At 52.3% G+C, this 57,081-nt stretch carries 56 protein-coding genes, 1 pseudogene and 1 riboswitch (2 of these 58 cut by a window edge); of the genes and pseudogenes, 32 read left to right on the top strand and 25 right to left on the bottom strand.

Annotation, left to right across the window (positions count from 1 at the left end; all coding sequences use genetic code 11):
• Together mepM and lpxM are read left to right on the top strand one after the other, a co-directional pair.
• A protein-coding gene (mepM, locus tag JKP81_RS03825; RefSeq protein ID WP_200550641.1) for a murein DD-endopeptidase MepM crosses the window boundary here: on the top strand, positions 1-1,263 show its 3' portion. The gene continues 66 nt to the left of window position 1, outside the view; the window shows 1,263 of its 1,329 coding nt (coding positions 67-1,329); the start codon falls outside the window, past its left edge; its stop codon occupies positions 1,261-1,263.
• Positions 1,264-1,393: 130 nt separating this feature from the next.
• Positions 1,394-2,365: a lauroyl-Kdo(2)-lipid IV(A) myristoyltransferase gene (gene lpxM / locus JKP81_RS03830; protein ID WP_200550642.1), complete on the top strand. Its 972-nt coding sequence runs from the start codon at positions 1,394-1,396 to the stop codon at positions 2,363-2,365.
• Between the two features lie 49 nt (positions 2,366-2,414).
• Here the strand turns inward: lpxM and pyk are convergent, their stop codons facing one another.
• Positions 2,415-3,857: a pyruvate kinase gene (pyk, locus tag JKP81_RS03835; RefSeq protein ID WP_017456939.1), complete on the bottom strand. Its 1,443-nt coding sequence runs from the start codon at positions 3,855-3,857 to the stop codon at positions 2,415-2,417.
• A gap of 125 nt (positions 3,858-3,982) precedes the next feature.
• Positions 3,983-4,852 (bottom strand): MurR/RpiR family transcriptional regulator, encoded by an 870-nt coding sequence (locus tag JKP81_RS03840; protein ID WP_017456940.1) that lies wholly within the window; start codon positions 4,850-4,852, stop codon positions 3,983-3,985.
• Positions 4,853-5,194: 342 nt separating this feature from the next.
• Between JKP81_RS03840 and zwf the strand changes: the two genes are divergently transcribed.
• The 3 genes from zwf to kdgA all read left to right on the top strand — a co-directional run bounded on the left by zwf (position 5,195) and on the right by kdgA (position 9,396).
• Complete coding sequence (zwf, locus tag JKP81_RS03845; protein ID WP_020454115.1) at positions 5,195-6,670, top strand: glucose-6-phosphate dehydrogenase; 1,476 nt, start codon at positions 5,195-5,197, stop codon at positions 6,668-6,670.
• Between the two features lie 234 nt (positions 6,671-6,904).
• Positions 6,905-8,716 (top strand): phosphogluconate dehydratase, encoded by a 1,812-nt coding sequence (gene edd / locus JKP81_RS03850; RefSeq protein WP_065368194.1) that lies wholly within the window; start codon positions 6,905-6,907, stop codon positions 8,714-8,716.
• Between the two features lie 38 nt (positions 8,717-8,754).
• Entirely contained in the window at positions 8,755-9,396 is a 642-nt protein-coding gene (gene kdgA / locus JKP81_RS03855) for a bifunctional 4-hydroxy-2-oxoglutarate aldolase/2-dehydro-3-deoxy-phosphogluconate aldolase (protein ID WP_007371596.1), read from the top strand.
• A gap of 211 nt (positions 9,397-9,607) precedes the next feature.
• Here the strand turns inward: kdgA and purT are convergent, their stop codons facing one another.
• Positions 9,608-10,786: a formate-dependent phosphoribosylglycinamide formyltransferase gene (purT, locus tag JKP81_RS03860; RefSeq protein ID WP_200550643.1), complete on the bottom strand. Its 1,179-nt coding sequence runs from the start codon at positions 10,784-10,786 to the stop codon at positions 9,608-9,610.
• A 131-nt stretch (positions 10,787-10,917) separates the two neighbouring features.
• Here purT and JKP81_RS03865 point away from each other — a divergent pair, with 131 nt between their 5' ends.
• The 4 genes from JKP81_RS03865 to ptrB all read left to right on the top strand — a co-directional run bounded on the left by JKP81_RS03865 (position 10,918) and on the right by ptrB (position 14,573).
• Complete coding sequence (locus tag JKP81_RS03865; RefSeq protein ID WP_200550644.1) at positions 10,918-11,256, top strand: YebG family protein; 339 nt, start codon at positions 10,918-10,920, stop codon at positions 11,254-11,256.
• A gap of 58 nt (positions 11,257-11,314) precedes the next feature.
• Complete coding sequence (gene yebF, locus JKP81_RS03870; protein ID WP_200550645.1) at positions 11,315-11,665, top strand: protein YebF; 351 nt, start codon at positions 11,315-11,317, stop codon at positions 11,663-11,665.
• Between the two features lie 94 nt (positions 11,666-11,759).
• Positions 11,760-12,416, top strand: a complete 657-nt coding sequence (locus JKP81_RS03875; RefSeq protein WP_200550646.1) for a tellurite resistance TerB family protein — start codon at positions 11,760-11,762, stop codon at positions 12,414-12,416.
• An 81-nt stretch (positions 12,417-12,497) separates the two neighbouring features.
• Positions 12,498-14,573, top strand: coding sequence for an oligopeptidase B (gene ptrB, locus JKP81_RS03880; RefSeq protein ID WP_200550647.1), 2,076 nt, complete (start codon positions 12,498-12,500; stop codon positions 14,571-14,573).
• Here ptrB and exoX read toward each other — a convergent pair.
• Both exoX and JKP81_RS03890 read right to left on the bottom strand, forming a co-directional pair.
• Positions 14,555-15,217 (bottom strand): exodeoxyribonuclease X, encoded by a 663-nt coding sequence (gene exoX, locus JKP81_RS03885; protein ID WP_200550648.1) that lies wholly within the window; start codon positions 15,215-15,217, stop codon positions 14,555-14,557. The two genes, ptrB and exoX, sit on opposite strands and share 19 nt — an antisense overlap.
• A gap of 11 nt (positions 15,218-15,228) precedes the next feature.
• Positions 15,229-15,459 carry a DNA polymerase III subunit theta gene (locus JKP81_RS03890; protein ID WP_017456949.1) on the bottom strand — a complete coding sequence of 77 codons (231 nt, stop codon included), beginning with the start codon at positions 15,457-15,459 and terminating at the stop codon, positions 15,229-15,231.
• A 137-nt stretch (positions 15,460-15,596) separates the two neighbouring features.
• Here JKP81_RS03890 and yobA point away from each other — a divergent pair, with 137 nt between their 5' ends.
• From yobA to JKP81_RS03910, 4 genes are all read left to right on the top strand, one after another.
• Positions 15,597-15,971: a CopC domain-containing protein YobA gene (gene yobA, locus JKP81_RS03895; RefSeq protein WP_200550649.1), complete on the top strand. Its 375-nt coding sequence runs from the start codon at positions 15,597-15,599 to the stop codon at positions 15,969-15,971.
• Between the two features lie 3 nt (positions 15,972-15,974).
• Positions 15,975-16,844: a copper homeostasis membrane protein CopD gene (gene copD / locus JKP81_RS03900; protein WP_200550650.1), complete on the top strand. Its 870-nt coding sequence runs from the start codon at positions 15,975-15,977 to the stop codon at positions 16,842-16,844.
• A gap of 18 nt (positions 16,845-16,862) precedes the next feature.
• Positions 16,863-17,201 (top strand): YebY family protein, encoded by a 339-nt coding sequence (locus JKP81_RS03905; RefSeq protein WP_200550651.1) that lies wholly within the window; start codon positions 16,863-16,865, stop codon positions 17,199-17,201.
• 922 nt (positions 17,202-18,123) lie between these two features.
• Positions 18,124-18,477, top strand: coding sequence for a hypothetical protein (locus JKP81_RS03910; protein WP_200550652.1), 354 nt, complete (start codon positions 18,124-18,126; stop codon positions 18,475-18,477).
• Positions 18,478-18,746: 269 nt separating this feature from the next.
• On the opposite strand, the gene JKP81_RS03915 is transcribed toward JKP81_RS03910, so the two are convergent.
• Positions 18,747-19,694, bottom strand: a complete 948-nt coding sequence (locus JKP81_RS03915) for a VirK/YbjX family protein (protein ID WP_200550653.1) — start codon at positions 19,692-19,694, stop codon at positions 18,747-18,749.
• A 174-nt stretch (positions 19,695-19,868) separates the two neighbouring features.
• On the opposite strand from JKP81_RS03915, the gene pphA reads away from it, so the two are divergent.
• Positions 19,869-20,513, top strand: a complete 645-nt coding sequence (gene pphA / locus JKP81_RS03920) for a protein-serine/threonine phosphatase (protein WP_200550654.1) — start codon at positions 19,869-19,871, stop codon at positions 20,511-20,513.
• Here the strand turns inward: pphA and JKP81_RS03925 are convergent, their stop codons facing one another.
• The 5 genes from JKP81_RS03925 to yebS form a co-directional block, all read right to left on the bottom strand.
• Complete coding sequence (locus JKP81_RS03925; RefSeq protein ID WP_017456957.1) at positions 20,514-20,705, bottom strand: YebW family protein; 192 nt, start codon at positions 20,703-20,705, stop codon at positions 20,514-20,516.
• A 105-nt stretch (positions 20,706-20,810) separates the two neighbouring features.
• On the bottom strand, positions 20,811-21,050 hold the full coding sequence (locus JKP81_RS03930) for a YebV family protein (RefSeq protein ID WP_017456958.1): 240 nt from the start codon (positions 21,048-21,050) through the stop codon (positions 20,811-20,813).
• Positions 21,051-21,166: 116 nt separating this feature from the next.
• Complete coding sequence (gene rsmF, locus JKP81_RS03935; RefSeq protein WP_200550655.1) at positions 21,167-22,606, bottom strand: 16S rRNA (cytosine(1407)-C(5))-methyltransferase RsmF; 1,440 nt, start codon at positions 22,604-22,606, stop codon at positions 21,167-21,169.
• A 78-nt stretch (positions 22,607-22,684) separates the two neighbouring features.
• Positions 22,685-25,318, bottom strand: coding sequence for a PqiB family protein (locus JKP81_RS03940; protein WP_200550656.1), 2,634 nt, complete (start codon positions 25,316-25,318; stop codon positions 22,685-22,687).
• Entirely contained in the window at positions 25,287-26,570 is a 1,284-nt protein-coding gene (yebS, locus tag JKP81_RS03945) for a membrane integrity lipid transport subunit YebS (RefSeq protein ID WP_200550657.1), read from the bottom strand. Before yebS ends, JKP81_RS03940 begins: the two co-directional genes overlap by 32 nt.
• 132 nt (positions 26,571-26,702) lie before the next feature.
• Between yebS and JKP81_RS03950 the strand changes: the two genes are divergently transcribed.
• The 4 genes from JKP81_RS03950 to htpX all read left to right on the top strand — a co-directional run bounded on the left by JKP81_RS03950 (position 26,703) and on the right by htpX (position 31,124).
• Positions 26,703-27,200, top strand: a complete 498-nt coding sequence (locus JKP81_RS03950) for a GAF domain-containing protein (RefSeq protein WP_200550658.1) — start codon at positions 26,703-26,705, stop codon at positions 27,198-27,200.
• A gap of 96 nt (positions 27,201-27,296) precedes the next feature.
• On the top strand, positions 27,297-27,983 hold the full coding sequence (proQ, locus tag JKP81_RS03955) for an RNA chaperone ProQ (RefSeq protein WP_131409613.1): 687 nt from the start codon (positions 27,297-27,299) through the stop codon (positions 27,981-27,983).
• Positions 27,984-28,002: 19 nt separating this feature from the next.
• Positions 28,003-30,051, top strand: coding sequence for a carboxy terminal-processing peptidase (gene prc / locus JKP81_RS03960; RefSeq protein WP_200550659.1), 2,049 nt, complete (start codon positions 28,003-28,005; stop codon positions 30,049-30,051).
• A gap of 191 nt (positions 30,052-30,242) precedes the next feature.
• Positions 30,243-31,124, top strand: a complete 882-nt coding sequence (gene htpX / locus JKP81_RS03965) for a protease HtpX (RefSeq protein ID WP_131409617.1) — start codon at positions 30,243-30,245, stop codon at positions 31,122-31,124.
• Positions 31,125-31,312: 188 nt separating this feature from the next.
• Here htpX and JKP81_RS03970 read toward each other — a convergent pair whose 3' ends face one another.
• The gene (locus JKP81_RS03970; RefSeq protein ID WP_200550660.1) at positions 31,313-32,686 is read right to left on the bottom strand and encodes an MFS transporter; all 1,374 of its coding nucleotides are present in this window, start codon (positions 32,684-32,686) and stop codon (positions 31,313-31,315) included.
• A 177-nt stretch (positions 32,687-32,863) separates the two neighbouring features.
• On the opposite strand from JKP81_RS03970, the gene kdgR reads away from it, so the two are divergent.
• Complete coding sequence (kdgR, locus tag JKP81_RS03975; protein ID WP_045511376.1) at positions 32,864-33,655, top strand: DNA-binding transcriptional regulator KdgR; 792 nt, start codon at positions 32,864-32,866, stop codon at positions 33,653-33,655.
• A gap of 51 nt (positions 33,656-33,706) precedes the next feature.
• Here kdgR and JKP81_RS03980 read toward each other — a convergent pair whose 3' ends face one another.
• Positions 33,707-33,946 (bottom strand): YobH family protein, encoded by a 240-nt coding sequence (locus JKP81_RS03980; RefSeq protein ID WP_097399583.1) that lies wholly within the window; start codon positions 33,944-33,946, stop codon positions 33,707-33,709.
• A gap of 161 nt (positions 33,947-34,107) precedes the next feature.
• Here JKP81_RS03980 and mgrB point away from each other — a divergent pair, with 161 nt between their 5' ends.
• From mgrB to rlmA, 6 genes and pseudogenes are all read left to right on the top strand, one after another.
• The gene (gene mgrB / locus JKP81_RS03985) at positions 34,108-34,251 is read left to right on the top strand and encodes a PhoP/PhoQ regulator MgrB (RefSeq protein ID WP_017456969.1); all 144 of its coding nucleotides are present in this window, start codon (positions 34,108-34,110) and stop codon (positions 34,249-34,251) included.
• 74 nt (positions 34,252-34,325) lie between these two features.
• Positions 34,326-34,613 carry a YebO family protein gene (locus JKP81_RS03990; protein ID WP_200550661.1) on the top strand — a complete coding sequence of 96 codons (288 nt, stop codon included), beginning with the start codon at positions 34,326-34,328 and terminating at the stop codon, positions 34,611-34,613.
• 18 nt (positions 34,614-34,631) lie between these two features.
• Positions 34,632-35,621 carry an MBL fold metallo-hydrolase gene (locus JKP81_RS03995; protein ID WP_200550662.1) on the top strand — a complete coding sequence of 330 codons (990 nt, stop codon included), beginning with the start codon at positions 34,632-34,634 and terminating at the stop codon, positions 35,619-35,621.
• A gap of 511 nt (positions 35,622-36,132) precedes the next feature.
• Positions 36,133-36,274 (top strand): annotated as a pseudogene (locus JKP81_RS04000) (DUF2627 domain-containing protein).
• 12 nt (positions 36,275-36,286) lie between these two features.
• Positions 36,287-36,496, top strand: a complete 210-nt coding sequence (cspE, locus tag JKP81_RS04005; protein WP_001062678.1) for a transcription antiterminator/RNA stability regulator CspE — start codon at positions 36,287-36,289, stop codon at positions 36,494-36,496.
• Between the two features lie 140 nt (positions 36,497-36,636).
• Positions 36,637-37,452, top strand: coding sequence for a 23S rRNA (guanine(745)-N(1))-methyltransferase (gene rlmA / locus JKP81_RS04010; RefSeq protein ID WP_200550663.1), 816 nt, complete (start codon positions 36,637-36,639; stop codon positions 37,450-37,452).
• Here the strand turns inward: rlmA and mntP are convergent.
• The 5 genes from mntP to manX form a co-directional block, all read right to left on the bottom strand.
• Positions 37,449-38,015 (bottom strand): manganese efflux pump MntP, encoded by a 567-nt coding sequence (gene mntP, locus JKP81_RS04015; protein WP_200550664.1) that lies wholly within the window; start codon positions 38,013-38,015, stop codon positions 37,449-37,451. The two genes, rlmA and mntP, sit on opposite strands and share 4 nt — an antisense overlap.
• A 6-nt stretch (positions 38,016-38,021) precedes the next feature.
• A riboswitch (yybP-ykoY riboswitch) is annotated at positions 38,022-38,195 on the bottom strand.
• A 196-nt stretch (positions 38,196-38,391) separates the two neighbouring features.
• The gene (locus JKP81_RS04020) at positions 38,392-38,850 is read right to left on the bottom strand and encodes a DUF986 family protein (RefSeq protein ID WP_200550665.1); all 459 of its coding nucleotides are present in this window, start codon (positions 38,848-38,850) and stop codon (positions 38,392-38,394) included.
• A 55-nt stretch (positions 38,851-38,905) separates the two neighbouring features.
• On the bottom strand, positions 38,906-39,757 hold the full coding sequence (locus tag JKP81_RS04025) for a PTS mannose transporter subunit IID (RefSeq protein ID WP_065368270.1): 852 nt from the start codon (positions 39,755-39,757) through the stop codon (positions 38,906-38,908).
• Between the two features lie 12 nt (positions 39,758-39,769).
• Positions 39,770-40,570 (bottom strand): PTS mannose/fructose/sorbose transporter subunit IIC, encoded by an 801-nt coding sequence (locus JKP81_RS04030; protein ID WP_200550666.1) that lies wholly within the window; start codon positions 40,568-40,570, stop codon positions 39,770-39,772.
• Between the two features lie 63 nt (positions 40,571-40,633).
• Entirely contained in the window at positions 40,634-41,596 is a 963-nt protein-coding gene (gene manX, locus JKP81_RS04035) for a PTS mannose transporter subunit IIAB (protein WP_200550667.1), read from the bottom strand.
• A gap of 457 nt (positions 41,597-42,053) precedes the next feature.
• On the opposite strand from manX, the gene yoaE reads away from it, so the two are divergent.
• Positions 42,054-43,613 carry a CNNM family cation transport protein YoaE gene (gene yoaE, locus JKP81_RS04040; RefSeq protein WP_200550668.1) on the top strand — a complete coding sequence of 520 codons (1,560 nt, stop codon included), beginning with the start codon at positions 42,054-42,056 and terminating at the stop codon, positions 43,611-43,613.
• A gap of 3 nt (positions 43,614-43,616) precedes the next feature.
• On the opposite strand, the gene JKP81_RS04045 is transcribed toward yoaE, so the two are convergent.
• The 4 genes from JKP81_RS04045 to pabB all read right to left on the bottom strand — a co-directional run bounded on the left by JKP81_RS04045 (position 43,617) and on the right by pabB (position 48,848).
• The gene (locus tag JKP81_RS04045; protein WP_200550669.1) at positions 43,617-45,215 is read right to left on the bottom strand and encodes an EAL domain-containing protein; all 1,599 of its coding nucleotides are present in this window, start codon (positions 45,213-45,215) and stop codon (positions 43,617-43,619) included.
• Between the two features lie 159 nt (positions 45,216-45,374).
• Positions 45,375-46,739 (bottom strand): L-serine ammonia-lyase, encoded by a 1,365-nt coding sequence (gene sdaA, locus JKP81_RS04050; protein WP_200550670.1) that lies wholly within the window; start codon positions 46,737-46,739, stop codon positions 45,375-45,377.
• Positions 46,740-46,913: 174 nt separating this feature from the next.
• A complete protein-coding gene (locus tag JKP81_RS04055; RefSeq protein WP_200550671.1) occupies positions 46,914-47,492 on the bottom strand; it encodes a CoA pyrophosphatase in 579 nt (192 codons plus the stop codon).
• A 3-nt stretch (positions 47,493-47,495) separates the two neighbouring features.
• Positions 47,496-48,848 (bottom strand): aminodeoxychorismate synthase component 1, encoded by a 1,353-nt coding sequence (gene pabB, locus JKP81_RS04060; RefSeq protein WP_200550672.1) that lies wholly within the window; start codon positions 48,846-48,848, stop codon positions 47,496-47,498.
• A gap of 84 nt (positions 48,849-48,932) precedes the next feature.
• Between pabB and JKP81_RS04065 the strand changes: the two genes are divergently transcribed.
• The gene (locus tag JKP81_RS04065; protein WP_097399590.1) at positions 48,933-49,115 is read left to right on the top strand and encodes a YoaH family protein; all 183 of its coding nucleotides are present in this window, start codon (positions 48,933-48,935) and stop codon (positions 49,113-49,115) included.
• On the opposite strand, the gene JKP81_RS04070 is transcribed toward JKP81_RS04065, so the two are convergent.
• Positions 49,116-49,460, bottom strand: coding sequence for a RidA family protein (locus tag JKP81_RS04070; RefSeq protein ID WP_200550673.1), 345 nt, complete (start codon positions 49,458-49,460; stop codon positions 49,116-49,118). It abuts the gene before it with no gap.
• 113 nt (positions 49,461-49,573) lie between these two features.
• Here JKP81_RS04070 and JKP81_RS04075 point away from each other — a divergent pair, with 113 nt between their 5' ends.
• The 5 genes from JKP81_RS04075 to rnd all read left to right on the top strand — a co-directional run bounded on the left by JKP81_RS04075 (position 49,574) and on the right by rnd (position 55,958).
• Positions 49,574-51,484: an ATP-dependent DNA helicase gene (locus tag JKP81_RS04075; RefSeq protein ID WP_200550674.1), complete on the top strand. Its 1,911-nt coding sequence runs from the start codon at positions 49,574-49,576 to the stop codon at positions 51,482-51,484.
• A gap of 58 nt (positions 51,485-51,542) precedes the next feature.
• On the top strand, positions 51,543-52,238 hold the full coding sequence (gene tsaB / locus JKP81_RS04080) for a tRNA (adenosine(37)-N6)-threonylcarbamoyltransferase complex dimerization subunit type 1 TsaB (protein WP_200550675.1): 696 nt from the start codon (positions 51,543-51,545) through the stop codon (positions 52,236-52,238).
• A gap of 36 nt (positions 52,239-52,274) precedes the next feature.
• Positions 52,275-52,868 carry a Slp family lipoprotein gene (locus JKP81_RS04085; protein WP_200550676.1) on the top strand — a complete coding sequence of 198 codons (594 nt, stop codon included), beginning with the start codon at positions 52,275-52,277 and terminating at the stop codon, positions 52,866-52,868.
• Positions 52,869-53,074: 206 nt separating this feature from the next.
• Positions 53,075-54,760 carry a long-chain-fatty-acid--CoA ligase FadD gene (gene fadD, locus JKP81_RS04090; protein ID WP_200550677.1) on the top strand — a complete coding sequence of 562 codons (1,686 nt, stop codon included), beginning with the start codon at positions 53,075-53,077 and terminating at the stop codon, positions 54,758-54,760.
• A gap of 70 nt (positions 54,761-54,830) precedes the next feature.
• Complete coding sequence (rnd, locus tag JKP81_RS04095) at positions 54,831-55,958, top strand: ribonuclease D (RefSeq protein ID WP_200550678.1); 1,128 nt, start codon at positions 54,831-54,833, stop codon at positions 55,956-55,958.
• A 90-nt stretch (positions 55,959-56,048) separates the two neighbouring features.
• On the opposite strand, the gene minE is transcribed toward rnd, so the two are convergent.
• Complete coding sequence (minE, locus tag JKP81_RS04100) at positions 56,049-56,315, bottom strand: cell division topological specificity factor MinE (protein WP_017456990.1); 267 nt, start codon at positions 56,313-56,315, stop codon at positions 56,049-56,051.
• 3 nt (positions 56,316-56,318) lie between these two features.
• Positions 56,319-57,081, bottom strand: partial view of a septum site-determining protein MinD gene (gene minD, locus JKP81_RS04105; protein WP_200550679.1) — the 3' portion only. It continues 50 nt past the right edge of the window; 763 of the gene's 813 nt are visible here — the last part of the coding sequence; its start codon lies beyond the right edge, outside the window; it ends in the stop codon at positions 56,319-56,321.

Below are 57,081 nucleotides of genomic sequence, written 5' to 3' on the forward strand. Positions count from 1 at the left end.
CTGGGGTCGCTTACAGTTCTCACTCTCACGGTCGCCGTTTGGCGTCCGTATGTTTACCACCCCGAATCCGTTACACCCATTGTTAAAGCTATCGAGCTGCCGAAGAGCGAAATCCGTTCTTTGCTGCCGGAAGCCAGCGAACCTATCGACCAGACTGCATCGGATGACGATGTTGACGCTATTCCGCAGGATGAACTCGATGAGAAAACCTCCAATGAAGCCGGCGTACATGAATATGTAGTATCCACGGGCGATACGCTGAGCAGCATTCTTAACCAGTACGGCATTGATATGGGTGATATCAGCCAGCTTGCCGCTGCGGATAAAGAGCTGCGTAACCTGAAAATCGGCCAACAGATCTCCTGGACTCTGACTGAGGATGGCGATTTGCAGCGGTTGACGTGGGAGATGTCCCGCCGCGAGACCCGCACTTATGACCGCGTTGATGGCGGCTTCAAAATGAGTAGCGAAACGCAGCAGGGCGATTGGGTAAACTCGGTGATGAAAGGGACAGTCGGCGGGAGTTTTGTTTCCAGCGCGCGCGACGCCGGGCTAACCAGCGGTGAAGTCAGCGCGGTGATTAAAGCCATGCAGTGGCAGATGGATTTCCGCAAGCTGAAAAAAGGCGATGAATTCTCCGTACTCATGTCCCGCGAAATGCTGGAAGGCAAGCAAGAGCAAAGCCAGTTACTTGGTGTGCGTCTGCGTTCCGACGGCAAAGATTATTATGCAATCCGCGCGCAAGACGGCAAATTTTACGATCGCAACGGTACAGGCCTGGCAAAAGGATTTTTGCGCTTCCCGACATCTAAGCAGTTCCGTGTCTCTTCGAATTTTGACCCCCGTCGTCTGAACCCGGTTACCGGTCGAGTTGCACCGCATAAAGGCGTTGATTTCGCGTTACCACAGGGTACGCCTGTGCTCGCGGTAGGGGATGGGGAAGTCGTCGTGGCGAAACGCAGCGGTGCTGCAGGCAACTATGTCGCTATCCGTCACGGGCGCACCTATACCACGCGATATATGCACCTGCGCAAACTGCTGGTAAAACCAGGGCAGAAAGTGAAACGCGGCGATCGTATTGCGCTCTCCGGGAACACCGGGCGTTCTACTGGGCCGCATTTGCACTATGAAGTGTGGATCAACCAGCAAGCGGTTAATCCGTTAACGGCGAAGCTGCCGAGAACCGAAGGCTTAAGCGGGTCGGATCGCAAAGATTATCTGGCACAGGTTAAAGAGATTCTGCCTCAGTTAAAGGTAGACTGATTCGTTTAACAAATGTGCGTCCGAAGCCGATGTCCAAACCGCATCGGCTTTTTCTTTTGTGCGATGGATGGCGCCTCGCTACACTATCTCATTATTTTATGTGAACTGATTTCTCGCCTGCGGAAGATGCATGGAAACGAAAAAAAATACCGCTGAATACATTCCTGAGTTTGAAAAAGAATTTCGCCATCCGCGCTACTGGGGCGCGTGGCTGGGAGTGCTGGCTTTTGCGGGCGTAGCGATGATCCCGCCGTCGGTGCGCGATCCTGTACTCGGCAAACTTGGTCGTCTGGCCGGAAAGTTCGGCAAAAGTGCGCGCCGCCGTGCGCAGATCAATCTTTACTACTGCTTCCCTGAAAAAAGCGATGCGGAAAGAGAAGCAATCATTGATGAGATGTTTGCCACTGCGCCTCAAGCCATGGTTCTGATGGCGGAACTGGCACTACGTGGCCCGGAAAAGGTCATGCCGCGTGTGGAATGGCAGGGGCAGGAAATTATTGATGAAATGCGCCGCAACGAAGAGAAGGTGATTTTCCTTGTTCCGCACGGTTGGGGCATTGATATCCCGGCGATGTTAATGGCATCACAGGGGCGCAACATTGCGGCGATGTTTCATAATCAGGGCAACAAAGTATTCGATTATGTATGGAATACCGTGCGACGTCGTTTTGGCGGGCGTTTACATGCGCGTAATGATGGCATCAAGCCTTTTATTCAGTCGATACGTCAGGGCTACTGGGGGTACTACCTTCCGGACCAGGATCACGGTGCGGAGCACAGCGAATTTGTTGATTTCTTTGCAACCTATAAAGCGACCCTGCCGGCGATTGGCCGTTTGATGAAAGTGTGCCGTGCGCGCGTGGTGCCGCTGTTCCCGGTTTATGATGCGAAAACACACCGGCTGATTATTCAGGTGCGGCCGCCGATGGACGACCTGCTCACTGCCGATGACAACACGATTGCCCGGCGTATGAACGAAGAAGTTGAAAAGTTTGTCGCTCCGCATCCTGAGCAATACACCTGGATCCTCAAATTATTAAAAACGCGGAAACCGGGAGAGACCGAGCCTTACAGGCGCAAAGATTTATTTGCGAAAAAATAGTCCATAAAAAAGGCCTCTCAATGAGAGGCCTTTTGCTTTCTATAACCGCTTATTCTACGGTCAGAATTCGCGTGGTGTTCGTGGTGCCGATGGTGCTCATCACATCACCCTGAGTCACGATAACCAGGTCACCGGACAGCAAATAGCCTTTATCGCGCAGCAAGTTTACTGCATCGTGAGCTGCTGTCACGCCGTCATTGACGCTGTCGAAATAGACCGGGGTGACGCCGCGATACAGGGCTGTCAGGTTGAGCGTACGCTCGTGGCGAGAGAGGGCGAAAATCGGCAACCCGGAACTGATGCGCGAGGTCATCAGCGCGGTGCGACCTGATTCTGTCATCGAAATGATAGCGGTTACACCTTTCAGGTGGTTTGCCGCATACATGGCCGACATGGCAATCGCTTCTTCCACGTTATCGAATTGAATATCCAGGCGGTGTTTGGAGACGTTGATGCTTGGAATTTTCTCAGCGCCCAGACACACACGAGCCATTGCAGCTACGGTTTCGGATGGATACTGGCCCGCGGCCGTTTCGGCAGAGAGCATGACCGCATCGGTGCCGTCGAGCACGGCGTTGGCAACGTCCATCACTTCCGCGCGCGTTGGCATCGGGTTGGTGATCATCGACTCCATCATCTGTGTCGCGGTGATCACCGCACGGTTCAGCTGGCGCGCACGGCGGATCAGCGCTTTCTGGATACCAACCAGTTCCGGGTCACCGATTTCAACACCGAGATCGCCACGTGCGACCATTACTACATCAGAGGCGAGGATCACATCATCCATCGCATCCTGATTGCAGACCGCTTCTGCACGCTCAACTTTTGCCACGATTTTGGCATCGCAACCGGCATCGCGCGCCAGACGGCGAGCGTAGTTAAGATCTTCGCCGCAGCGCGGGAAGGAGACGGCCAGGTAGTCAACGCCGATCAATGCAGCCGTCACGATATCCGCTTTGTCTTTTTCAGTCAGTGCTTCAGCAGAGAGGCCGCCGCCGAGCTTGTTGATGCCTTTGTTGTTCGATAGTGGGCCGCCAACGGTCACTTCGGTAAACACTTTCATGCCCTGAACTTCCAGCACTTTCAGCTGTACGCGACCGTCGTCCAGCAGCAGGATATCGCCCGGCACGACATCAGCAGGCAAACCTTTGTAGTCGATGCCCACTTTTTCTTTGTCGCCTTCACCTTTACCGAGGTTGGCATCAAGCAGGAATTTATCCCCGATGTTCAGGAAAACTTTGCCTTCCTTAAAGGTGGAAACACGAATTTTTGGCCCTTGTAAATCGCCAAGGATAGCAACATGACGTCCCAGTTTTGCCGCAATCTCACGCACTTTATCCGCACGTAATTTATGATCTTCAGGTGTTCCGTGTGAGAAGTTCATACGTACCACGTTAGCGCCTGCAGCGATCACCTTCTCAAGGTTGTTATCGCGGTCAGTAGCCGGGCCTAAGGTGGTTACGATTTTGGTTCTGCGAAGCCTTCTGGACATGTAATACTCCGTTGACTGAAACAACTTGGTGTTGCGTGAACATAAATCCGGTCATTTGGCGCCCTGCTGTGAAGGGCGATGTGTCAGATCGGACAGCGTAAGAGGTTACCGCTTTATATTTACTATTAGTGGTTATCGCTTTTAATAAGCAGCTCTTTATCAAAGCGCGATTCTTTCAGTGCTTCTTTGACTCGCTTCAAGTTATCCCTGAATTTTGCTCCCCGACGCAATGTGAAGCCTGTTGCCAGCACATCAATAACTGTGAGTTGCGCAAGACGAGAAACCATTGGCATATAAATATCTGTATCTTCCGGAACATCCAGAGTGATAGCAAGCGTTGCCTCACGCGCCAGCGGCGTGCCTGCGGACGTAAGGGCTATCACCATGGCATCGTTTTCACGCGCCAGTTGCGCAAGTTCCACTAAATTCTTGGTTCTTCCGGTATGTGAAATCAACACAACGACGTCATCGTCGCTACAATTCATACAACTCATGCGTTGCAACACAATGTCATCGGAGTAGACCACCGGCACATTGAAGCGGAAAAATTTGTTCATCGCATCATGCGCAACGGCGGCAGAAGAACCAAGGCCAAAGAAGGCAATTTTTTTCGCCTGCGTCAGTAAATCTACGGCGCGGTTTACCGCCGCCATATCCAGTGACTGGCGCACATGGTCGAGACTGGCCATCGCGGATTCGAAGATTTTGCCGGTATAGGCTTCAACACTGTCATCTTCATCAACATTTCGATTAACATAGGGCGTGCCGTTGGCGAGACTTTGCGCCAGATGCAGTTTGAAATCGGGGAAGCCCCGGGTATCGAGGCTGCGGCAGAAACGGTTCACTGTTGGTTCGCTAACATCCGCTTCTTGCGCAAGTGCGGCAATGCTTGAGTGGATGGCCTGGTCAGGCGCGGCGAGGATCACTTCCGCCACTTTACGTTCGGATTTGCTAAGGTGTTCCAGCCGTGACTGGATTTTTTCCAGCATATTCATGGGTGATAAACGCTCATGGTAAAACGATTACACCAATAGATGGAATCGTGATGCGGTTTAGCTTGATATTACCCCTGCGACGCGCAGAAAGGTAAGTCGTGATGAGAAATGTTGTTGTTTTTTTTCATTACATGATCAGAGTCGGATTTTACCGGCTGTGTATTGGGCAAATATCCCGCTTTATCAGGGCGAAAGAACAGTTTTTTCGTCACAACAAGATAACGCACGTCCTGACAAGGCTTAACAGTTTCGGGAATTACGTAAAAGCAGTACAGTGCACTGTAATAAAATTACAACTGAGGCCTGGCTGAAGCTCCAGGATAGCCAACTGAGGAGAAAGACATGGCGGTAATACAAACAGCCCAGGCGTGTGACCTGGTCATTTTCGGCGCCAAGGGCGACCTTGCCCGCCGGAAATTGCTGCCTTCCCTGTACCAACTGGAAAAAGCGGGCCAGATCCACCCGGAGACACGAATCCTGGGCGTGGGCCGCGCTGATTGGGATAAGGAAGCGTATACCAAGGTTGTTCGCGAAGCGCTTGAAACCTTTATGAAGGAGAAGATCGACGAGAGCCTGTGGGACAAGCTGAGTGGTCGTCTGGATTTTTGCAATCTGGATGTCAACGATACGTCTGCATTCAAACGTCTCGGCGAGATGCTGGATCAAAAAAATCGCACCACCATCAACTATTTCGCCATGCCGCCAAGCACCTTTGGTGCAATCTGCAAAGGCCTGGGTGAAGCCAAACTGAACGCCAAACCGGCGCGCGTGGTGATGGAAAAACCGCTGGGCACATCGCTTGCCACATCGCGGGAAATCAATGACCAGGTGGGCGAGTTTTTCGAAGAGTGCCAAGTTTATCGTATCGACCATTACCTCGGTAAAGAGACGGTGCTCAACCTGCTGGCGCTGCGTTTTGCTAACTCTCTTTTCGTCAATAACTGGGACAATCGCACCATCGATCACGTTGAAATCACCGTGGCGGAAGAGGTGGGCATTGAAGGGCGCTGGGGCTATTTCGACCAGGCCGGACAAATGCGCGATATGATCCAGAACCACCTGTTGCAAATTCTGTGCATGATTGCCATGTCGCCGCCGTCCGATCTGAGCGCCGACAGTATTCGTGACGAGAAAGTAAAAGTGTTGAAGTCGCTGCGCCGTATTGATCGCACCAATGTGCGTGAAAAAACCGTCCGCGGCCAGTACAGCGCCGGTTTCGCCCAGGGCAAAAAAGTGCCGGGTTATCTGGAAGAAGAAGGCGCGAATAAGACCAGCAACACCGAGACGTTCGTTGCTATCCGTGTCGACATTGATAACTGGCGCTGGGCTGGCGTGCCGTTCTACCTGCGCACCGGTAAACGTCTGCCGACCAAATGTTCTGAAGTGGTTGTTTACTTTAAAACACCGGAACTGAATCTGTTCAAAGAGTCCTGGCAGGATCTGCCGCAGAACAAGCTGACTATTCGCCTGCAGCCGGACGAAGGGGTGGATATCCAGGTGCTGAACAAAGTGCCGGGGCTCGATCACAAACACAATCTGCAAATCACCAAGCTGGATCTGAGCTACTCCGAAACGTTCAATCAGACGCATCTGGCGGATGCCTATGAGCGTCTGTTACTGGAAACAATGCGCGGTATTCAGGCGCTGTTTGTGCGCCGTGACGAAGTGGAAGAAGCATGGAAATGGGTGGATTCCATCACGGAAGCCTGGGCGGCGGATAACGACTCGCCGAAACCTTACCAGGCAGGAACATGGGGGCCTGTGGCCTCGGTAGCCATGATCACCCGTGATGGCCGTTCCTGGAACGAGTTTGAGTGATTAGCCTCTGGTTAGCGTTGCGCAATTTTACCGGTAACATGATCTAACTCAGCTATCCGAACAATTTTTCATCTTTCAAGCCCCGACTGGATTCACCAGCGGGGCTTTTTTTATTACACTGGCTGAAGCGATTTTGCCTTTGGGGCGCGGCGCTCTGGTGCTTTCAGCTTGTTACGTAAAGCTAATCGCACTGTTAACGCGGCTTCCCCGGACAGATAAACTTCAGGAGCCTCTATGAACCCGACAATGTTACGCGTAACAAATCGCATTATTGAACGTTCGCGCGAAACCCGCTCAGCCTATCTGGCGCGTATTGAACAAGCGAAAAGCGACACCGTACGCCGCTCAACACTCGCTTGCGGTAACCTGGCGCACGGCTTTGCTGCTTGCCAGCCCGATGATAAAGCCTCCCTCAAAAGCATGTTGCGCAACAACATTGCGATCATCACCTCTTATAACGACATGCTCTCTGCGCACCAGCCTTACGAGGTCTATCCTGATATTATTCGTAAAGCACTGCATTCAGTGAATGCAGTCGGGCAGGTGGCTGGTGGTGTTCCGGCCATGTGCGATGGCGTAACGCAAGGTCAGGACGGGATGGAGTTATCCTTACTGAGCCGCGAAGTGATTGCCATGTCTGCTGCGGTCGGCCTGTCGCATAACATGTTCGATGGCGCGCTGTATCTGGGCGTGTGCGATAAAATCGTCCCGGGGCTGGCAATGGCAGCATTGTCGTTTGGTCACCTGCCGGCAGTGTTTGTGCCATCAGGCCCGATGGCGAGCGGCCTGGCAAACAAAGAGAAAGTGCGTATCCGCCAGCTGTATGCTGAGGGCAAAGTCGATCGCATGGCGCTGCTGGAGTCAGAAGCCGCGTCCTATCACGCCCCAGGCACCTGTACCTTCTACGGTACCGCCAACACCAATCAGATGGTGATTGAGTTTATGGGCATGCAATTGCCGGGTTCCTCGTTTGTGCATCCGGATGCGCCGCTTCGCAAAGCGTTGACGGAGGCTGCTGCTCGCCAGGTGACGCGCCTTACCGGCAATGGCAACGAATGGATGCCGCTTGGCAAAATGATTGATGAAAAAGTGGTGGTTAACGGTATCGTTTCGCTGCTGGCGACCGGCGGTTCCACAAACCACACCATGCATCTGGTGGCGATGGCGCGTGCAGCGGGCATTATCATTAACTGGGATGATTTCTCCGATCTCTCAGACGTTGTTCCTTTGCTGGCGCGCCTCTACCCGAATGGCCCGGCGGATATTAATCACTTCCAGGCAGCCGGCGGTGTGCCGGTCTTACTGCGCGAGCTGCTGAAAGGCGGTCTGCTGCATGAAGATGTTAATACTGTCGCAGGCTTTGGCCTGGCGCGTTATACCCACGAGCCGTGGCTCAACAACGGCGAGCTTGACTGGCGTGATGGCGCAGCCGCGTCGCTGGATGACAACGTAATCGCCAGCATTGATAAACCATTTTCTAAACATGGCGGCACTAAAGTACTGAGCGGCAACCTCGGACGCGCGGTAATGAAAACCTCCGCCGTACCGGTAGAAAACCAGGTGATTGAAGCACCGGCGGTGATTTTTGAAAGCCAGCATGACGTGCTGCCCGCATTTGAGGCAGGGCTGCTGGATCGCGATTGTGTGGTCGTTGTTCGTCATCAGGGGCCAAAAGCGAACGGTATGCCAGAATTACATAAACTCATGCCGCCACTTGGTGTATTATTGGACCGCCGTTTCAAAATTGCATTAGTTACTGATGGACGGCTGTCAGGAGCATCAGGTAAAGTGCCGTCGGCAATCCACGTTACACCAGAAGCATATGATGGTGGGTTGTTGGCAAAAGTGCATGATGGCGACATGATTCGGGTTAACGGGCAGACCGGCGAATTAACGCTGCTGGTTGATGACAACGTTCTTGCCGCACGTCAGCCACATATTCCTGACCTTAGCGCGATGCGCGTGGGCACAGGGCGCGAAATGTTTGGTGCGCTGCGGGAAAAACTTTCCGGCGCGGAACAAGGCGCGACCTGTATCACTTTTTAAGACGACAAGATTTTAGTTCTGGCGAGAGAAAAACACTGATGAAAAACTGGAAAACGAGTGCAGAAGCAATCCTGAAAACGGGTCCGGTAGTGCCGGTAATCGTAGTGAACAAACTGGAGCACGCCGTACCGATGGCGAAAGCGCTGGTTGCAGGTGGTGTTCGCGTTCTGGAAGTGACTCTGCGTACGGCTTGCGCTATCGACGCTATTCGCGCTATCGCGAAGGAAGTGCCGGACGCGATTATCGGTGCTGGTACCGTGCTGAACCCGCAGCAGCTGGCTGAAGTAACCGCAGCTGGCGCTCAGTTCGCCATCAGCCCGGGTCTGACCGAGCCGCTGCTGAAAGCCGCAACCGAAGGCACTATCCCGTTGATCCCGGGTATCAGCACCGTTTCTGAACTGATGCTGGGTATGGACTACGGTCTGAAAGAGTTTAAATTCTTCCCGGCAGAAGCTAATGGTGGCACCAAAGCGCTGCAGGCGATCGCGGGTCCGTTCTCGCAGGTTCGTTTCTGCCCGACTGGCGGTATTTCTCCGGCTAACTACCGTGATTACCTGGCGCTGAAAAGCGTGCTGTGTATCGGTGGTTCCTGGCTGGTGCCGGCCGATGCGCTGGAAGCAGGCGACTACGATCGCATCACTAAACTGGCTCGCGAAGCAGTAGAAGGCGCGAAACAGTAATTTTCGGCGGGTCTGAAGTCCACCTGATAAAAAGCCCGGTCAGCTAACGCCGACCGGGCTTTTTTATGGTTTTGATTCGTCCAGGGCTACGGACATCAAAAGATGCGACTCCGTTTATTGCCCCCGGATTTAGTTCTCAAGGGGCTGGCAGGTGCTTCTGCGAGAGTTGTGTACGCCTCCAGGCAACAATCAATTCCGCCCGTGAGGCAGATTACCCGTTGACTGTCACCGCCGCCGCCGCCGCAATGGCATATTCCACCGCTTTTTCAACGTTATCTGCCACGGCCAGCGCGACGCCCATACGGCGGGAGCCCGCAATTTCCGGCTTACCAAACAGGCGCAGCTGCACGCCAGCACCTACGGCGTTGTTTACGTTATCAAAGGTGACATTCTGGCTGGTCAGGCGAGGCAGGATCACGGCCGAAGCAGATGGACCATACTGGCGAATCGCACCAATGGGCATGCCGAGAAATGCGCGGACATGCAAAGCAAACTCGGAAAGATCCTGTGAAATCAAGGTCACCATGCCGGTATCGTGCGGGCGCGGAGAAACTTCGCTGAAGATAACGTCATCCCCGCACACAAAAAGCTCAACGCCAAACAGACCATACCCGCCAAGTGCCAGCACCACTTTGCTGGCGATCGCTTGTGCGCGCTCCAGCGCCAGAGGCGACATCTGCTGCGGTTGCCAGGATTCGCGGTAGTCACCATCTTCCTGGCGATGGCCGACCGGTGCGCAGAAATGTACGCCGTCGACCGCGCTGATGGTCAGCAGTGTGATTTCAAAATCAAAGTTGACCACGCCTTCAACAATCACCCGACCGGCGCCTGCGCGGCCGCCTTGTTGGGCATATTCCCAGGCGTCTGCTAATTGATCGGCGCTTTTAATAAAGCTCTGGCCTTTACCGGAAGAACTCATCACCGGTTTTACAATACAGGGCAAACCTATCTCCGCGACGGCTTGCTGAAATGCAGCTTCACAGTCGGCAAAGCGGTAGCTGGAGGTCGGCAACTGTAACTCTTCAGCCGCCAGGCGGCGGATACCTTCACGATTCATCGTTAGCTTAGTGGCGCGTGCGCAAGGGACGACATGCTGACCCTGCGCTTCCAGCTCAATCAGCGTGTCGGTGGCGATAGCTTCGATTTCCGGCACGATAAAGTGGGGATTCTCCAGCTCAACCAGCGCCTTCAACGCCGCGCCATCAAGCATATTGATAACATGTGAACGATGCGCAACATGCATTGCAGGTGCATCGGGATAGCGATCCACGGCGATCACTTCAATCCCCAGACGCTGACATTCGATGGCAACTTCCTTGCCCAGTTCGCCAGAGCCTAATAACATCACGCGTGTTGCTGCAGGGCGCAGCGCAGTTCCTAAAAGAGTCATAGCATCGTACCGTTAGAAAAAATTTGCGCGCAGTATAAACGAAAACGTTTGCGTCTGTCTTTTATCACTTGCGGTGGTTTTTTCATCGCGCTACTATACTGTATAAATACACAGTTAAATGAGGCTGCATCATGGCGGTAGAAGTTAAATACGTAGTCATTCGTGAAGGTGAGGAAAAAATGTCTTTTGCCAGTAAAAAGGAAGCCGATGCTTACGATAAGATGCTCGATCTGGCCGAAGTCCTCGGTGACTGGCTTGCAACAGGGCCAGTAGATCTGGAAGACAACGCGCGCGATCAGATGGCGTTGTGGCTTGCCGAGCAAAAAGAGGCGCTTAACAGCATCCTGAAATCAGGTAAATTACCGGGTGCTGAAGCTGAAGACGCGACTGCACCGGTTGACTCTTCTGATTCAGAAACGGCTGACACTGTTGATATTAAAAGTGCAGCGAAGCGCGTGAAAGTCGCCTGATCTTGCACTGCCAGCAATTTGTACCATGCTTTGAAGGGATAAAAACCAGGAGATAAGCATGAAAATAGCAGGAGTTTTCACCGGTCTGCTTTTGCTGGCAGGCAGCATGGCGGTGCATGCCGCTACGGATACATCGGTGAAATTTCCCTCGTGCGAGGGACTCAAGGCAGACGGCATCGCCGCCAGTGTTAAGCGGGATTATCTGCAGAATCGCATTGTCCGTTGGGCTGACGATCAAAAGAAACTGGGGCAGGCCGATCCGGTCGCTTGGGTCAATCCGAAGGAGATTACTGGCAAAGATGATAAATGGGTCGTGCCGTTAACCGTACGCGGGAAAAGCACTGATATTCACTATCGAGTGACTATCAATTGTAAAGGCGGAACCGCGGAGTATCAGCCGCAACCGTAACACCGCATTTTCCCATTCTTTTCAGATATAGACACTTCCTGACATCCCCCTCGCTTACTCTGTGCGCACAACTGTCATGGTAAGCGAGGGTTCTATGAGCTGGTTAAATCAACTGCAGTCGTTACTTGGTCAAAAAAGTGATACTCAGACGCCGTCATCAGATGGGCAGGGGCTCAACAATTTGTTGGTTCCGGGTGCATTAGGTGGCCTGGCGGGTCTGCTGGTCGCCAGTAAATCATCGCGTAAACTGCTCGCGAAATATGGCACCGGCGCTTTGCTGGTGGGTGGAGGTGCCGTTGCGGGCAGCGTATTGTGGAATAAGTACAAGGATCGCATCCGGGATGCGCATCAAGGCGAGCCGCAATTTGGTCAGCAAAATACGCCTCTGGATGTACGCACTGAGCGGCTGATCCTGGCGCTGGTCTTCGCCGCCAAAAGCGACGGACACATTGATGATAAAGAACGCGCAGCGATAGAACAGCAATTGCGTGAAGCGGGCGTGGAAGCGCAAGGGCAGCAACTGGTAGCGAATGCCATAGACCAGCCGCTTGACCCCGCGCGTCTGGCGCAGGGAGTGCAAAACGAAGAAGAAGCGCTGGAAGTTTACTTCCTCAGTTGCGCTGTTATCGATATCGATCATTTTATGGAGCGTAGTTATTTGAACGCCCTGGGTGACGCCTTAAAAATTCCGCAAGACGTGCGTGAAGATATCGAGGCGGATCTCAAAAAGCAGAAATTAGCGCTTAGCTGATGATCTAAATTACGTTTCGCTTGCATCGCGCGTGGGTTTTGCCACCCTTATAGGTATGTAAAACCAAATAAGAATTGTGCTATGTCGCCGAAAGCAAAAAAAATACCGCACGCCATGACGATGCATGGTGATACGCGTATCGACAACTATTACTGGCTGCGGGATGATACGCGCTCGCAGTCAGATGTTCTGGATTATCTCCATCAGGAAAATGATTACGGGCGCGAAGTGATGGCCTCCCAGCAGGCGTTGCAGGACGACGTGCTGGCAGAAATTATCTCGCGAATACCGCAGCGCGAAGTCTCCGCACCTTATATCAAAAATGGCTACCGTTACCGGCATATCTACGAGCCGGGAAGCGAGTATGCGATTTATCAACGTCAGTCGGTTCTCAGTTCCGAGTGGGATGAGTGGTCGGTGTTACTGGATGCCAACCAGCGCGCGTCACACAGCGAGTTCTATACCCTTGGCGGTATGGAAGTCTCGCCCGACAACACCATTATGGCGATTGCCGAAGATTATCTTTCCCGCAGACAATATGGTCTGCGTTTTCGCAATCTTGAGACGGGCAACTGGTATCCGGAAATGCTGGATAATGTCTCGCCGGAATTTGTCTGGGTTAACGATTCAGAAACGCTCTATTATGTGCGAAAACACGCCACTACATTACTGCCGTACCAGGTCTGGCGACACACTGTTGGCACGCCTTCGCAACAGGATGAACTGGTGTATGAAGAGCAGGACGAGACCTTTTATGTTGGCCTGAGTAAAACCACTTCCCAGCACTACATTACTATTCACCTTGCCAGCGCGACCACCAGTGAAGTGCTCCTCCTTGATGCCGAACTGCCGGATGCGCAACCGCTGCGTTTTCTGCCAAGGCGCAAAGATCACGAATATAGTCTTGATCACTACCAGCACACTTTTTACCTGCGATCCAATCGGGATGGTAAAAACTTCGGTCTGTATCGCACCAAAGTGCGCGATGAACGGCGCTGGGAAGTACTGATACCGGCGCGCGAGCAGGTGATGCTTGAAGGGTTTACGCTGTTTACTGATTGGCTGGTTGTGGAAGAACGCCAGCGCGGCCTGACCAGTTTGCGCCAGATTAACCGCAAAACCCGGGAAGTTATCGGTATCGCGTTTGATGATCCCGCCTATGTCACCTGGCTTGCTTACAACCCGGAACCGGAAACATCACGCCTGCGTTATGGCTACTCATCCATGACCATGCCAGATACGTTGTTTGAACTGGATATGGACACCGGAGAACGTCGTGTTCTGAAACAAATGGAAGTGGCGGGGTTTGATGCCAGCGATTATCGCAGCGAGCATCTGTGGATCCACGCCAGAGATGGCGTCGAAGTGCCAGTGTCGCTGGTTTATAACCATAAACATTTCCGCAAAGGAGAGAATCCGTTACTGGTTTATGGTTATGGTTCTTACGGCGCCAGTATGGATGCTGATTTTAGCAGCAGCCGGTTAAGCTTGCTGGATCGTGGCTTTGTCTGCGCTATCGCGCATATTCGCGGTGGCGGCGAATTGGGCCATTCATGGTATGAGGACGGGAAGTTCCTCAACAAAAAAAACAGTTTTAACGATTTTATTGATGTCACCGACAGCTTGCTGGCGCAAGGCTACGGCTCGCCATTGTTCTGTTACGGAATGGGGGGGAGCGCGGGTGGATTACTGATGGGCGCAGTAATCAACCAGCGTCCATCGCTGTTCCACGGTGTCATTGCCCAGGTGCCCTTTGTTGATGCTCTGACCACAATGCTTGACGAGTCAATCCCGTTGACCACCGGGGAGTTTGAAGAGTGGGGCAATCCGCAGGACGAAACCTATTATCACTACATTAAAAGCTATAGTCCGTATGACAACATTGCGGCGCACGCCTACCCGCATATGCTGGTAACGACCGGCCTTCACGATTCGCAGGTGCAATACTGGGAACCCGCAAAATGGGTCGCGAAACTTCGCGAATATAAAACCGATGATAATTTGCTATTGCTGTGCACGGATATGGATTCTGGGCACGGTGGGAAATCCGGCCGGTTTAAATCCTACGAAGGTGTTGCGCTGGAATATGCGTTTTTAATCGCCCTGGCGCAGGGAACGTTGCCCGGAAAAGGGAACAATCACTCTTCGCCGAGGTAGTGTTTTAATGTTAATCGTAGCTCCGGGCTCATGCGCTCCAGGTTGTTAAACAGCCAGCGCAGGTATCCCGGATCGCGATCGGCGATTTCAGAGACGGCTTTCCCCCGGTATTTACCGAACGTAAATGTCGTCAGCAAAGCGGGACGCCCGGTTACCGTGGCCATTTGATCGGGTGTCCAGCCGGACACCTGCATAATATCGATTAGCAGCGCAGCGGTGATGTAGCAATCATATAACGCGCGGTGGTGATGCAACCCCACAGGTGTCTGAACACTCAGCTTGCGGGATTTATACAGCGCCATGTTGCTGTATTTGATACCGGGCCACAGGCGGCGCGCCAGTTTCATGGTACAAATCCACTCCCCAGGCATTTCAGGCAGCACCCGGCGGTCAAAACTGGCGTTGTGCGCCACATACCAGTTGCTCCCGTAATAGAGCGGTACGATCTCCTCAATCCACGGCTGATGAGCGACCATCGCTTCGGTGATGTGGTGTATCGCCATGGCCTGCGGACTGATTGGCCTGTCCGGACGCACCAGATGGCTCATGGGATTAACAATCTGCCCGTCGACGACATCAACGGAGGCAATTTCAACAATGCCGCCTTGCAAATCGCAGGTTTCAGTATCGATAACGCGTAACATGCCTTGCTCCATTATTTCACTTTGGGCTCGTAAGGCAGGCGGGAGAGCGACACGGAGGCCAGACGGTGGGCTATCAACCGTTCCCTAAACCAGTTTCGCAGATGTTCCGGCTGCTCGCGTTCAACGGCTTCGGCAATCACCGGCATGTTGTAACGCTCTTTAAACGCGACACCCGCCGCAGCAAGGTCAACGTTGACCTTGTCCATCTCTTGTTGTTCGAGCTGCGCAAGATTGGTAATCATGATGTTCTCCTGGGTTCACGCGGCAAAAGTTACTAAGCCTGTCGCAGAAAGACAAGCGCGCCGCCGATGATACTCGACGCGATTATTGTACAACGTTATTCTTTGTGCCATATGCATAACTAAAAGGAATGAACAATATGCCTGCTGTAATCTCTTTCCACTGGCGAGCCATCGCATTGATTGTCAGCCTGTTTGCTACGCCTGCTGTCCTGGCGCATGCCCATCTTAAAGGGCAGTACCCGGCCGCAGATGCCGCCGTCACTGCCGCGCCACAAGCGTTAACGCTGAATTTTTCTGAAGGCATTGAGCCTAAATTTAGCGGCATCGTGGTGACCAACGCACAGCAGCAAATTATCAAGACTGGCGTGGTAAAGCGCAATGAGAATGACAAAACGCAGATGATTGTTCCGCTGGAAGAGCCGCTATCGCCGGGCAACTATACCGTTAACTGGCATGTCGTTTCAGTTGACGGGCACAAAACCCGTGGCCAGTACGCATTTTCTGTGAAGTGACTGATGTTAGCTGCCGTGTTGGTTGGATTGCGTTTTATGCATTTTGCGGCCCTGATATCGGTTTTAGGCTGCACGTTATTTAGCGTGTGGTTCGCGCCGGGCAGTCTGCAACGCCTTCTCTCGCAACGTTTTCTCTTTTGGCAACGAGGCTGTTTGTGGCTTGCTGCAGGCAGTGCAGCCGCAATGTTTGCCGTGCAGGGCGGGGCAATGGGCGATGGCTGGCAGGATGTGGTGCGTCCGGACATCTGGCTGGCAGTCGCTGCGACGCAAACCGGAGCCGTGCTGGCATGGCAAGTTATTGTTGCGTGTCTGGCGCTTGTTGTCGTGCTTATGCAACCGTTACAGCAACGTAAAATACTGCTACTGGTGATCCTGCAATTTGTCCTGGCAGCCGGAATAGGGCATGCCGCTATGCGGGAAGGCGCGATGGGCGTCGCGCAGCGGGGCAATCATGCATTGCATTTATTATGTGCCGCGATGTGGCTGGGCGGGTTGTTGCCGCTATTATTCTGCATGAAAGTGGCCCATGGTCCCTGGCGTGCGGCGGCGATTGCCGCCATGATGCGCTTTTCCTGGTACGGTCATTTCGCCGTCGCAGGGGTGATCCTCACTGGCGCTATCAATACGCTCTTAATCCGGGGTTTGGTCTGGCCATGGCAGAGCCACTGGGGCCAGGGGTTATTGTTGAAATGTGCGCTTGTGGCGCTGATGGTAGCAATTGCTGTGATGAATCGGTATGTTCTGGTGCCGCGGCTGAATCTGCAAAGCGACACCGCGCGGCAACGCTTTATCGCGTTGACCTGGGTCGAAGTAGGGCTGGGCGCACTGGTGCTGGCAGCGGTAAGTTTGTTTGCAACATGGGAACCTTTTTGAATGAACCTGGCGGGAAAAATGAAGAAGAGTTTATTAGTTCTGGTAATGCTGGCATGTTCAGGTACGGCACTGGCTTCGCCGCAGGTCATCACGGTAAGCCGCTTTGAGATTGGCAAAGACAAATGGGCATTTAACCGTGAGGAAGTCATGCTGACGTGCCGCCCAGGTCATGCATTGTATGCCATCAACCCCAGCACGCTGGTGCAATACCCGTTGAATGACATTGCTGAAAAAGAAGTTGCCAGCGGTAAGACCATTGCTCAGCCGATTAGCACCATCCAGATCGATAATCCTGCCAATCCTGGCGAAAAGATGAGCCTTGCGCCTTTTATTACACGAGCTGAGACGCTTTGTTAAAATCTAGCGATAATCCGCTGATCCACAATAAAAAACCGCAAGCCTGAGTAAACACGCCTTGCGGTTTTTTGCATTTCATAAGCGTGACGGTAACCTGATTTTTCTGACCACTTTTGTCGCGGACTGGAAAACCTGACGCCGTCATCTATTCTTAAAGGGCAAGGCGACTTAGCCTGCATTAATGCCAACTTTTAGCGCACGGCTCTCTCCCAAGAGCCATTTCCCTGGACCGAATACAGGAATCGTGTTCGGTCTTTTTTTATCTCTACGTTATGCAGGTTTCTTTATCTCGTCCTGAAAATTCCCAAAACCATACATCGCCACAAACCATAACATATTCTGCACCGCGTGCGTCCAGGTATTTTTATGTGATTGCGGTGTTTTTATGACCAGGACAATGAGTCCTCCATGTGCTGCATCAGATAACCTGCCAGCAAGTCAGGGTAAACCGTCAGGTGCCCCGGACTTACGGTTTCCCGAGGCACAGAAGAAAAAGCACCTACGCTGAAGCGGTTCTGATCGGGGAGCCGCTGATAGTTTCGCTTGATGTATTTTAGTTTTAACGAACGTTTTTGACCTGCTCGCTCTGGTTCGGGAATCAGCTACACGTCCCTGATATCATCACATCACTGATGTACTGGCAGTCCGCGTAAGTCAAAGTGAATTCTGCTCGCAGAACTTATCGCATGAGGCTGCAGCGTGCAGAGCAAAGCTATAAAAAAATCTAAATATCACGACGATATAACCGATAAGATGATCCGGCTTTTCAAGGGAATGCACATATCATGAAAATAAAGATGTTATTAGTAATGTTATTCGCTTCCGTGGTGCAGATGGCTCATAGTCAGAGCGATATAAAGCGCAATGAGCTGGAGCAGTCTGTCATCGATTTTTTTAAGAAAAGTGAACTGGTCCCGGGAAGGTGCCAGTCCGTAAAGGAAATTTTGGCAAAAGACCAAACAATCAACAGTCAAAAGAAATATTGATAGCGACTTGTGATAGCAATATTGATTTTACAAAGCCGGTATCTTTCTCTGAAATTTCACAACATGAATATACGGGAGATGCTTATATCTGCGGTGTCATCTCAGGAGAGACTGAACTTGGCCATAGAATGGGTATCCGATTTATTTCCGCAGAACCCAATCATTTCGTTATTGGTTTCAAGTTCTCGCGGCGACCGATTGTCTATATTGCTAAAAATCCGTTTACGATTGGAGAATACCGTCGGGAGATTGATTCATTTAATAAACTCAATAGCGAGATTTGCCTTTAGGCCTGCGGGTATTGAAGCTCGATAATCATCAGATATTCCGCGTGTATCTTGTATCCTGCACGGAGTGTCGCGGCTCAGGAATACTCCACGGTGCTTCGGGCAATGCTATATAACGTACAGTTGGGCTGACTTTGTCCATTGGCGAAAAGCATCAGGAAAGTGCTTCCTGCACTCAGAGGATTTGATATAGAAAAACGCCAGAATTGGCACTAACAAATATAAACCTTCCAGCAAACCAGGTTAGCTGGAAGGTTTACAGATTAACGCTCTTATGCCGAAAATAAGCCGTTAATTTTTGCAATCACATCGTCCAGTAACTCGAAACGGCGGCGGTATTCAGCTCGTTTTTTACTGGCGATTGCCTCCAGCGGTTTACGTGCGAATTGCACCGGCAAACGCCAGCGCCATGCATTCTCTTTTTCGCCTTCAATTGAAGCCCAAAATTCATCATAGCTGGCGTGGAAATGGCGGCCTTTGCTCAGGCGATAACGCAATGCACGGAAGACGTGCCCGTTATCACTGACGCCATACATTGCCGAAACGCCCGAAAGCAGGGAAATCTGGCTTATGACTTCAAGCAACATCTTTTTCGGGAAGATACCGTGGCAGGCGCGAGTGGCAACCTTTATCACTTCGTGGTTCACGTTCCTTCGCGGGCCTTGCAGACCACCAATCACCAGCGCGCGATTGCCTTCTTCACCAACCACACTAAAGGTCACGCTTGCCAGCAAGGTCTGCTCGCCATCATACATCCACAGGGTGGTTTCTCCCTCGCGCTCAGCTTTGCTGGCACAAGAGGAATAGACGCTAAAACGCGCATCATCTTTGCCAGTAAATTCAATTAGCTGCACAGGTACGGGTGAACTCAGCGCTTCAGCCAGTTTCGGTGATACTTTTTCATCAAGCCAGGCGTAGTGGCTGATGATGGCATCAGCACGTTGCGAAGCATTTAACCCGAGTGTTAAATATTGGCGATGCGATTTGCTCGGCAACGTTATTTGCGCGTCAAGTAAGCGGCTAAAATCCGGGCGCTGCGAAAGTGCGATAAGCATCCGGTTTGTGGAGGACCAGAACAGCAGCGAACGTAACAAAAACTTAATGCGGTAATTACGTTTTTTCCAAATGGGCCCTGGCACAAGACGTCCGCTTACCAGGTCGGAAATAATATGCGCATTATGATTTGAGTTAAGTTCTGTTTGCAGGCTGGGATTTGACACGGAGAAAGACCTCTAAAAGTTCAGCGCTTAGTTTAGAGGCCAGGGAAATACAAATTAACCTTGCTGCCGGCTTTATTTTCGTTCTGTTTAAGTTCTATTTAGAAATAGAGACAAAACCGATTCTCTTCGCTTCGGACAGGATTTTCCTATACTGGTGAGACAGGGGGAATGAATATGTATCAGCGTATTGACGGCATTCACTGGCGGCATATTTGGATTGTTGGCGATCTTCACGGCTGCCACCAGCGCTTGATGCAAGCCTTACGGGAACGTCACTTTGACCCTTATCAGGATTTACTCATCTGCGTCGGAGATTTAATCGATCGCGGCCCGCAGAGTCTGCAATGTCTTGAATTACTCAAGAAACCCTGGTTTCGAACCGTGCGTGGTAATCATGAGCAGATGGCTATCGACGCACTGCGTTACGGCGAGATGGCAATGTGGCAACTTAATGGCGGCACCTGGTTTAGCGCGCTTGACGAAGCACAGCAGCAACAGGCGCTCGAAGCACTGCGTGCTTGCGCTGAATTGCCATACATTTTGGAATTGCGTTGCAAGGGAGAAGTGAATGTGATTGCCCACGCAGACTACCCGGCACAGGAGTATCTGTGGGAACAGGAGGTGGATAGCGAATCCGTGCTCTGGCGGCGCGACAGGCTTAACCAGCTACTGGCAGGTAAAGGTAATCGCATCACGGGGGCCGATCATTTCTGGTTTGGTCATACCCCGCTTAAGCAGCGTTTTGATGGACACAATCAGCACTATATCGATACCGGTGCCGTTTTTGGCGGCGAACTGACGCTGGTACAGGTTCAGTGATCAGAAATCGCTGAACTCGTTAGCAGGATGCCAGAAACCATCGATAAACTCTTCTACAGGAAAACAGCCGCCGTGGCGCATTCGCTGATCGTTCATTGCGATGAGGCACTGCTGTTCCGTGTTATAGACATCAACTACGATGTCATCGCATCCACCGTCCAGGTAGCAAACAAATAAAACCAGAGCGAACATTCCATCCTCAGCGCTGTACAACGTAACGATAAGTGTAGGGGATGAATGAGGGCAGGGGAAATCAGGCAGGTAAATAACCCGTCTTGCGGACGGGTTCCCTTTGGGTCAGGCAAGACGCATAACCCAGGTATCAGATTTCTGATCGTAATGTTCGCGATAAAGCACCGAGTGTTCGCCATTCAGGATCGCGGGAATGCTGGTGTCCGCGTCCCAGGCATCAAGCTGCATACATAAATCCGGGTCAGAACTACAGGGAATGCGTAACGTTCGCTCGCCCTGATTATCTCCCTGCAACTCGGCATCATCGATTTCAAATGCGCCAATACGCACGCTGGTTTTCGTCATAATGCTCTCCGTTGATCGTCAAAAAATGTGGTATGACCAGTAAGATCACCCACATTTCAGCCTGGTACAACACTGAGCAAGTCGCCAGTCAAAAAATGCGTTTTTTTAGCGCACCGTCACGCATTACCGGCGAATAAACGCCCATCACGTACCAGTTCGCGGGGATAACTGTTTTTCAGACGCGAACCAATTTTTTTGGCAAGCCCCAGCGGCTGACCCTGGAAGGTGACAATCACTTCATCACGTGTGGGGGGATTTTGCGGGTAAATATCGCGCCCGCGATACCACTCTTCCGCCTCGGCGAGCGTCAGCGCAAATGCCAGCGGGTTATCATGGCCGGCGAGGGCAATAACGGCTTCATGTTGCCAGCGATACCCTTTGTTATACGTCTCAGCAAGACGAATACCGATACGCGAAAAACGGACCTTACCGATCAATGGCTCGATCTGTGCCGGAAATAGCCAAAGCTCTTTATCCCGCTGCCATAAATGCAGCTCGTCGCCCCAGTGAAGGCCAACTTGCGCAGCAGCCGTTACTACCTGGGCTGCGTCTTTGGGTTTCAGTGGGGTAAAGGGGAAATTACCAACCTTGTACGTCGGCGCAGGCATTGGCGCTATCGCGGCGGTTTTACGCAGGCGGGCGACGAAAAACCCTTCACAGTCGTAAATTTGTGGAAACACATGCAGAAAACCTTCTGCGGTCAGCGCCTGGTTGGCTTGCGGGAACAGTTCACCAAGCGGCAAAAATTCCACGGCATCCGGGTACTGCCTCTGCAGCCAGTGGCAAATCGCTTCGTTTTCGTCACGATTGAGGGTGCATGTCGAGTAGACCAGGGTTCCACCGGGTTTTAAGGCGTGGAATGCGCTGTCGATCAGTTCGCGCTGGGTGGCCGCAATCTCAAGGTTACTGGCAACAGACCAGTTTTTTAACGCGTCAGCGTCTTTACGAACCACACCTTCACCGGAGCAGGGCGCATCAAGCAAAATAGCGTCGAACATTTCTGGCAATGCCGGGCCGAATACGCGCCCGTCAAAATGTGTTAGCGCCACGTTGCTGATGCCGTTGCGGCTGATGTTGGCATGCAATACTTTTACGCGGCTGGCGGAAAACTCATTCGCGAGGATCGCGCCATCGTTGCCCATCCGTGCGGCGATCTGCGTGGTTTTAGAGCCGGGCGCTGCAGCGACATCCATCACCCGCTGCGGAATTTCCCCTTCGGCAAACAGTGCCGCGACGGGCAACATGGAACTGGCTTCCTGAATATAAAACAGGCCGCTCAGGTGCTCTGCGGTGCTGCCCAGTGGCAATGCGTCTTCATCATCGCGCTCGATCCAGAAACCTTCCGCACACCACGGCACTGACGTCAATTGCCAGCCATAAGGCGCGACCAGTTGCAGAAAGTCGTTAACGGAAATTTTCAGCGTATTGACGCGGATACTGCGCCGCAGCGGGCGTTGACAGGCAGCGATAAATTCATCGAACGAGAGATGTTCCGGCATGGCTTGACGCATTTGCGCCAGAAATTCATCCGGAAGATAGACAGCGTTTTGAGCCACGGTGCGTACCACAGGAGTAAAAACAGGCGCGCAGTGTAACATAAAGGCTCCGGCGCAAGCACGCCGGAGCCTGCAGGCTTAACGCGGCAGGGCGGTTCCCCACTGGCGCCACTCTTTGGGTTCGCTTTCGAGCAGCAGGAAGTGTTTACCCGGTTGCGCTTTCGGTGCCAGCGGTGTTTCCGGCGGTGTAGCGAAGGCGATACCCCCGCGAATAAACTGATTGAAAGTCCCTGTTTTCACCACGCCGCCAACAAGACCAAAGTCCAGCGAGTAGCCGGAAGCAAGCCAGAACACCGAATTATTCCGTACCAGGTGCTGATAACGTTTACTGATCCGCATGCCGATCATCACGCGATCGGAGAGCGTTCCCAGCATCATGCCGGTCACGGTGCCAACTTCGATACCGCGGAATAACACCGGAGTGCCGATGTTGATCGAACCCGCTTCCGGCGCTTCGACGACGATATTCAGGCCATCAAGGTAGCGGGAATCCGTAATGGTGGCTTCTGAAATCTCAAAGTCGCGCCGCGCGTCTCCACGGCCTGGTTCCACATTGATATAGGGCTGCAACAAGGTATCGAGATGTTCGACGCCCGCAGCGGAGATTTGCGGTGTGATCACCGAGAAGCGTGACCCGGCGCGGGCAAAGGTCTGAACATATTCCGGATACAATACCGCGCTGGCCTGGACTTCGTTCTTATCGGTAATCAGTTGCAGATCCTGAATCTGCCCAATATCAATTCCCAGATAACGAATAGGCATACCCGCCGCCAGTTTTCCGGCATCAAATGCATGTAACGTAATCTGCCCGCCGACCGCGCGAGCCGCGGTTTCCGAAGCGTAAAGCACACGTTTATCGCCTTTGCGCACACGGCCACTGGCGCCGCTAAGGTTATCGAAACTGATAGCCCCTTTTATGGCGCGTGAGAGCGGGGCGGCCTGCACGGTGAGACCGCTACCGTTCAGTTGTACTTTCGCGCCGCCTTCAGCCCAGAAAACGCTATTGCTGGTCAGCAAGTTGCGGTATTCCGGTTTGATATGCAGTTCGATATCAAACGCATTCGCGCGCGGACGCACGGTAATCACTTCGCCGACTTCAAACTTGCGGTACAGCACCACCGAACCAGCCTGCACGTCTGGCAGCGTGTCTGCCGTCAGCGTCAGCGTGGTGGTGGGCAGGTCGCTCAGGCTGTTTTCGAGGGCCTTATCAAGGTTGGCGAACAGAGGATAGCTGTTTTTCATCTCGCCTTTGGCACCTGGCAGAATGCGGATGCCGCCGCTGAGCCACTCGTTAGCGCTGGCGGCGAGGAACTCAACGCCATCCAGCCCAACTTTGACATCAACACGGCTGTTGACGACGAACTTGCTGTCGCCGTGCACTAAATCGCGATACTGCGGATCAATCGCGACGGCAAATGTAACGCCCTGGTTCGTCAGGTTGCGCTCCAGCACCTGGCCGACCTGTACGCCGTGGAGCACCAGCGGTTGCCCGGCATCAATACCATAACTTTCCGGTGCGGTGAGCGTCAGGGTTACAACGCCGGGTTCCTGCAACAGGTTTTTATCTGCCGGCAGGACAACAAACTGATTACGCGGTTGACCTTCGCCCGGCACCAGTTCCAGCGTGCTGCCGGTCAGCAGGGAGCTGAGATTGGTATTACTCAGGGAGATTTTTGGATTGTGCATTTCGATGCGTGTGTTATCGCGCAACAGGTTCACCACACTCGGATCAACCGTTAACTCGCCGCTGACAGCGCCGCCAGGATTGAGATCGATTTTAGTCAGTTGGCCCACTTCCAGCCCCTGATACATCAGCGGTGTGGAACCGGCTTTTAATCCCTGACCACCAGGCAAATCGAGTTTCACCAGTACGCCGCGCTGGCTGTGCGCTAGATCTTCATATAAGCCATATTCGTCGTCCTGGGCGGCGGGTTGCGAGGCGTCGGGGGAGTCAAACGCGATGGCGCCGTTGACCAGCGCGGCCAGGCTTTCAAGTTCGACTTTGGCACCGCTCAAGCCGACATCGGCTTTCACACCGGAAACGTTCCAGAAACGGCTGCCTTTTTTCACCAGGTTGGTAAAACGGCGTTCAATCAGCACATCAATGGTCACGCCCTGTTTATTAGCGTTGATCGAATAGTCGTACACGCGCCCGACCGGGATTTTACGGAAGTAGACCAGTGAACCGTTGTTCAGCGCCCCTAAGTCCGGGGCATGAAGATGGATCATTAATTCGCCGTTGTTCAGGCGATATTTCGGTTGCGTATCCAGCGCGGTGAAGTGCTCCTGCGGTTCGCCTTTGCCTGGCATCATGCCAATATAATTACCGCCCACCAGCGCGTCGAGCCCTGAAACGCCCGCCAGCGACGCTTTCGGTGTAACAAGCCAGAACTGGGTTTCACTGCGCAGTGCATCTTTCATATTGGATTTGATGCTGGCGCGGACTTCGATTTTTTTCAGATCTTCACTCAGGCGGATGTCCTGCACCGTGCCGACTTCAACGCCCTGATAACGAACAGGGGTGCGTCCTGCAACAATGCCATCGGCGGACATAAAATCAATCGTGATAGTGTTGCCACGATCTTCATAGCTGCTCCAGATAAGCCAGCCCGCAATGAGCAGGGCGATGACCGGGAGCAACCAGAAAGGCGAAATGCGCCGTTTTGTTTTAATACGCGCTTCAGTCGGCGAAGCGGGGGTTTCCTGACTCATGTGCATCCCAAAGTAAGCGGCTGTCCAGCCATTCCACAGCAAGAATAGTCAAAATTACCGCCGCACCGAAATAAAACGCAGCGGGTCCCATAGTAAAAGCGAGGAGTTGGTCGCGGTTAATCAGTGACATCATTAGTGAAATGACAAACAGATCGAGCATCGACCAACGCCCAATCCAGGTCACAAAGCGCAAAAGTAAAATACGAGTGCGTAACCCCTGTTCAAATTTGAAATGGATGCTAAGAAGCAGTGTAAACAGCACGATCACTTTGGTAAACGGCACCAGAATACTGGCGATAAACACCACACCTGCCACGGCAACATTGCTGTGCGCCAGCGAAATAATCCCCGACATAATCGTATCTTCTTGTCGTGTGCCGTTGACGTAAATAACGGAGATCGGCAGCAGATTCGCCGGGAACAGAAAGATCAACGAGGCGATAAGTGACGCCCAGCATTTCTGCAAACTCTGTTTACGGCGATGGGTTAAAGGAATATGACAGCGTGGACAGCGACCGCGAACGTCGGGAAAACCGGTAAAATGGCAGCCCAAACAAACCTGCAATTTGGGATCGGGGCGTTTTGCCGGGCGTTGCGGATAAAAGCGCTCCCATAGCTGTTCAACGTTCAAATGGATGAGCGTCATTACGCTTAAAATTACGAGCGCACCAAACGCAAACAACCCGATACCAGGTTGCAGGTAGGCGTAGTCCTGCACTTTAATAGAGGCGACGCCAACGCCAACCAGATAGATATCCAGCATCACCCACTCTTTCAGTTTTTCCAGCATTAACAACACGGGGCGCAGATTCATGCCGAGGATGTTGCCAAGCCATAAATAGGCGATAGCCGTAACCAGCACCAGCGGCGCGCCAACGGTGCAAAACAGCACCATCGCGCCGGTAATGGGCGAGCCTTGCGCGGTCATTTGCCAGATGCCTTGCAACAAATTGGCGTCAATGCGCACACCGAGCAGATAAAGATGCAGCAGCGGTTCACCCCACGCGAAGGGCATCAAGAGGATCATGGTCACCGCCATCGCACCGAGGCGCGTTAAAGACCAGTCTCGTCCATCACGGACTTTGGCATCACAACTGGGGCAAAATGCGCTTTGGTGCGATTTCATAACCGGTAACGCAAAAAGCGTATCGCACTGGGGACAGCGCTGGTAATGTGCGCGTGGCAGCGCTTCGCCCACGCGATGAACGGCGATTTTTTTCCCCGGCGTAATTTGTTGTATCTTTAGTGCCATTACGGGTATCAGAAAATGTTTAGATGGATCTATCTTAACTCATGAATGGAACATCTTGAGCATCAACGCATTTAATGCTTATTTTAATAGGCTAAGCAGTTTTTCGAAGTAAGACACCAAAATGGTTGGACAATGAACAAAACAGAATTTTACGCGGACTTAAACCGCGATTTTCAGGCGTTAATGGCAGGTGAAACCAGTTTTTTAGCGACGCTCGCGAATACCAGCGCGCTGTTGTTTGAACGCCTTGATGGGGTGAACTGGGCGGGTTTTTATCTTCTGGAAGCGAATACGCTAGTATTAGGGCCGTTCCAGGGGAAAATTGCCTGTGTGCGCATTCCGGTTGGGCGCGGGGTTTGTGGCGCTGCAGTCGCGCAAAACCGCGTACAGCGTGTAGAAGATGTGCATCAGTTCGATGGACATATCGCCTGCGATGCGGCAAGTAATTCTGAAATCGTACTGCCGGTAGCGGTAAACAATCAGATTATTGGCGTGCTGGATATCGACAGCGTCGTCTTTTCTCGCTTCACCGCCGAGGATGAACAGGGGCTGCGCGAGCTGGTTTCGCATCTTGAAAACGTTCTTGCGGCGACCGATTATCAAAAAATCTTTGCACCCGTCGCAGGATAATCAACGGATAACGTAGCATTTACCGATAGCGTCATTATAATGACGCCTGTTCATGCCTGCGCTTGTTGGCAACGTCCGTTGTAATCAGGAAATTTCATGGAAAATCAACCTAAGTTGAATAGCAGTAAAGAAGTTATCGCTTTTTTGGCCGAACGTTTCCCTCACTGTTTCAGTGCTGAAGGCGAAGCACGCCCCCTGAAAATCGGTATTTTTCAGGATCTCGTCGAGCGTGTTGAGGGTGAGATGAATCTCAGCAAAACCCAACTTCGTTCCGCTTTACGTCTTTATACTTCAAGCTGGCGTTACCTGTACGGTATCAAAGCTGGTGCGGCGCGTGTGGATCTCGATGGCAACGCTTGTGGCGTGCTGGATGAGCAACATGTAGAACACGCCCGCAAACAGCTTGAAGAAGCCAAAGCACGCGTTCAGGCACAACGTGCTGAACAGCAAGCTAAAAAACGAGAAGCCGCTGCTGCCGCAGGTCAAGAAGAGGCGCCGCGCCGTGAGCGTAAAGCCCGCCCGGCTCCGCGTCGTAAAGAGGGTGCTGAACGCAAACCTCGTACTGACAAACCTGTTGCGAAAACCCAGCGTGCACCTCAGCAGGAAGAGCGCCATACGCCAGTTTCAGATTTATCTGTACTGAGCGTTGGTCAAAACCTGAAGGTGAAAGCAGGGAACAATGCGATGGACGCCACGGTGCTGGAAATCACGAAAGATGGCGTTCGCGTACAGCTTAGCTCGGGTATGTCGATGATTGTACGCGCAGAACATTTAATGTTCTGAAACGGAGGCCTGGCCTGGCATGAACACTTTGTTTAAGCGCACAGCATTGGCTGGTCTGTTATTTGTAACAGGTCACGCTCTGGCTGTGGAAGATATTACCCGTGCCGATCAAATTCCGGTATTAAAGGAAGAGACCCAGCACGCGACGGTGAGCGAACGCGTAACCTCGCGTTTTACCCGCTCTCACTACCGTCAGTTTGATTTAGACGCCGCTTTTTCGGCGAAGATTTTCAATCGCTATCTCAATCTGCTCGACTATAGCCACAATGTGCTGTTGGCGAGCGATGTCGAACAGTTCTCACAGAAAAAAGGCCTGATTGGCGACGAGCTGCGCAGCGGTAAACTGGACGTATTTTACGACCTGTACAACCTTGCGCAGAAGCGTCGTTTTGAGCGCTACCAGTACGCGCTGAAAGTGCTTGAGCGTCCGATGGATTTTTCCGGTAATGACACCTTTAATCTCGACCGTAGCAAAGCGCCATGGCCGAAAGATGAAGCGGAACTGAATGCGCTCTGGGACAGCAAAGTTAAGTATGATGAACTTAGTCTGAAGCTGACCGGGAAAGACGAGAAAGAGATCCGCGAAACGCTGACGCGTCGCTATAAGTTTGCGATTCGTCGTTTAGCGCAAACCAATAGCGAAGACGTATTTTCGTTAGCCATGACCTCTTTTGCGCGTGAAATCGACCCGCACACCAACTACCTCTCTCCGCGTAATACCGAACAATTTAATACCGAGATGAGCCTGTCTCTTGAGGGGATTGGCGCGGTATTGCAGGGAGATGACGATTATACCGTGATCAACTCTATGGTCGCGGGTGGCCCGGCAGCGAAAAGCAAAGCCATCAGCGTTGGCGATCGTATCGTTGGCGTAGGGCAAACCGGGCAGAACATGGTCGATGTTATCGGCTGGCGTCTTGACGATGTGGTTGCACTGATTAAAGGACCAAAAGGGAGTAAAGTGCGCCTTGAAATCCTGCCGGCGGGCAAGGGCACCAAAACGCGCATTGTTACACTGACGCGTGAACGGATTCGCCTTGAAGACCGCGCAGTGAAAATGTCAGTGAAGAGCGTCGGTAAAGAAAAAGTTGGCGTTCTCGACATCCCTGGCTTCTACGTTGGTCTGACTGACGATGTCAAAGTCCAGTTGCAAAAACTTGAAAAACAAAACGTTAGCAGCGTGGTTATCGACCTGCGTACTAATGGCGGCGGCGCGTTGACAGAAGCGGTATCGCTCTCCGGTCTGTTTATTCCGTCCGGCCCGGTGGTACAGGTACGTGATAACAACGGTAAAGTGCGTGAAGACAGCGATACCGATGGCGTGGTCTATTATAAAGGCCCGCTGGTGGTGCTGGTTGACCGCTTTAGCGCCTCTGCATCCGAAATCTTTGCCGCGGCAATGCAGGACTATGGCCGTGCGCTGATCGTCGGTGAACCGACGTTCGGTAAAGGCACTGTTCAGCAATATCGCTCGCTCAACCGTATTTACGATCAGATGCTTCGTCCTGAGTGGCCCGCGCTGGGATCGGTACAGTACACCATCCAGAAATTCTATCGTGTTAACGGTGGGAGCACGCAGCGCAAAGGTGTAACGCCGGACATTATTATGCCGACGGGAACGCAGGTTACTGAAACTGGTGAAAAATTTGAAGACAACGCATTGCCGTGGGACAGCATCAACGCGGCTACGTTCGTGAAGTCTGGCGATTTGAAACCGTTTGGTGCGGAGCTGCTCAAAGATCATGAGGAACGGATCGCTAAAGATCCTGAGTTCCAGTACATCATGAAGGACATTGCGCGTTTCGATGCGTTGAAAGATAAACGTAATATCGTTTCTCTTAACCTGGCGCAGCGTGAGAAAGAGAATGCAGAAGATGATGCCATTCGTCTCTCTCGTCTCAACGATCGCTTCAAACGCGAAGGCAAGCCGCTACTGAAAAAACTGGACGATTTGCCAAAGGATTATCAGGAGCCCGATCCGTATCTCGATGAAACGGTTCATATTGCCCTGGATCTCGCGCATCTGGAAAAAGATCAATCAGCGGAACAACCCGCTCCCGCGAAGTAAAATAAAACAGGCACAAGAAATTGTGCCTGTTTTTTAACAAATCGTCTCTGGCGTAAGCAACGTACTACAAAATGTAAAGTTGTGTTTTTCTCGTGACTTACGCCGCTCTGATGCTTGAAAATACCCGCTATGCCCATACGATGTGGGTAATCGCATAGTGCGTTTTGTTAAGTCGAGGTTAAAAGAAAATTATGATGCGAATCGCGCTCTTCCTGTTGACTAACCTGGCCGTCATGTTGGTGTTTGGTCTGGTACTTAGCCTGACGGGCATTCAGTCGAGCAGCGTTCAGGGCTTGTTAATTATGGCGCTGCTGTTTGGTTTTGGCGGCTCGTTCATTTCGCTGTTGATGTCGAAATGGATGGCGCTGAAATCTGTTGGTGGTGAAGTGATTGAACAGCCACGTAACGATATGGAGCGCTGGCTGATGGACACCGTTGCTCAGCAGTCCCGCCAGGCGGGTATCGCGATGCCGCAGGTAGCCATTTACCATGCGCCGGATATCAACGCTTTCGCAACCGGTGCGCGCCGTGATGCTTCGCTGGTTGCAGTCAGCACCGGTCTGCTGCAAAACATGAGCCGTGATGAGGCCGAAGCCGTTATCGCCCATGAAATCAGCCACATTGCGAATGGCGACATGGTCACCATGACGCTGATTCAGGGTATCGTGAACACCTTTGTTATCTTCATTTCACGCATCATTGCGCAGATTGCGTCAGGTTTCCTCAGTGGCAACCGCGATGATGGCGAAGAAACTAACGGTAACCCGCTGATCTACTTCGCTGTTGCAACTGTGCTGGAGCTGGTGTTTGGTATTCTGGCGAGCATTATCACCATGTGGTTCTCGCGTTACCGCGAATTCCATGCTGATGCCGGGTCTGCAAAATTGGTGGGTCGTGAGAAGATGATTGCTGCGCTCCAGCGTTTGAAAACCAGCTATGAACCACAGGAAGCAAGCAGCATGATGGCTTTCTGTATCAATGGTAAGTCAAAATCGCTGAGTGAACTGTTCATGACTCACCCGCCGCTGGACAAACGTATTGAAGCATTGCGTTCTGGCGAATATCTGAAATAACAGGCGATCTGGAATTAAAAAACGCGTCGAATGACGCGTTTTTTATTGCCAATTGAAAACCACGTTCTGTGAACGCGGTAAGCAACAGATTCTGGTGTTGCCATACTGCCTCTGGGTTTTAAGCCAACAGAACGTGCAGGGGGTAATTCCTGCGACACCATTCTATGGCTTGCTATACAAGCGATTTTTTACTCACTGGCGCGCGGCTGTGTGATCCGTAAGCTGCTGATTATGGCGGCAACCGTGGCGAGCGTTCCTGCCAGCAGCAACGAGGTATGCGTCCCGTGCGTTTCAAAAAGATTAAACATCAACGCTACCAGTGCAGCACCGGAGCTTTGTCCCAGCAGACGCGCCGTACCCAGCATGCCACTGGCACCGCCGCTGCGCTGGCGTGGTGCGGCAGTGATAATCGTGTGGTTGTTGGGCGACTGAAACAGGCCGAAACCTGCACCGCATAACGCCATTCGCCAGATGATATCGATATCTGCCGGTGCTGATGGAAGCAGCGCTAGCGCAAATAACCCGCCCGCCATCATGACCATTCCCAACCCACCCAGAAGCCCGGCATGAACGCGCTCAATCAGATAGCCTGCCAGCGGAGCCATTACCATTGTCGCCAGCGGCCAGGGCGTTAACAGCAACCCCGTTTCCACTTCACTGCGCCCAAGTACCGTCTGCAAAAAGAAGGGCAGGGAAACCAGTGCCAGCATCTGCGCGCAAAATGAACACACAGAGGTACCAATCGACAGAGAGAAAAGCGGGATCCGCAGCAAATCTACAGGTAATAAAGGCACGGGTAATTTCAATTGCCGGCGAACAAAAAGAGAGCCAATCAGCAACAATACGACCAATTCCACCAACACTAACGTCGTGGATTGCCCCTGAGCGAAGCTGCTAAGGGCTGTGATTAGCAGACCAAATGTCAGTGCATTCATCACCGCGCTGGGCAGGTCGAATTTGGGTTTTGCAGTGCGTGTCGCATTGGGTGGCAAAAATTTTATCGCCAACAGCAAGGCGAGAATACCCAGAGGCATATTGATCAGGAATAACCATTGCCACGAGGCAACAGAAAGAATAGCCGCTGCAATGGTCGGTCCTGCTGCGGACGAGACGGCGACAACGAATGAGTTAATGCCCATGCCGCGCCCCAGGCTTCGATGGGGATAAATTAGCCGAATGAGTGCAGTATTAACGCTCATTAGCGCTGCACCGCCAAAGCCCTGCGCAACGCGCGCCAAAGTTAAGGTCAATAATGAGTCGGAAAGCGCGCAAAGTAACGAGGTAAGTGTAAAAAGTACCAGGCCGCATTGATAAACCCGGCGATAACCAAACATATCGCCAAGGAATGAAAGGGTCAGTAGTGAAACGACAATTGCAATTTGATAGGCATTAACAATCCAGATTGAACTGGCAGCGGAAGCATCCAGATCCCTTGCTATGGTCGGTAGCGCAACGTTAGCAATTGCGCCGTCCAGCACGGCCATGGCGATGCCAATGATAATTGTCAGAATTGCGCCGTAACGCTGTGGAATGGGCAAGCCATCAAGGGAAGTTTTATCCATGGAAATTTCAGGGCTAATGTCACAAAGTTATTTGTATAATAATTCTATCATTGGCATTCCGGTTTTATGTCGCAGATTTGTAACGAAGTTGACAAACGCGCATTGCGGTGACCGGATGACGAATTTATAATAAAAACCGATTCTGAATTTTATAAAACACAGGCGATGAGGTGATTAATGGCAATCGCAGATTTGGACAAGCAGCCAGATTCTGTCTCTTCTGTATTGAAGGTATTTGGCATTCTGCAGGCGCTCGGAGAAGAGCGTGAAATCGGCATCACCGAGCTTTCGCAACGTGTCATGATGTCGAAAAGCACCGTTTATCGCTTTTTGCAAACCATGAAATCGCTAGGTTATGTCGCGCAGGAAGGGGAGTCTGAAAAATATTCCCTGACGCTGAAGCTATTTGAGCTTGGCGCGCGCGCATTGCAAAACGTTGATTTGATCCGCAGTGCGGATATCCAAATGCGTGAGCTTTCTCGTCTGACGAAAGAGACCATCCACCTGGGCGCGCTGGATGAAGATAGCATCGTCTACATCCATAAAATTGATTCAATGTACAATCTGCGTATGTATTCGCGCATTGGTCGTCGTAACCCGCTGTACAGTACCGCAATTGGTAAAGTCCTGTTGGCCTGGCGCGATCGTGAAGAAGTGCAGCAGATTCTTGAAGGTGTTGAGTATAAGCGCAGCACTGAGCGTACTATCACCAGTACTGAAGATCTGTTGCCGATGCTGGATATTGTGCGTCAGCAGGGTTATGGCGAAGACAACGAAGAGCAGGAAGAGGGCTTACGCTGTATTGGCGTACCGGTTTTTGACCGTTTCGGTGTTGTGATCGCAGGTTTAAGTATTTCGTTCCCGACATTGCGCTTTTCAGAAGAACGTCTGCATGAGTATGTTGAAATGTTGCACAATGCCGCGCGTAAAATTTCCGAACAGATGGGTTATAACGACTATCCGTTCTGAATGAAGACAAAAAAAGCCGCCTGAAAAGGCGGCTTTTTCTTGTGCAAACGGTTAGCCATTATCGACTACGGTATCGCTTTTACGCAACAGCGGGCAGTTTGCCAGACCAAAAAAACCATTACTGGAATGTACATATTGTGCGGTGCTGGTGCCCCGTGCAGTAGCATATTTACATTGCAAACCCAGCCCAGCCGCGTTTTCCGTACTGTTAATCAGTACCCCGTAACCGCTCAGCAAGAGCCCAATCCACAGCAGCGCCAGAATGATAACGCTTCGTATGAGTGTACGCATATTTGCTCCTTGCATATCGGTAGACTGTATCATAAGGCTACGGTATTTACCTGGTGAAACAAGTCCAGCATTCCTAAAAATACCGAAAGGAGATACAGTTAGTCGCGGTTTAAGGAAGCCATGATAACCTGGTTACACCTTGCAACGTATCGGAGAGTGGAGTGAGAAAATATAGATGGCTGATTCTGGCTGCCGTATTGGTAGTCTGCCTGCTGCTCTGGACTCAAATGCTTAATGTAATGTGTGATCAGGATGTACAATTCTTCAGCGGCATCTGCGTCATCAATAAATTCATCCCCTGGTAATGGCATTTTTTCAGTGAGAGATTTCCTTCCTTGACGTCAGTGGTAGAATGCCGCGTCTATATAGAGGTGGTGAAATGAACGAAGTATTAAATTCAGGCGCGATCAACCTTGCGTCCATAGTCCTTTCTTTGGTGGTTCTGCTTGTCGGTCTGGTTTTGTGGTTCTTTATCAATCGCGCCAGTTCACGCACGAATGAACAAATCGAGTTACTTGAAGCTCTGCTGGATCAGCAAAAACGACAAAATGCTTTGCTGCGCCGCTTGTGCGAGTCAAATGAACCTGAAAAGGACGAAGCGGTTGAACCAGTAAAAGTGCAAGAAAAAGGCGATGATGATTTCATTCGCCTGGTCGCCGAGCGCTAGTTTGCCTGGGAGTGCGAGATGGTGTGGAAAAACCCCTGGTACGATCCTCCAATCTCGCACCACACGCCGGAAGGTTTTAACAACTCGGCATCTGCCGCCCATCAAGCCGGAGATGTTAAGCGCTGGCGAAAAGAGCGCAAAGCCGCCGGTCTTCCCAGACCACCCTCCAGCGGTTACCCGGGGTTTATCGAACAGTGGTGGCAAAAAGCCAATATTACTGGTGATGATGATGGCCTCTGGTGGTTAGGCCATGCCAGTATGCTCTTGCGCCTGCAGGGCCAGTATCTCCTCACCGATCCCGTCTTTTCCCACCGTGCCTCACCTGTTAGTTTTGCGGGTCCTCAGCGGCGTACACCGCCAGTGCTCGCGATTGCCGACATTCCGCAGCTGGACTCGATTCTTATTTCTCACAACCACTACGATCACCTGGATGCGTGGACGGTGCGTGCGCTGCTGCGTCGCTTTCCTGATGTGCATTTCTTTGTACCTTTGGGGGTGGGCAACTGGCTTCGCCGCCGCGGTGCGCAGCATGTTACTGAGTTAGACTGGTGGCAAAGTTTTACCTTTCAGGGAATGACCTACACCGCGGTGCCTGCACAACATTGGAGCATGCGCACATTATGGGATCGCAATCGCTCATTGTGGTGCGGCTGGGTTATTGAATCATCAACGCAACGTTTTTGGTTTGCTGGTGATACAGGTTACACGCCAGAATTACTCACCATTCCTCTACGGTTAGGTCAACTGGATACTATCGCGTTGCCAATTGGCGCTTATGCGCCACGCTGGTTTATGGCGATGAACCATATGGATCCGCAAAGCGCTGTTGCATTGTGGCAGCAACTGGGAGCACCACTTGCTGTTCCCATTCATTGGGGCGTTTTTGAGCTGGCGGACGAATCGCTTGATGAACCTGTAAAAGAGTTACAGGAGGCGCTAAGCGAAACGGCTGCAGAGAATGATAACTTTCGGATCTTAAAAATTGGCCAGTATTTACCCCTTTGTTAATTCAGACCTCCTGCCAAAAAGATGAGTTCTTTTATAATCATGTTGTTTTATTTTTATCGAAACGTTTTCTTTGCCTTTTTATGAGGCAGTGTCATCATAATTTCATTATTTTGGTGCACAACTTTGCTTATTTGCACAAGAAATATCCATAGCGGTTTGAGGTAATAGTTTCTCCGACGCATATATTTGTTTAAGAATCTTCCTGGACTATGAAAAAAGCATAAGTATGCGCAAAAAGTTCTTACGATATACGCTATATGCATAGCGAGGAGGTAACTGCCGTGGAGCAACGGAACTTATTGAGCTATAGTGATAAATTCGCTTCTTTGAGCATTGCTTTTGGTGTTCAGCGCGGCTGTTATAGCGTTCAATGTTATGCATAATCGTGCACAACAAGTCTTGATGGCCGTTGAATTTGTGCGACGGATCCAGACATGTTTAAAAATGGCTTGCCATAATTTACGTATTATGTGATAACACGTTTTGGGTCAATCGAGGTACAGTTCTGTTTATGTGTGGCATTTTCAGTAAAGAAGTCCTGAGTAAACACGTTTCGTTGAATACAGCTTCTCTGCCGAACCTTATATTAGTGCCTCAAGCAGTAATGTCTCAGTTTTCTCAGTCAATGCCTGCGGGCGAAGTATATACATTAAGGAATTTTGCAAATGGCAAAGATTAAAGGTCAAGTTAAGTGGTTCAACGAGTCTAAAGGTTTTGGTTTCATTACTCCGGCTGATGGCAGCAAAGATGTATTCGTACACTTCTCTGCAATCCAGGGTAACGGCTTCAAAACTCTGGCCGAAGGCCAGAACGTTGAGTTTGAAATTCAGGACGGCCAGAAAGGCCCGGCTGCAGTTAACGTAACTGCTATCTGATTTCGACACCCCTGAGCTTGAAGCGCATGTAGCGCATCAATGTCAGACATAAAGCCTCGCCTTAGTGCGGGGCTTTTTAATTTCCACGGCATAACAAATGGCGGTACACTTTCGCCCTTTAAGAACGCCCCGGAGTTTTTATGGCTTTCAGTTGTCCGCTCTGCCACGCACCTTTGCACCGTCGAGATAAATCCTTCTTTTGCGCGCAGCGGCATCAGTTTGATATTGCGAAAGAGGGTTATGTCAATCTCTTGCCCGTTCAGCATAAACGCTCGAAGGATCCTGGTGACAATGCGGAGATGATGCAAGCGCGCCGCGCTTTTCTCGATGCAGGGCATTATCAGCCATTGCGTGATGCAATTAGTGACATTTTGCATGCGCGGCTACCGCCGTTAGCCGATGCGGTGCTCGATATAGGCTGTGGGGAAGGGTATTACACCCAGGCATTTGCCGCGATTGCACAGCAACATGGTGCACAAATACTTGGGCTGGATGTTTCAAAAGCGGCTATCCGTGCGGCGGCGAAGCGCTATTCGGCGATCATGTTCTGTGTTGCATCCAGCCATCGTTTACCTTTTGAAGATGGCTGCATTGACGGTCTGGTGCGTATCTATGCACCCTGCAAAGCGCAAGAACTGGCGCGCGTAATGAAACCAGAAGGTATTGTCATCACCGCATCGCCAGGACCGCAACACCTGATGGAATTAAAGGGGCTTATTTATGATGAGGTGCATCTGCATGCGGAAAATAGCGGCGAAATCGCAGGGTTCAGACTGCTGGAACAGCAATCACTCTCTTATGAGATGACATTGACGGGCCAGCAAGCCGTTGCGTTATTGCAAATGACGCCTTTTGCCTGGCGGGCAAAACGGGAAGTGTGGGAAAAGTTAGCGGCAATGGAGCAATTCCACTGCCAGACTGATTTTACAATTCACTGCTTACAGCGGGAAAACTAAGCGGCAAAGTGGCTCCACAGGATCTGCGCGCCAATACCAATCAGCACAATCCCACCGAGAATTTCGGCTCGCTTTCCCAGAAGCGGGCCAATAAAACGGCCAATCATCATCCCTGTTGTCGACATAATCAGCGTGGCACAACCAATCGCCAGCGCAGTTGCGAGAATATTGACTTGCAGGAAAGCGAGGCCAACGCCAACAGCCATCGCGTCGAGGCTGGTAGCAATTGCGGTGGTCACCAGCAACCAGAACCCATGGCGATGGGGTGTTTCCGCTTCATTGTCGTCATCGCCGCGTATTCCCTCAAGCACCATCCGGCCACCAAGAAATACCAGCAGCACAAACGCTATCCAGTGATTCCATTCCAGGACAAATTTCGTGGCCAGCAACCCCAACCCCCAGCCAATCAACGGCGTCAGGGTTTCAATCACGCCAAAGATAAGACCGGTGCGCAATGCTTCAGAAAATTTTGGTTTATGTAAGGTGGCACCCTTACCGATAGAAGCAGCGAAAGCATCCATCGACATGCCAAAAGCGAGGAGAAGAGTGGCGGATAAATTCATGTGAGCATCCTGACCGGGAGTTCCATATAACACATCTCTGCCCCCAGTAAACAGCAGTTGATGTGCCAATGGTCTCGCCTGACTGATGTCTTCAGTCCGTACGTGCCACGTTTTGCAACGAGTATGTTGACACGTACATTTCCAGGGAATGGAAATCGGCTACTCCCCAACGACGGACGCACCTTAACATATTTTGAGAATATAAAACAACAACAGCAATATATAATGTTGTTTACTTATCGATAACGATTAGCATTTAGATTTATCGGTGAAAATTACGTTAATAAATATAAGTACATCAGCCCATCAACATAGCAATGGCTATAAATCTGATGATTACTCGCGCGGAGCGATCTCCGTGTTATGAAATCCTAACTTACTGAGTTTTAAGTAAAACAGCATATATCTTTTCCAGGTCGTCGATATTTCTTACGCGAATAAGCAGACGTCGTTGTTCTAATTGCATTACTAACACACCATCTTCCGATAAATTCATCTCTTTTATACGGCTATATTCAATCCACGCATTAGCAAAGAAAAAACCACGCCTTTTAAAGATTATTTTGGGGGCGCGGATCCAGAATAGATAAATGCCCAGCAAAGCCAGTGCAAATAATAACCACATGGTTAATGATGAACCGCCATTGGCGGTGTTGTTATAGATGAGGATCGCCAGTAAGCCGACAAAAATAGCCCCATCGGTACGGCTTCTGCGTAACAGGGGAACCGCCAGGAACGTAGTATCCATGCGGCGCGGCATGATGAACTCATCATAGATAGCGAAAGCCAGCAGGGCGGCGATAAACAGTACCAATACGATATCCGTAATCGTCATTGTTTCTCCTTACATAAAAAAACCGGGGGCAAGCCCCCGGTTATCACATCACACATTAAAGACCCAGAAGACCAATGGCGTAACCTACAATCCCGATGACAAAGAAGCCAACGATGATCCACAGCGGGTTAACTTTCTTACGCAGCAACCACATGCAGGCGAAAGTCAGCAGCAGCGGCACCAGGCCAGGCATTAACTGATCGAGAATGGTTTGCACGGTCGTGACGTTGGTTTTACCGGTCTGATCGGTAATTTCTGATACCACGAGTGGAATGTTCACGTGCGTCCACTTGTTAACCAGCGCACCCATCACAAACAGGCCGAGAATTGACGCCCCCTCGGTCAGTTTTTGCAGGAAACCACCGCCCATATCTTTAACAATGTCGATACCTTTACGGTAGCCGTACGCCACGCCGTAATAACGTGTTGCCAGGCGGACAATATTAAATAAGAAGAAGAACAGCAATGGCCCGAGCAGGCTACCACTCATGGCAATACCTGCACCGAGTGCTGCAAATACCGGGCGCACCGTACCCCAGAAAATCGGGTCGCCGACGCCTGCCAGCGGCCCCATCAGACCAACTTTGATGCCGTTAATCGCACCATCGTCAATCTCTGCGCCGTTTGCACGCTGCTCTTCCATCGCCAGCGTAACGCCCAGTACCGGCGCCGCGACGTATGGATGGGTGTTAAAGAACTCCAGGTGACGTTTAATGGCCTGACGGCGCGCTTCGTTGTTTTCCGGGTACAAACGTTTAATCGCCGGCACCATCGAGAAGCAGAAGCCCAATGCCTGCATACGTTCGAAGTTCCATGATCCCTGGAACAGGTTAGAACGCAGGAACACGCCACGAATGTCACTCTGGGTGAGTTTTTTCTCAGTCGGAGTTTTTGTCATATCAACCATGTCGTTCACCTGTTAATCCAGTTCGTTATCAAGATCGTTGGAACCCGCAGCCGGAGCAGCGCCGCCTGCTGAACGGTTATATTTCGGGCTGAGCTGAATGTAGAGAATCGCCATAACTGCACCGATAACACCCAGCGAGACGAGGTTGAAATTGGTGAATGCCGCCGTCACGAAGCCGAGGTAGAAGAACGGCATCAGGTAGCCTGCGCGCATCATATTGATGACCATCGCATAACCTACCACCACGATCATACCACCGGCGATATTCAGACCGCTGGTCACTACTTCAGGAATGGCGTTCAGCATGCCCTGAACTTCACTGGTACCGACGGAGATAGCGACAATGACTGCCGGGATAGCGATACGCATAGCTTGCAGGAACAGTGAAGAGACGTGGATCCAGGAAAGCGCCGTCAGGTTGCCAGTTTCGGCTGCCTTATCCGCAGCATGCTGGAAGCCGACGGTAATGGTACGAACAATAATGGTCAGAACCTGGCCTGCCGCCGCCAGAGGAATGGCCAGTGCAATACCGGCACCAATGCTCTGATGACCGCCAATGACCAGAATGGTCGAGATAATCGACGCCAGCGCCGCATCGGGTGCGACCGCCGCGCCGATGTTCATCCAGCCCAGAGCAATCATTTCCAGCGTACCGCCGATAATGATACCGGTTTTCATATCACCCAGAACGATGCCCACCAGCGTACATGCCACCAACGGACGGTGGAACTGGAATTCATCGAGTATCGACTCCATACCGGCAATACACGCGACGACGAACACCAGCACAATCTGAAGAGTGGTAATCTCCATTGTACTTCTCCTATAGCTAAATCAGACGTAAGTGTGAAAACTGAGTCAATCAGGCCGCCGCGGTTATTTCGCCACTTTGCTGATTAAATCCATCATTTTCAGTTTCGGATCGTTTGAAACTTTGCGGACTTCCAGCTCAATATTGCGTTCGTTCAATTTCTTGAATGCGGCAATATCTTTCTCGTCCACCGAAACCGCGTTATTCACCTGGGTTTTACCCTGACGATAAGCCATACCGCCAATGTTGACGGTGGTGATTTTTACCCCCTCTTCAACGACGCGCAGCACATCCGTCGGGTTGGTGAACAACAGCATCACGCGCTCGCCCGCGTATTTAGGGTTGTTATACACACGCACCATTTTGGCGACATCAACGACATGTGCCGTCACACCTGGAGGCGCAACCTGAGTCAGCAGAGTTTTACGAACATTATCTGCTGCCACTTCGTCGCTCACGACGATAATACGCGTAACGTTAGTCTCTTTTGTCCAGCGGGTAGCCACCTGGCCATGGATTAGACGGTCATCGATACGGGCAAGGCCGATAACCATATAATCATTAGGTCCCATTGGTTTGGCAGGTGCTGCCGCTTTCGGTGCCACAGGAGCAGGTGTGGGTTTTGCCACCGGTTGTGCTTTTAGCGCTTTCACGCCTTCACGTCCGGTCTCCACCGCCAGTGCCACCAGTTCGTCAAACGTCGGGTTGTCATCCCGGGCCATCAGTGTTTCCACCAGCATCGGAATATTGACGCCAGCAATGACTTCATAATGCTCTTTATCGACGACAATGCGGCTGGCAGCGTTAAACGGGCTGCCGCCCCATGTATCGACGAGAAACAGCACACCTTTGCCGATATCCAGCTTCGCCAGCTGTGCGTTGTACTTTTCGATCAACGTTTCCGCATTTTCACCGGGAACAAAATCAATCCAACCGACGTTCTCCTGCTCGCCCAGCAGCATCTCGGCGGTTTTGAGCAACTGTTCCGCAGCCCAACCATGTGTGCCTATAACAATAGCAATGGTCACTTGCTACCTCCTTCTTCTTGTCGTTAACACACCATTAATTGATGTATTGTGAATCTGTCCCGGTAACGGTAAACCGAATCGATTCAGATAAGGGTTAAAGAGAACACCTATGACTTTCGGGAATTATTTTAGATAGTGAAAAAATAATTTATGTGATGAAGATCCGTAATTTAGGTTTCCTCTTCGTGAAATTTCGAAGCGCAAAATATCCACACAAATTGCAAATTCCGGTAAATCTTTGCAAATTTCAAAGTCTCTCTGATATGTTTATCCTCCGTTTAATTAGTCAGGAGTATAGGGCAGCAGCCCACCGTATGGATCGTCACCGACGTCAGTTCACTTGTTGGCCTTCTCGTGCCACGCAGCCCGGCGTTTTCCGCCATTTCCCAACGACGTTCAATGTCATATTTGTGCATTTCCGCATACTGAATAACGCATATCTTCTCAGGAGCCTGTCATGGAATTCTTAATGGATCCCTCGATTTGGGCGGGATTATTGACGCTGGTTGTTCTGGAAATTGTTCTCGGTATCGACAACCTGGTGTTTATTGCCATCCTTGCCGACAAACTGCCGCCGAAACAGCGTGATAAAGCGCGTCTCATTGGCCTGTCGCTCGCGTTGGTGATGCGACTGGGGCTGTTGTCGCTGATCTCGTGGATGGTCACGCTGACACAACCGCTTTTTTCCGTCTGGGATTTCACCTTCTCCGGGCGCGATCTGATTATGTTATTCGGCGGTGTGTTCCTGTTGTTCAAGGCGACGACGGAGCTGCATGAACGGCTGGAAAACCGCGAACATGACAGCGGGCACGGCAAAGGCTACGCCAGCTTCTGGGTGGTCGTCGTGCAGATCGTTATTCTTGACGCGGTGTTCTCACTCGATGCGGTCATTACCGCAGTCGGCATGGTCAATCATCTGCCGGTAATGATGGCGGCTGTCGTTATTGCCATGGCGGTGATGTTGCTGGCGTCAAAACCACTGACGCGTTTTGTGAACCAACATCCCACGGTGGTCGTGCTCTGTCTGAGCTTCCTGCTGATGATTGGTTTGAGCCTGGTGGCCGAAGGTTTTGGCTTCCATATTCCGAAAGGTTACCTGTACGCGGCGATTGGTTTCTCCATCATCATTGAGTTCTTTAACCAGATTGCGCGCCGGAACTTTATTCGTCATCAGTCGCATCTGCCGCTGCGCGCCCGTACGGCTGATGCCATCGTGCGTTTGATGGGCGGCCGCCGCCAGTCGAACCCGCAAATTGAAGCGGATAGCCAGGCCTCCGTACCGGTGCCGGAAGGGGCGTTTGCGGAAGAAGAGCGTTATATGATTAACGGCGTATTAACGCTGGCCTCACGCTCGCTTCGCAGCATTATGACGCCTCGGGGTGATATCAGTTGGGTGGATGCAAATCTCGGCGTTGAACAGATCCGCCAACAGCTGTTGTCCTCGCCGCACAGCCTGTTCCCGGTTTGCCGTGGCGAGCTGGATGAAGTTATCGGCATTGTGCGTGCGAAAGAGATACTGGTCGCGCTGGAAGAGGGCGTAGATGTCGCCGCCATCGCTGCGGCAACGCCAGCGATTGTTGTGCCGGAAACCCTGGATCCGATTAAGCTGCTGGCCGTATTGCGCCGGGCACGCGGGAGTTTCGTTATCGTTACCAATGAGTTCGGTGTCGTGCAAGGGCTTGTAACGCCGCTGGACGTACTGGAGGCTATCGCCGGTGAATTCCCGGACGCGGATGAAACGCCAGAAATCATTGCCGATGGTGACGGCTGGCTGGTCAAAGGCACCACGGACTTACATGCGCTGCAACACACGCTGGGTCTGGACAACTTCATTGATGAAGACGAAGACATTGCCACTGTAGCCGGCCTGGTGATAGCCGCACGGGGGCAAATCCCGCCAGTGGGCGAAACCTTCGAAATGGCACCGTTGCATATCACCGTGATTGAAGCCAACGATTACCGTGTTGATCTGGTCCGTATTGTTAAAGAGCAACCTGCTCACGACGAAGAAGAGTAATCGTTATCCCGGCATTAACGGCGCGACATGGCCGTTATGCCGCTCCGGCGGCGGGGAGATATTCCCCGCCAGCCAGGCCGGAAAATCTTTCACTGGCATCGGTGCTGCAAAAAGAAACCCCTGCAACATATGCACACCCTGTTGACGTAAATACAGCGCTTGTTGCGTTGTCTCCACACCTTCCGCGACCAGCTCGATATTCAGCCGTTGGCCGAGCGCGATAATCATATCGGTCACCGTTGAATTCACCGCATCCGTACCGATAGCCGCGGTATAAGACTTATCAATTTTCAGGATGTCCGGATGTAATTTCTCGAGCCACGAAAGCGAGCTATTACCCGTACCGAAATCATCAATGGCTATCTTTGCGCCATGGCGATGAAGTTCACGCAGCATACGGGATTCGACATCCAGCAACGCATCGCGCTCGGTGAGTTCAATGGTTAACTGCTGGGCGGGATTTTTGTTAAACCAGAGCTGGACGAGATCTTTTAACAATTCACCGTGGCGCAAATGGCTTGGTGCAGCGTTGATGCCGATATGAAAGTGAGGATCAGCAGGAAAGAGTGCGAGTTGACGCTGGGTCTCAGCCAACACATAACGTGTCAGCGGGGCAATCAGATGCTGCTCTTCGGCAATCGGGATAAATATCTCCGGCGAAATCCACCCCTGGCGTGGGTTGTGCCAGCGCAACAAAATTTCGACGCCCGCACACTGCATGTTGTTTGCATGGAGCAATGGCTGGCAAAACAGCTCAAACTCATGCCCGGCAAGCCCGAGATTTATCTCGCGGGAAAAGCTCATGCGGTTGGCGGTGGCAAACCAGGCAATAAAACCGGTCAATAAACTCATCATTAGCGCCAGAGGCAACTGCGAGGGCAAATGCCACAGCGCCAGCCGCGTAGAACCCGGCCCGGTAACGCTGATGGTAAAAGGAAAATGGGCAGAAGTACGTTGGTAACGCTTTTCGTTTTCCAGCGGTGGTAAGTTATCCAGCACACCTTTGCCTTCGACCAGATGTTTGCCGCCTACGCTGAGGCTAACGCTGGTAATTAATGGCACCTGCGGCTCCAGCATTAAATTACTCAGCAACTCAATATTTACCGCTTCCATAACGCCACTTTGCCCGTCTTCACTGGTGGGATACCACATGATCAAAATAGGGCGATCTTTTAACAGTGACTGGTCAGTGGTGAGCACCAGTTTTTGCGAACGTGAAGGCAGCGAGGGCTGAAGCTGGTGAATGCCAACATCACGCTGGCCAAAGATGCTCGAACAATAGAGCGTTCCGTTTTGAATCAGGCCGATAGATCGCACGGTTTGCAGGCTTGCTGCCAGCTTGCGAAGTTGCAGATGAATATCGCTACAGGGGATGCCAACCAGAGGAACCAGCACACTGCGACCCGCTTCCAGCGGCAGCATCAATCGTTCAAGGGTTTTGACCGCGTGGTTGGTAAAGGCGTAAACACGCTGATGATTTAAATTACGCTCCGAAATAAAGCGAAACGTCAGGGTCAAAAATAGTGCGACAGCGCCAACCAGCACGCAAACAATGGCGCGCCGTCGTCGGTAACTTTTTATGATCCGTTGAGCCGTCTGCATGCCGCTGCCGCCTGTAAAATCCCTGACCTGATTTCCATGCCAGAACACTCAAAGTGTAGTGGGGAATTAGCGGAGCGACGATAAATCGGTGAAAGATCACTCAACTGCAGCAAAAGTTAAAAAAACGCCGTTCGGCTGAACGGCGTTGATAAGCAAGAATTAATCACACTGTACTTTGATGGCAAGCCCGCCACGCGATGTTTCACGGTATTTGGCGTTCATATCTTTGCCGGTCTCATACATTGTTTCGATCACTTTATCGAGCGAGACACGTGGCGCGCTGGTACGGCGCATCGCCATGCGCGAGGCGTTAATCGCTTTTACCGAAGCAATGGCGTTACGCTCAATGCACGGTACTTGCACTTGACCGGCCACCGGGTCACAGGTCAGACCGAGGTTGTGTTCCATGCCAATTTCCGCCGCCACGCAGACCTGTTCCGGGCTGGCGCCCAGCAGTTCTGCCAGGCCCGCCGCCGCCATCGAACAGGCAACGCCCACTTCGCCCTGGCAGCCAACTTCGGCACCAGAAATGGAGGCGTTCATTTTGTACAATGCGCCGATGGCACCAGCGGCGAGGAAATAGCGGATATAAATATCCGGGCTGACGGATTCGATAAAGTGGTCGTAATAGGCCAGTACAGCCGGAACGATACCGCAGGCACCGTTAGTTGGCGCAGTTACCACGCGGCCACCGGCGGCGTTTTCTTCGTTAACCGCCAGCGCAAACATATTCACCCAGTCGATAACGTTCATCGGATCGCTGGAGAGCTTATCACTGGATACCAACATACGACGCAGCGCGGAAGCGCGGCGCGGAACGCGCAGTGGCCCCGGCAGCACGCCTTCTGTATTCATGCCGCGATCGATACAGGCGCGCATGGTTGACCAGACATTACCGAAATACTCTTCAATCTCTTTTTTCGAGTGCAATGCCAGCTCGTTCTGCATCACCATGCCAGAAAGCGACAAACCGGTTTCTTTGCAATACTCCAGCATCTGGGTTGCGGAATTGAACGGATAAGGGACATTGACCGCGCTGGTGGTCTCTTTACCAAAATGCTCTTCATCGACGATAAAACCCCCGCCGATGGAATAGTAGGTTTTGCTGTAAATAGCGTTTTCGCCATTCAGCGCAGTGATGCGCATGCCGTTTTCATGCAGCGACAGGTTATCGCTGTGAAAACGCATCCCGTCATCTTTCGGGAAATCGACTTCATGACGCCCCATCGCCAGCAGCAGACGACCACGATTTTCCACATCACGGATAAAACCCGGGATTGCATCGATATCGACCGTGGCCGGCTCGTTGCCCGCCAGTCCCATAATAATAGCGATATCGGTATGGTGACCTTTCCCGGTAAGGGAGAGCGAGCCGTACACATCAACCACCACACGGGTGACGTTACCCAGCAATCCTTTTTCGACTAGGTCATCGACGAACTGCTTACCGGCCTTCATCGGGCCTACAGTGTGGGAGGATGAGGGACCAATCCCCACCTTAAACATGTCGAATAGACTAATCACATTAACGCTCCTGACAGGGTTACCGGCGTTTCCAGTAACGATGTAATAACTGCGCATAGTGTAAGAGGGAAGGCCATCATCAGCTTAACTATTCACATGAATTAAACTAATGGCTAACCCTGATTTTACTAATAGCGCGTACGCTGTCACAAAAGTGCTATGTGTAAAGTATAGTCAAGGTCTGCGCCCAATTTGCAGCGCCAGCGAGCGAATAATTCCCGCTGTCATGCCCCAGACAAAATAATGCTGATACCAGGATAACCACACCCGATGCGCATTGCCGTGGCGGTGGATATCCAGCGGATGATAGCGACCAAGACGCAGTGCTTCGGCCAGCGGCATTTCAAACACCGCCGCCACTTCATCTTCACTGGCGTGATAGGGCAAATCCGGCGGAATTATGCCCACTATCGGCGTAACCTGAAAACCGGTCACGCTATCAACCGGCGGTAAAACCCCAATCACTTCAACGACCTCGGGCGGAATGGCGACTTCTTCCTGCGCCTCACGCAGCGCCGCAGCGATTAGCGAGGCATCCGTGCTGTCAACCGCGCCACCGGGGAACGCCACCTGACCCGCGTGCTTGCGAAGCAGAGGCGAGCGTTGGGTGAGTAATAAGCCGGGCTGCTCACGGCGCACCACCGGCACCAGCACCGCTGCCTGACGTGTATTCGCCACCGCCGGGTTGAGTTGCGGGCGTAAAAGCTGAAAACGCGATAAAAAATCATCCAGAGTTAAAGCCGGTTGCTCCACGAATCATCTCTCCAGTTGCCGCAGGATACGGTTAACTTTATCAAAAGTTTCCTGATACTCCGCCTCTTCCTGGCTGTCGGCCACAATACCGCCGCCTGCGGAACAGTAAATTTTTCCTGCACAGGCGCTGAGGGTGCGAATGGTGATGCTGGTATCCATGTTCCCGCAGAAACTGAGATAGCCAATCGAGCCACACCAGGCGTTACGCCGCTGCGGTTCAAGTTCATCGATAATTTCCATCGCCCGCACTTTCGGTGCGCCGGTGATTGAGCCGCCTGGAAACGCCGCGCGCAGCAGATCGCTGGCATGTCGTCCGGCTGGCAATTTTGCCGTTACGGTGCTGACCAAATGGTGCACGGCAGGAAAAGGTTCGACGACGAAAAGTTCCGGCACGCGCACCGAACCCGGTGTCGCCACGCGACCGATATCGTTACGCATCAAATCAACAATCATCAGGTTTTCGGCCTGGTCTTTCGCTGAGGCGGCGAGTTTCTGCGCTTGTTGTGCATCTGCCTGCGGGTCGGCAAGCCTTGGCAATGTGCCTTTAATCGGGCGTGTTTCGATATTGTCGCGTTCAAGGCGAATAAAGCGCTCCGGCGACAGGCTCAGGATCACGCCGTGTTCAAGGCGCAAAAAAGCGCTGAACGGCGCGCGGTTTTCACGGTTAAGTTGGGTAAACGCCAGCCACTCATCCCCGCAATAGTCCGCAGCAAATCGTTGCGCCAGGTTGACCTGGTAGCAGTCGCCGCTGTGTAACCACGCCTGCACCTGTCGGAATTTTTCGCCATATTCGCCACGCGTCATATTGGCCTGCCAGGCGGATGTCAGCCGAAACGGTTGGCGCTGCGGTTCGCTTTGCGCCTGTAGCCATGCCTGCCTGGCGTTAACATCGCTATGGCTGAGCAACGTCACACGCTGCAACTGGTGGTCGACAATCAGCGCCCAGTCATAAATCCCGACAGCCATATCCGCAATGCTAATGTCCTGTTCGGCAATCGCGGGCAGTTTTTCGAAGCGGCGGCCTAAATCATAGCCAAACAGCCCAAGCGCACCGCCCTGAAACGGCAGATCGGCATGAGGTTCGCATCGAAACGGGTAAGCATCCAGACGGTGTTGCAACAGGTGTAGCGGATCTTCCTGAGATATCTCGCTACCATTAAGTGTCGTTGCCTCACCGCGCGTCGTCAGCGTTTCCAGCGGATCGGCAACCACAATATCAAAACGATTGTGCGGATGTTCAGCATGGCCAGAATGCAACAGCATGGCCCAGGGCTGGTGGCTGAGTGGGGCAAAGTAGTGTTCGGCGGCGTCCTGGCGCCACGGCAGCGAAATAACGGCGGGGGATAACGTCTTCATTGATCCTGACTCATGTGCGTCTGCGCTGGTGAAGTGTGCCGACGCATGGAATAATTAGCGCCAACAATTTAGCAGGAGTTGACAATGTTTGCAGGTTTACCTTCCCTCAGTCACGAGCAGCAGCAAAAAGCGGTAGAGCGTATCCAGGAATTAATGTCCGGTGGCATGAGCAGCGGGCAGGCGATTGCGCAGGTTGCTGAAGAGTTACGCGCCAGCCATACCGGCGAACGGATTGTGGCGCGCTTTGAAGATGAAGATGACGAGTAATTACACCGCGGCGATGATTTTGATTTCCACTTTATAACGCGGATTCATCAGTTTTGCCTGCACGGTGCAGCGCACCGGTGCATGGCCAGCAACAACCCAGGTATCCCACGCTTTATTCATGGCGGCGAAGTCGTCGCCATCGGCCAGAAAAATGGTGGCATCAAGAATGCGCGTTTTATCGCTACCTTGCTTGAGCAGAACCGCATCAATTTGCGCCAGCGTATTGGCCGTCTGTTCAAACGCATCGGCATCGAGGTTTTCCGGCACGCCAGTGTAGTAAAGCGTCTGGTTATGGATAACCACATCAGACCAGCGGTCTGCCGCATCAATACGCACAATTGTCATTAACTGTTCCTTCTTATTTGCCATGAATTCGCGGGCAAGAGTGCCATAAAAACCTGGCTGGCGTAAATCCGCTCACCCTGACATAATCACTGGCGATTTAACCAGGGGGTAGTGTGACGGACGATTTTGCAACAGACGGCCAATTAGCCAAAGCCATTGCGGGATTCAAACCGCGTGAACCGCAGCGCCAGATGGCGCAAGCCGTCACACACGCGATTGAGAACACGCAGCCGCTGGTGGTGGAAGCGGGCACCGGTACCGGTAAAACCTACGCCTACCTTGCGCCTGCGCTGCGCGCCGGGAAAAAAGTGATTATTTCCACCGGTTCGAAAGCCTTGCAGGATCAGCTTTACAGCCGCGATTTACCCACCGTCGCCAAAGCGCTGGAATTCACCGGACGTACCGCGCTGCTGAAAGGGCGCTCCAACTACCTCTGTATTGAACGTCTGGAACAGCAAGCGCTGGCGGGTGGCGATCTGCCTGTACAAACCCTCAGCGATGTTATTTTGCTGCGCTCCTGGTCGAACCAAACCACCGATGGTGACATCAGTACCTGCGTCAGTGTGGCGGAAGATTCACAGGCGTGGCCGCTGGTGACCAGCACCAACGATAACTGTCTGGGTAGCGACTGCCCGATGTACACAGACTGTTTCGTGGTCAAGGCGCGTAAAAAAGCGATGGATGCCGACGTGGTGGTGGTCAACCATCATCTGTTTCTTGCCGATATGGTGGTGAAAGAGAGCGGTTTCGGTGAGCTGATCCCGGAAGCCGAAGTGATGATCTTTGACGAAGCGCATCAGCTTCCCGATATCGCCAGCCAGTATTTTGGTCAGTCGCTCTCCAGCCGTCAGCTCCTTGATCTCGCAAAAGATTTCACCATCGCCTATCGCACCGAACTGAAAGATACCGCGCAGTTACAGAAGTGCGCCGATCGTCTGGCGCAAAGCACACAAGATTTTCGCCTGCAGTTAGGTGAGCCGGGTTATCGCGGCAACCTACGCGAGCTGCTGGCGGATGCGCATATTCAACGCGCGTTGTTGTTGCTTGATGATGCACTGGAACTCTGTTACGACGTGGCGAAGCTGTCGCTGGGCCGCTCCGCACTGTTGGATGCCGCTTTCGAACGCGCAACGACATACCGTGCGAGGCTGAAACGGCTCAAAGAGATCAACCAGCCAGGCTTTAGCTACTGGTATGAATGCACGTCACGCAACTTCACGCTGGCGTTAACGCCGCTGACCGTAGCGGACAAGTTTACCGAGGTGATGGCGCAGAAAAAGGGCAGCTGGATTTTCACCTCCGCAACGCTTTCGGTGAATGACGATCTGCACCATTTTACCGCGCGGCTTGGTATTGAAGGGGCGCAATCGCTGTTGCTGCCAAGCCCCTTTGATTATGAGCGCCAGGCATTGCTGTGCGTGCCGCGCAATCTTCCGCAGACCAATCAGCCAGGCGCTGCACGTCAGTTGGCGGCGATGCTCAGACCAATGATTGAAGCCAACAATGGCCGCTGCTTTATGCTGTGCACTTCGCACGCCATGATGCGTGATCTCGCCGAGCAATTTCGCGCCACCATGAGCCTGCCTGTATTGCTGCAGGGAGAAACCAGCAAAGGGCAACTGTTACAGCAATTTGTGAATGCCGGTAATGCGTTACTGGTGGCAACCAGCAGTTTCTGGGAAGGGGTGGACGTGCGTGGTGACACGTTATCGCTGGTCATTATTGATAAGCTGCCGTTTACGTCTCCGGAAGATCCGTTGTTAAAAGCGCGGATGGAAGATTGCCGCCTGCGCGGAGGCGATCCGTTTGATGAAGTTCAATTGCCGGATGCGGTTATTACCCTCAAACAAGGCGTCGGGCGCCTGATTCGTGATATTGACGATCGTGGCGTGCTGGTCATTTGTGATAACCGTCTGGTGATGCGCCCGTATGGCGCTGTGTTTCTTGCCAGCCTGCCGCCTGCGCCGCGAACCCGCGATATTCGCCGCGCGGTTGAATTCCTCGCCTCTCCCCCGGCGGAGTAATTTTCTGCGGACTGTGGTAAGATGCGCGCCATTTTGTTTTTCATGGACCGCTATACCCATGCGCATTCTGGCTATTGATACTGCCACAGAAGCTTGTTCTGTCGCCTTATGGAACGATGGAACGACCTTCGCTCACTTCGAACTTTGCCCACGTGAACACACGCAACGCATCCTGCCGCTGGTCAGGGATGTGCTTGGCGATGCTGAACTTAAACTTACACAGCTGGACGCACTGGCTTTTGGTCGTGGCCCGGGGAGTTTTACCGGTGTGCGCATCGGCATTGGCATTGCGCAGGGGCTGGCGCTCGGCGTTGAACTGCCGATGATTGGCGTGTCAACGCTGGCGACAATGGCGCAGGGCGCGTGGCGCAAAACGGGCGCGACCCGCGTGCTGGCGGCGATTGACGCACGAATGGGCGAAGTCTACTGGGCAGAGTATCAGCGCGATGAAAATGGCGTCTGGCATGGCGAAGAGACGGAAGCGGTATTAAAACCGCAAGCCGTAACTGAACGTTTGCAGCAGTTGGATGGCGAGTGGGCGATGGTCGGTACTGGCTGGCCCGCATGGCCAGAGATGGGCAACAACAGTAGGGCAACCCTGCGTGATGGCGAGATCTTATTGCCCGCTGCGGAAGATATGCTGCCCATCGCTCGTCAACTGCTGGCGGCGCAGAAAACTGTCGCTGTCGAGCATGCCGAGCCGGTTTATTTGCGTAACGAAGTGGCATGGAAGAAACTTCCTGGCCGGGAATGAATCTCAGTAGTATCTACTGGGGTAAGGAGTCGCATCATGGCGGGTCAAAAAAAGGTTGTGCGCGGATTGCTGGCGGGGCTGGCAATCGCGGTATTAAGCGGTTGTGTTTCTGTGCCTGACGCGATTAAAGGAACCAGTCCCACGCCGCAAGATGATTTAGTGCGGGTGATGAGTGCGCCGTCGCTGTATGTCGGTCAGGAAGCCCGCTTTGGCGGTAAAGTGGTTGATATCCAGAATCAGCAGGGGAAAACCCGGCTTGAGATCGCTGCCGTACCGCTCGATAGCGGCGCGCGTCCTATTTTAGGCGAGCCATCCGTTGGGCGAATTTTTGCTGATGTAAACGGTTTTCTCGATCCGGTCGATTTCCGCAATCAGCTGGTGACTGTGGTTGGCCCGATAACCGGTACTGCAGACGGCAAAATTGGCAACGCACCGTATAAATTTATGGTCATGCAGGCAAATGGTTACAAACGCTGGCGATTAACCCAGCAGGTAATGTTGCCGCCGCAGCCTATCGACCCTTGGTACTGGGGGCCGGGACCGCATCCGCGCGCGTGGCATGGCGGGTACGGTGGATGGGGCTGGTTCCCGCCTGAACCTGCGCGAGTCGAGACGGTCGTAACAGAGTAATTTCTTGTTTTATCAAGAAAACGAAACAGCGGCTAAGCCGCTGTTTTTTATATTGGGCTTTGTATAAGAAAAATAATTAGTGACGCGCTTCGCAACCTTCAATCCGCTTAATTAATAAACTGGTACGCTGAGTTAATATTATGTTAACGACTTGTTTATTAACTGGGGTTGTGATGACCAAGAATACTCATTTTAGAGGTGATGCATTGAAGAAGGTTTGGCTAAACCGGTATCCCGCCGATGTTCCGGCGGAGATCAATCCTGACCGTTATCAATCCCTGGTTGAATTATTTGAACACTCCACGGCGCGTTATGCCGATCAGCCTGCGTTTATCAACATGGGCGAGGTAATGACGTTCCGTAAACTTGAAGAGCGCAGCCGGGCGTTTGCGGCTTACTTACAGCAGGGGCTGGGGCTGCAAAAAGGCGACCGCGTTGCGCTGATGATGCCGAATCTTCTGCAATACCCGGTGGCGCTGTTTGGTATCTTGCGCGCCGGGATGATTGTGGTGAACGTCAACCCGCTTTATACCCCGCGTGAACTGGAACACCAGCTTAATGACAGCGGTGCTGCCGCGATTGTTATTGTGTCGAATTTCGCCCATACGCTGGAAAAGGTCGTTGATAAAACACAGGTGCGACATGTCATTTTGACGCGCATGGGCGACCAGCTTTCCCCGGCGAAAGGGACGCTGGTCAACTTCGTTGTGAAATACGTGAAACGGTTGGTGCCGAAGTATCATCTGCCGGATGCGATCTCCTTTCGCCGGGCGCTGCAAGCCGGCTACCGCATGCAGTACATCAAACCTGAAGTGGTTGCCGAAGATCTTGCTTTCCTGCAATACACTGGCGGTACAACCGGCGTGGCAAAAGGGGCAATGCTGACGCACCGCAATATGCTGGCAAACCTTGAACAGGTGAACGCGACTTACGGGCCGCTGCTGCATCGCGGGAAAGAGCTGGTGGTGACCGCGTTGCCGCTGTACCACATTTTCGCCCTGACCATGAACTGCCTGCTGTTTATTGAGCTTGGCGGGCAAAACTTGTTGATCACCAATCCGCGAGATATTCCGGGGCTGGTGAAAGAGCTTGGCAAGTATCCGTTTACGGCCATGACCGGCGTGAACACGCTGTTCAACGCGTTGCTGAATAATGAAGATTTCCGCAAACTGGACTTCTCCTCGCTACACCTTTCCGCAGGCGGCGGGATGCCTGTTCAGCAGGCGGTTGCCGATCGGTGGGTGAAATTAACCGGGCAGTATCTGCTGGAAGGTTACGGTCTGACCGAATGTGCGCCGCTGGTCAGTGTGAATCCGCACGATATTGACTACCACAGCGGTAGCATCGGCCTGCCGGTTCCCTCAACGGAAGCCAAACTGGTCGATGACGACAACAATGAAGTTGCACCGGGCGAACCGGGTGAACTGTGCGTGAAAGGGCCGCAGGTGATGCTGGGATACTGGCAGCGCCCGGACGCCACGGATGAGATCCTGCGCGACGGCTGGCTGCATACTGGCGATATTGCGGTAATGGATGACGAAGGCTTCCTGCGCATCGTCGATCGCAAAAAAGATATGATTCTGGTTTCCGGCTTTAATGTCTATCCGAATGAAATCGAGGATGTGGTGATGCAACATGCCGGCGTGCAGGAAGTGGCGGCTGTTGGTGTACCATCAGAAAACAGCGGCGAAGCGGTGAAGATTTTCGTGGTGAAAAAGGACGCCTCTCTGAGCGAAGAGGCGCTGATCGCTTTCTGTCGCCGTCAACTGACCGGATATAAAGTGCCGAAGCTGGTTGAATTTCGCAATGAACTGCCAAAATCGAACGTTGGCAAGATTTTAAGGCGAGAATTGCGTGACGAAGCGCGTGGCAAAGTGGACAATAACGCCTGAGCTATGCGTGAGTCCCCCTAACGCCGGTTAAGCCGGCGTTTTTTATGGGCGCAACTAAAGAGAAGATGACGTGAATTACCAGATGATAACGACGAACGATGCGCTGGCAGCGTTATGTGAAGCCGCCCGCGCATTTCCAGCGATTGCCCTGGACACCGAATTTGTCCGCACCCGCACCTATTATCCGCAACTGGGGTTGATCCAGCTGTATGACGGTGAACATGTGGCGCTGATTGATCCGCTGGCCATCACCGACTGGACGCCGTTTCGCGATTTGCTCATCAACACCGCCGTGACCAAATATTTGCATGCGGGAAGTGAAGATCTGGAAGTGTTCCTCAATGCGTTTGGCGTACAGCCACAGCCGATGATTGACACGCAGATCCTCGCCGCGTTCTGCGGTCGCCCGATGTCGTGGGGTTTTGCTGCGATGGTGGAAGAGTTTACCGGGCTGGTGATTGATAAGAGCGAATCCCGCACTGACTGGCTGGCGCGTCCGCTGACCGAGCGTCAGTGCGATTACGCCGCCGCCGATGTGTGGTATCTGCTGCCTATCGCCGGAAAATTGCTGGCGGAAACCGATCAGGCAGGAAGGCTGGATGCTGCGCTGGATGAGTGTCGCCTGATGATGCAACGCCGCCAGGAAATGTTAGCCCCGGAAGAGGCGTGGCGCGAAATTACCAACGCGTGGCAATTGCGGACGCGCCAGCTTGCTTGCCTGCGTTTGCTTGCTGACTGGCGCCTGCGCAAAGCGCGTGAGCGCGATTTGGCCGTCAACTTTGTGGTGCGTGAAGAGAACCTGTGGGCAGTGGCGCGTTACATGCCTGGCAGTATGGGCGAGCTGGACAGTATTGGTCTTTCCGGGAGCGAAATCCGCTTCCATGGCAAAACGCTGCTGGCGCTGGTTGCGCAGGCGCAGGCCTTGCCGGAAGAGGCGCTGCCAGAGCCGCTGCTTAACCTGATGGATATGCCGGGTTATCGTAAAGCGTTTAAAGCTATCAAAGCGCTGGTGCAGTCCATCAGCGAAAGCCAGAACATTAGCGCTGAGCTGCTGGCATCACGTCGGCAGATTAATCAATTACTCAACTGGCACTGGAAATTGAAACCGCAAAATTCGTCACCGGAATTAATTAGCGGCTGGCGCGGGGAATTGATGGCCGATCAGCTGAAAATATTACTTGCGGAATACCCGCGTTAAATACTGTAAATAAACACAGCTTATTTGCAGGAATAAAATAAAAAAGGCAGAAAATATTCTGCCTTTTTTTATCCCTGCATGGGAGGGAATCTATTTTGTCTCTTCGGTTTCCGGTAGGGTGACGTTGAGTTCCAGAATGGAAATATCATCCCCTTTTTGCTCCAGTTGCACCGACACCATTTCTGGATCGATTTGCACATATTTGCAAATCACTTCCAGAATGTCCCGCTTCAGTTGCGGTAAATAATGCGGTTCAGCATCGCTGCGACGGCGTTCTGCGACAATAATCTGCAAACGTTCTTTCGCAATGCTAGCGGTGTTCTTTTTTCTGGAGAGAAAAAAGTCGAGTAATGCCATAACTTATCCTCCGAACAGGCGTTTGAGGAAACCTTTCTTCTCTTCTTCAATGAAGCGGAAAGGACGATCTTCTCCCAGCAGACGCTCCACGGCATCGGCATAAGCTTTGCCGGCGTCAGCATTGGTATCCAAAATAACCGGCTCACCCTGGTTTGACGCACGTAACACCGATTGATCTTCCGGGATCACGCCAATCAGTTTGATACGCAGGATTTCCAGCACATCTTCCATGCTGAGCATGTCACCACGGTTTACGCGACCCGGGTTATAACGGGTGAGCAGCAGATGCTCTTTAATCGGCTCTTCGCCATTTTCCGCGCGGCGGGATTTCGACGCCAGAATACCGAGAATTCGGTCCGAGTCGCGCACGGAAGAGACTTCCGGGTTGGTGGTAATAATCGCTTCATCAGCGAAGTAGAGCGCCATCAATGCGCCTGTCTCAATGCCTGCCGGGGAGTCGCAGACGATAAAATCGAAGTCCATTTTCTTCAGGTCTTCCAGCACCCTATCGACGCCTTCGCGAGTCAGAGCGTCTTTGTCACGCGTTTGTGATGCCGGGAGAATGTAGAGGTTCTCAGTGCGTTTATCTTTGATTAACGCCTGGTTGAGTGTGGCATCGCCCTGAATAACGTTAACGAAATCATAAACCACGCGGCGCTCGCAGCCCATAATCAGGTCGAGGTTACGCAGGCCGATATCGAAGTCGATAACGACGGTCTTTTTGCCCTTCTGGGCTAAACCAGTAGCGATGGCCGCGCTGGAGGTG

It is taken from the genome of Kosakonia sp. LAM2021 (genome assembly GCF_016620385.1).
GTDB classification, from domain to species: domain Bacteria; phylum Pseudomonadota; class Gammaproteobacteria; order Enterobacterales; family Enterobacteriaceae; genus Kosakonia; species Kosakonia sacchari.

Excerpts from the sequence above, each read along its gene's own strand:
- yebS (WP_200550657.1), bottom strand. The coding sequence starts at position 26,570 with ATGGCACTAAAGATACAACAAATTACGCCGGGGAAAAAAATCGCCGTT.
- JKP81_RS03865 (WP_200550644.1), top strand. The coding sequence starts at position 10,918 with ATGGCGGTAGAAGTTAAATACGTAGTCATTCGTGAAGGTGAGGAAAAA.
- JKP81_RS04085 (WP_200550676.1), top strand. The coding sequence starts at position 52,275 with ATGGCGGGTCAAAAAAAGGTTGTGCGCGGATTGCTGGCGGGGCTGGCA.
- JKP81_RS03840 (WP_017456940.1), bottom strand. The coding sequence starts at position 4,852 with ATGAATATGCTGGAAAAAATCCAGTCACGGCTGGAACACCTTAGCAAA.
- tsaB (WP_200550675.1), top strand. The coding sequence starts at position 51,543 with ATGCGCATTCTGGCTATTGATACTGCCACAGAAGCTTGTTCTGTCGCC.
- kdgA (WP_007371596.1), top strand. The coding sequence starts at position 8,755 with ATGAAAAACTGGAAAACGAGTGCAGAAGCAATCCTGAAAACGGGTCCG.
- JKP81_RS03950 (WP_200550658.1), top strand. The coding sequence starts at position 26,703 with ATGAACAAAACAGAATTTTACGCGGACTTAAACCGCGATTTTCAGGCG.
- purT (WP_200550643.1), bottom strand. The coding sequence starts at position 10,786 with ATGACTCTTTTAGGAACTGCGCTGCGCCCTGCAGCAACACGCGTGATG.
- yebF (WP_200550645.1), top strand. The coding sequence starts at position 11,315 with ATGAAAATAGCAGGAGTTTTCACCGGTCTGCTTTTGCTGGCAGGCAGC.
- exoX (WP_200550648.1), bottom strand. The coding sequence starts at position 15,217 with ATGTTACGCGTTATCGATACTGAAACCTGCGATTTGCAAGGCGGCATT.
- JKP81_RS03990 (WP_200550661.1), top strand. The coding sequence starts at position 34,326 with ATGAACGAAGTATTAAATTCAGGCGCGATCAACCTTGCGTCCATAGTC.
- proQ (WP_131409613.1), top strand. The coding sequence starts at position 27,297 with ATGGAAAATCAACCTAAGTTGAATAGCAGTAAAGAAGTTATCGCTTTT.
- JKP81_RS03995 (WP_200550662.1), top strand. The coding sequence starts at position 34,632 with ATGGTGTGGAAAAACCCCTGGTACGATCCTCCAATCTCGCACCACACG.
- JKP81_RS04070 (WP_200550673.1), bottom strand. The coding sequence starts at position 49,460 with ATGACAATTGTGCGTATTGATGCGGCAGACCGCTGGTCTGATGTGGTT.
- mntP (WP_200550664.1), bottom strand. The coding sequence starts at position 38,015 with ATGAATTTATCCGCCACTCTTCTCCTCGCTTTTGGCATGTCGATGGAT.
- JKP81_RS03905 (WP_200550651.1), top strand. The coding sequence starts at position 16,863 with ATGAAGAAGAGTTTATTAGTTCTGGTAATGCTGGCATGTTCAGGTACG.
- JKP81_RS03970 (WP_200550660.1), bottom strand. The coding sequence starts at position 32,686 with ATGGATAAAACTTCCCTTGATGGCTTGCCCATTCCACAGCGTTACGGC.
- rlmA (WP_200550663.1), top strand. The coding sequence starts at position 36,637 with ATGGCTTTCAGTTGTCCGCTCTGCCACGCACCTTTGCACCGTCGAGAT.
- yobA (WP_200550649.1), top strand. The coding sequence starts at position 15,597 with ATGCCTGCTGTAATCTCTTTCCACTGGCGAGCCATCGCATTGATTGTC.
- JKP81_RS03930 (WP_017456958.1), bottom strand. The coding sequence starts at position 21,050 with ATGACGAAAACCAGCGTGCGTATTGGCGCATTTGAAATCGATGATGCC.
- JKP81_RS03875 (WP_200550646.1), top strand. The coding sequence starts at position 11,760 with ATGAGCTGGTTAAATCAACTGCAGTCGTTACTTGGTCAAAAAAGTGAT.
- ptrB (WP_200550647.1), top strand. The coding sequence starts at position 12,498 with ATGTCGCCGAAAGCAAAAAAAATACCGCACGCCATGACGATGCATGGT.
- prc (WP_200550659.1), top strand. The coding sequence starts at position 28,003 with ATGAACACTTTGTTTAAGCGCACAGCATTGGCTGGTCTGTTATTTGTA.
- pphA (WP_200550654.1), top strand. The coding sequence starts at position 19,869 with ATGTATCAGCGTATTGACGGCATTCACTGGCGGCATATTTGGATTGTT.
- minE (WP_017456990.1), bottom strand. The coding sequence starts at position 56,315 with ATGGCATTACTCGACTTTTTTCTCTCCAGAAAAAAGAACACCGCTAGC.
- JKP81_RS04025 (WP_065368270.1), bottom strand. The coding sequence starts at position 39,757 with ATGGTTGATATGACAAAAACTCCGACTGAGAAAAAACTCACCCAGAGT.
- yoaE (WP_200550668.1), top strand. The coding sequence starts at position 42,054 with ATGGAATTCTTAATGGATCCCTCGATTTGGGCGGGATTATTGACGCTG.
- JKP81_RS03890 (WP_017456949.1), bottom strand. The coding sequence starts at position 15,459 with ATGATTACCAATCTTGCGCAGCTCGAACAACAAGAGATGGACAAGGTC.
- kdgR (WP_045511376.1), top strand. The coding sequence starts at position 32,864 with ATGGCAATCGCAGATTTGGACAAGCAGCCAGATTCTGTCTCTTCTGTA.
- copD (WP_200550650.1), top strand. The coding sequence starts at position 15,975 with ATGTTAGCTGCCGTGTTGGTTGGATTGCGTTTTATGCATTTTGCGGCC.
- htpX (WP_131409617.1), top strand. The coding sequence starts at position 30,243 with ATGATGCGAATCGCGCTCTTCCTGTTGACTAACCTGGCCGTCATGTTG.
- lpxM (WP_200550642.1), top strand. The coding sequence starts at position 1,394 with ATGGAAACGAAAAAAAATACCGCTGAATACATTCCTGAGTTTGAAAAA.
- cspE (WP_001062678.1), top strand. The coding sequence starts at position 36,287 with ATGGCAAAGATTAAAGGTCAAGTTAAGTGGTTCAACGAGTCTAAAGGT.
- zwf (WP_020454115.1), top strand. The coding sequence starts at position 5,195 with ATGGCGGTAATACAAACAGCCCAGGCGTGTGACCTGGTCATTTTCGGC.
- JKP81_RS04045 (WP_200550669.1), bottom strand. The coding sequence starts at position 45,215 with ATGCAGACGGCTCAACGGATCATAAAAAGTTACCGACGACGGCGCGCC.
- JKP81_RS04020 (WP_200550665.1), bottom strand. The coding sequence starts at position 38,850 with ATGACGATTACGGATATCGTATTGGTACTGTTTATCGCCGCCCTGCTG.
- JKP81_RS03980 (WP_097399583.1), bottom strand. The coding sequence starts at position 33,946 with ATGCGTACACTCATACGAAGCGTTATCATTCTGGCGCTGCTGTGGATT.
- JKP81_RS03940 (WP_200550656.1), bottom strand. The coding sequence starts at position 25,318 with ATGAGTCAGGAAACCCCCGCTTCGCCGACTGAAGCGCGTATTAAAACA.
- JKP81_RS03925 (WP_017456957.1), bottom strand. The coding sequence starts at position 20,705 with ATGTTCGCTCTGGTTTTATTTGTTTGCTACCTGGACGGTGGATGCGAT.
- JKP81_RS04065 (WP_097399590.1), top strand. The coding sequence starts at position 48,933 with ATGTTTGCAGGTTTACCTTCCCTCAGTCACGAGCAGCAGCAAAAAGCG.
- edd (WP_065368194.1), top strand. The coding sequence starts at position 6,905 with ATGAACCCGACAATGTTACGCGTAACAAATCGCATTATTGAACGTTCG.
- JKP81_RS04030 (WP_200550666.1), bottom strand. The coding sequence starts at position 40,570 with ATGGAGATTACCACTCTTCAGATTGTGCTGGTGTTCGTCGTCGCGTGT.
- pabB (WP_200550672.1), bottom strand. The coding sequence starts at position 48,848 with ATGAAGACGTTATCCCCCGCCGTTATTTCGCTGCCGTGGCGCCAGGAC.
- pyk (WP_017456939.1), bottom strand. The coding sequence starts at position 3,857 with ATGTCCAGAAGGCTTCGCAGAACCAAAATCGTAACCACCTTAGGCCCG.